Raw genomic sequence first — 57671 nt, 5'->3', positions numbered from 1 at the left:
ATTATCGGTAGCCTTGACCCTTGTTATTCCTGTACTGACAGGGTAACGCTCGTCGATGTGAAAAAACGTAAATCTAAAACAGTTTCTTATAAAGAAATTGAACGTTACAGCATTGAACGTAAAAATTCGCCGCTCAAGTGAGGGAATGAACGATGTTAAAATTGTTTAAAACCATAATCAAAACAGGCGAAGCAACGACCAAATATCCGTTTAAGCCCCTGGATTTACCTGATGGTTTCAGAGGAAAGCCTGAATATGATGCAGAGCAATGCATTGTCTGTGGTGCTTGCACCGCAGCATGCCCTGCTAATGCGTTAACGATGGAAACGAATTTGGAAACAGGCGAGCGTCATTGGCAATTATTCATTGGTCGCTGTATTTATTGCGGTCGTTGTGAAGAAGTTTGCCCAACAAGAGCGATTGTTTTATCCGATATGTTTGAAACGGCAGTAACGAAAAAATCAGACCTTTATATTAAAGGAACGTTTAAGTTATTGAATTGCCGTGAATGCCATCAACCCTTTACGCCGAGAAAATCAGTTGACTATGCGATGGCGCTATTAGTGCAATCAGGTTGGGATGAGCAAACCGTAGAAGCCATGCGACCACAATTTGAAACCTGCCCTGAATGTAAGCGTAAACATAACTTATTATCTGATGGCCGTGAAAATATTAGTATGGGCGAGATCGGGAGTACAATAAAATGAGTCTACCAGAAATTCCCATTAATCATCATGTTAGCCAACCTATCACCCTTGATGATCAGGTTAAAAAGCTAAAACAGACATTGTTGAAAGATATTCAACGTTCAGCTTATGTTTATCGTGTTGACTGTGGTGGTTGTAATGGTTGTGAGATTGAAATTTTCTCTGCAATTACACCCGTTTTTGATGCTGAACGTTTTGGTATCAAAGTGGTAGCCTCGCCTCGTCACGCTGATATTTTATTATTCACTGGCGCAGTAACGCGCCAGATGCGTGTTCCTGCATTACGTGCTTATGAATCAGCGCCCGATCCAAAAATTTGTATCTCTTATGGTGCTTGTGGCTGTGGTGGCGGTATTTTCCACGATTTGTATTGTGTTTGGGGGGGTAGCGAATCTATCGTGCCTATTGATGTTTGGATCCCTGGTTGTCCCCCAACGCCAGCAGCAACGATTTATGGTTTTGCTGTTGCACTAGGTTTGTTAGACCAAAAATTAAAAGGCGAATCGCATATTGAAGTAGAGAATGAAAAAGCATCTCTCATTCTGCCTTCTATTCCTTTAGATGCTCGAGTGATGATTGAGCGTGAGGCTCGTCGTCTTGCGGGTTATTATCAGGGAAGACAAATTAGTGATCATTTTCTCACCTTATTAGAAGGTGCCACAATTCAAGAAGTGAGTGGCCGTGTTGATGAATGGTTACGACAAGCTAACGATCCTCGTTTATCAGAGATTGTGAAACGCTTGGTTTACTCTTTAAGCCAAGGAGGCATATATGCCTGATGACGCTAAAGTTTACTTTTGGTCATTAAGACAAAAGTTTGTAGATAGTGATGATGATATTCCTGAACAAGCACAACAGGTGATGTATTACTCGCTCGCAATTGGCCACCATGTAGGAATGATCGACTGTTTAAAAACAGAGCTAGTCTGCCCTTTAGAAAAATATAAAGCATGGATTGATTTATTACCTGAAGGTGAAGCCAAACGCAAAATGCAAGGATTACTGACATTTGGTGAAATCAATATTAACTCAGAGCATACTCATTTATTAGCGTTAGCATTTGATCCGATTATGAAAAATGACGATCCTATTTTTAGTGAGTGGAGTCAAACGCTGATTAAATTACTGGGTGAGATCCATGCAGAACCTGCTATTTATTTGATTGTGAAGAGAAAACCATGAGTGAAGCAATGACAGCACCTAAAGTGGTATTAACGGTTGGCAACAGTATGATGGGCGATGATGGTGCAGGCCCTCTGCTTGCTGAATTAATGGAAACAAACCCAATTGATGGATGGATTGTTATCAATGGGGGAAGTGCGCCTGAGAATGTTTCTTACCAAGTAAGAGAGCTACAACCGCAATGTGTTGTCATTGTTGATGCTGCTGACATTGGTTTAAAACCGGGTGAGATTAGGGTGATAGACCCTGATTATATAGCGGAAATGTTTATTATGAGCACCCATAATATGCCGCTGAATTTTCTTATTGATCAATTAAAAGATGATATTCCAGATATTACGTTCTTAGGGATCCAACCCGATCTCGTTGGTTTTTATTATCCAATGACTGAAGCGGTAAAGAATGCTGTTGATGAAGTGTATCAAGGGCTCAAGTCTTGGCGAGTTGATTACTTTCCAGAACTTGAAGTCTGCGATGAAGATGAAGAAGAGATTGAAGAATAAGAGTATAACAAAACAAGTATCCTAATATTATTGATATAAATAAAGACTAAAACATCCGCTTAGCGGATGTTTTTCGTTAATGAACAGAACGCTCATTAATAACATTTATTTTCTACACTAACCTTAATTTTCCCTTTAGTTATTTATTTTAAAAAACAAACCACCTTAACCCTTTCTTCATAAGAGATAAAAAGAAGTTAATTATAATTAACCTCGTTAAATATCAATTTTATCTTTAATTAGTTAAAAATTAATTTTTAATTAAGAATTAATTAAGACGGTTCTATTATTTCATTGCTCTTTTTTTAATTTTTAAGACTAACTATTTAAAGGGAAACTTCTTAGCTAATAATATAAAAGGTTGGTTATGTTTTCTTCTCTACCTCAACTGAGTATTGTGGTCGCTGTTTATAATGGTGAAATGTTTTTATCTCAGTTTTTCAATGGGTTAAAGTCTATTAAATTGAATAATTGGGAGCTTATTTTAGTTAATGATGGCTCTAGAGATAACTCACTTAAAATATTACAAGAATGGAAAGAAAGATTTCCTCAAGTCACTATTATTGATCAAGAAAACCAAGGCGTTTCTGTTGCTCGTAATGTTGGATTCAATATTTCGAAAGGGCAATATATTGCTTTCCCAGATATTGATGATGTAATTCATCCTAATATGTATGATAGAATGATTAATATAGCTAAAGATGATAATTTAGATATTTTAACCTGTAACGGTAATTATGTTTATGCAGACGGAAGGCCCTCACGTCCTATTTTCCCTTCAAATAGATTACGTTCTACGGGCGTTTTAACTGGGCCACAATGGCTAGAAATAGCATTGGATTCTAAGAAATTCTTACATGTCACTTGGTTAAATATTTATCGACGTGAATTTCTACTTGCTCATGGTTATTATTTTGAACCCGGTTTACATCATCAAGATATTCCGTGGACAACAGAAGCATTATTAACGGCTAAACGCGTTAAATATATTGATGAGCGTTACTACGATTACTTTATTCACTCTGGTTCTGTTTCTCATGCAACGCCTAATGATACTATTCATGTTAGAACAATTCATAATTACATGAAAATATTAGAAATGCTTGATGCTATTAATCAAAAATATAAAGATGTGACTCAAAATATCAATGCATGTTATTGGCAAATCGCAAAAGAAGGTTTGGGAATTATTCATTCAATTGATTCTATTCAGTCTATTGAAGTTAAAAAACAGATGGTTAAAGAGTTTTTTGATAGAGGAATATGGTCACTAATTTGGAAAAATGCGAAAAATTTTAGGTTACGTTGGCGTTTAGGGCGACGCTATTTTAAATTAAAAAGAATATTAAATTCATAAATACAAGAAGGGCACAATGATGTGCCTTTTTTATTTTTAATGCATATTAAATAAAATGAAATAATCTAATTTCGTTAAAAAGTCACTTTATTTAGTTTTACGCTCACTGATAAATTCAATGATAAATATATAACTTATTTATTAGAAAAATACTGTGCACTTGCTAGAATTTTGCCATAATGAGTATTACTGCTTAATAAAAGTTTATGTAAAATCAATAAACTGTCGAATATTATTCGAGTAGTTGAATAAAAAACTTTATTATGATGTCACTGGTTTAACCTTTATCTGCAACAATTACAGAGTATCATAATCATCATTGTTATTTATCTTGTTTCAGCCTCTTTATCTTATTTAGATAGAGACTGATGATAAGTCGTATCTAAAAAATCGGAGAATGTTTTATGTCTATTCGGTTTGGTTGGCGTCAGTCATTAGTAACGTTAACTTGCTTAGCCGCGTTAAGCGTCCCTTTTGCATCATCTGCTCAAACGTTAAAACTGGCTATTGGTGAAGAGCCAACAGAAGGTTTTGACCCAATGTTAGGGTGGAGCCATGGTAGCTATTTACTTCTCCATAGCCCATTGTTAAAGCAAAATGCGGATCTCTCTTGGTATAGCAATATGTTAAGTGATTATCAGCCAAGTGAAGATGGCAAGACATGGAAATTAACGTTAAAGCCAGATTTAAAATTCTCTGATGGCTTACCACTTACAGCAAAAGATATTGTATTTACCTATAACAATGCGGCTGCAAGTGGCGGTAAAGTTGATATGGGTAACTTCCTTTCTGCAAAAGCCGATGATGACTTACATGTCACTATTACATTGAAAGCACCACAAAGTACTTTTGTGAACGTACTGGGTTCTTTAGGTATTGTTTCTGCTGATAAGTATGATGAAAAAACTTACGCACAAAAGCCAATTGGTGCAGGCCCTTATCGCATGGTAAGTTTCCAGCCAGGTCAGCAATTAATTGTTGAAGCTAATCCTTATTATGCGGGCAAGAAAAATGATTTTGAAAAACTGATTTTTGTTTTCCTTGATGAAGATGCCGCTTTTGCAGCTGCTCAAAGTGGACAATTAGGTATTGTGCGTATTCCACCAGCAACGGCTGCAATCGCTAAAAATTTACCCAATACCAAATTGTGGGAAAGAGCAAGTGTTGAAAACCGCGGTATTGTTTTTCCAATGGTAAAATCAGGCGAGAAAAACGCTCAAGGTTATGATATTGGTAATGATATCACCGCAGATATCGCTATTCGTAAAGCAATTAACTATGCTCTTGACCGTAAATTGTTATCAGAGCAAGTTCTTGATGGCTATGCGGTTCCTGCATATACCGGTGTAAAAGGTTTGCCTTGGGATCAAACGGACGCTGCTTTCGAAGATGGGGATGTTGAAAAAGCGAAGCAAATTCTTGAAGATGCTGGTTGGAAACTCAATAAAAATGGTATTCGTGAAAAAAACGGCTTAGAAGCAAAATTGACCTTATGGTATACCAGTGGTGATGCAACTCGTCGCGATCTAGCCGAGTCAATTCGTGCGTTAGTGCAACCTCTCGGTATTCAAATGGATCTTAAATCAGGAAGTTGGGATACCGTAGAGCGCTATATGCACTCAAATCCAACTTTATTTGGTTGGGGAAGTCTTGATCCTATGGAGTTATATCATCACTACAGCGAAAATGCGGCGGGTGTTGGTTATTATAATCCGGGTTATTACAAAAACCCTGAGGTTGAAAAACATCTGCAAGCTGCACTCGATGCCCATACATGGCAAGAAGCCGTTCCTCATTGGAAAGCGGTTGAGTGGGATGGTAAAAATGGCGTTGGTGTGAAAGGTGACGCTGCTTGGGCTTGGCTGATGAATGTGCAACACACTTACCTGACTAACCCTTGTGTTGATTTGGGGACAGGAACGCCGGAAATTCATGGTTCATGGTCATTATTAAATAGCGTAGATACTTGGAAGTGGACTTGTCAGTAATACGTCAAAGTGCAGGTTTTTTCCTGCGATTACTCTGCCTGCTGTTGGTAACAACAGCAGGTGTTTTTATTTTATTAAGTTTCTCACCGATCGATCCCATCAAGGCGTATATCGGTAGTGATTTATTGAATGTTCCTCCTGAGCAATATCCTTTAATTGCAGCACGTTGGGGCATTGACCAACCTTTATGGATGCGATTTTGGCTCTGGTTTAGCCAAATCATTCAAGGAGATTTTGGCTATTCCATGTTGTATAACATGCCTGTTATTGATGTTATTCGCGAACGGGCGGGGCCTTCATTTATCTTGCTCTTTTCAGCGTGGATGTTTTCTGGCGTTATTGGTGTTGTGATGGGATTAGTTGCGGGTCGATATCTTAACCGCTGGCCCGATCGAATTATTTCTACACTCTCTTATTTGTTAGCCTCTTTACCAACATTCTGGGTGGGATTACTGCTGCTATCACTGTTTTCTGTCACCTTACATTGGGCACCAATTTGTTGTGCGTGGCCGATGGGAAGTAGTGCCGAAACCGCAACGTTAAGTCAGCGTTTTTCCCATCTTATCTTACCTATGATTGCTCTTGGATTGTTAGGTACTGGAAATATCGCACTGCATACTCGCGCGAAAGTAGCCGAAGTGATGGGCAGTGAATTTATCCATTTTGCTAAGGCTCAGGGTGATAAGGGGTGGGCTATGATGCTATTTCATGTTCTACGTCATGCCATTACACCTGCACTTTGTTTACAGTTTGCATCTATTGGTGAATTACTCGGTGGTTCTCTTTTAGCTGAGAAAGTTTTTGCTTACCCAGGATTAGGGCAAGCCACCGTTGATGCAGGATTGCGAGGTGATATTCCTCTATTAATGGGAATTGTTGTCTTTAGTACTATTTTGATTTTCTTTGGTAATAGCATTTCTAACGGGTTATTACGACGTATTAATAAAGGAATTTTGCGAGACTCATGATTTACGATCCAAACAAGCCTTTATTGAAACTTTTATTCGTGACTCTCGCCTTAATTGGGTTAGTCGCTTACGGTTTTTCTATTTCTCATACTGATATTGCAATGGATTTTTTGGCCAGAAACCAAGCTCCTTCAGAACAATATTGGTTTGGTACTGATAATTTAGGTCGTTCTTTGTGGCTACGCTGTTTTCAAGGCATGCTAAGTAGCTTAAATATTGGGGTGACAAGTGCGGTTGTTAGTGGTGCTATCGCTCTCATTTTCGCGGGTATTTCGTCAATTAATCGTTATTGTGATTTCTTTGTTAGAGGTGTTGTTGATGCGCTTTTAGCATTACCTCATTTATTACTACTAATTTTGATTTGTTTTACTTTAGGTGGTGGGCAACAAGGGGTAATTTGGGCTGTGGCATTAACTCATTGGCCTAAGCTTGCGTTGATTTTACGTGGTGAAATTCAACGTATTCGAGAGGCGGATTACGTCATGCTATCACGTCGTATTGGCAATTCACCTTTTGAGTGTGTAAAAAAACACTATATTCCCATGTTATTACCGCAGTGGATTGTAGGAACGTTATTGATGTTTCCTCATGCAGTATTGCATAGCGCAGCATTAAGTTTTTTGGGGTTTGGGCAAGCGGCACATGAGCCATCTTTAGGTTTATTGTTATCTGATGCACTGCGTTATTTAAGTACAGGCTCTTGGTGGATGGTGGTATTTCCGGGATTAATTTTGATGTGCTTGGTCTTGATTTTCGATCAATTTGCTAAGGCAATGCAACAACTGTGGTTAAGAGGGGCAGGATGTTAAGTTTTGAACAGCTTTCCATTGATATTGCACAATTTCGCTGGTTGGGAAAACGAAATTGGCAACCGTTGCTAAAATCAATCTCTCTGGATATTAAACCGGGTAAAATGTTGGCATTAGTGGGAGGAAGTGGTGAAGGTAAAAGTTTGCTATTACAAAGTGCATTAGGGCTTTTACCTGCCAATATGCGTGTACGAGGTTCGATTAAACTTAATGGTCACGCATTAAGTGAGCGAGAACTGATTGCTTATCGAGGAAATACTTTCTGCTATATTCCTCAGGGCGTCACTGCACTTAATCCTTTGATTTGTATCGGTGATCAACTCAGTCGCTCCGCGCGTTTAAGTGGTGCAGACGTTACGTCAGATGATATTGTGCAGCAATTGGGTCTGTATCATCTTTCTGGATCGTTAGTTAAAACGTATCCAGCCAAACTGTCTGGTGGAATGGCAAAACGCGTATTAGCCTGTAATGCAACACTTTCTAATGCACAATATATTCTGGCTGATGAAATTACCTCATGGCTTGATGATGAACATGCCTGTTTGTTATTAGGGCACTTAAGAGAATTATGTAATCAAGGTAAATCAGTGCTTTGGGTTACACATGATTTAGCCTTAGCAGCACGATTTGCGGATACAATAGCCGTGCTTAATCAGGGGGAGGTTAACGAAATTATCCCTGCTAATGTGCTTAATCGTCATGAAGGTAGTGAGTGGTTGAAGACACTCTGGAATGCATTACCTGAACAACAATTTATAAATACCAAAGAAGCATCACTTAATTCATTATAATATGGTGTTCTTAAGTCTTATTTTTATACATTTTATTTGTTATTTCTGGAGTTATCTTTATGCCACTTTTAGAGTTAAAACAATTATCTGTGGAGCAAGCAGGTAAGGTGTTATGGCAAGCTCTCTCCTTTTCGTTAGATGCGGGAGAGCGACTCGGTATTTCAGCACCAAGTGGTACAGGGAAAACGACATTAGGTCGTGTTTTAGCGCAGTGGCAAGCACCAACTCAAGGTTCAATTCTTATTAATGGTAACCCATTGTCTAAAAAGGGTTATTGTCCCATTCAATTAGTTCCTCAACATCCTGATAAATGTTTTAATCCTTTTCGTTCGACAGGTGATAGTGTCCGTGATGCATGGCACCCTGATGATAGTTGGTTAGAAAAGTTAAAAATAAAATCAGAGTGGCTAACTCGTAGGCCTAATGAATTATCCGGTGGTGAATTAGCGCGTATTGCCTTATTAAGGGCGCTCGATCCGCGTACTCAACTATTAATTGCGGATGAAGTCACGGCGCAATTAGATGCGCAAACCCAAGCTGATATTTGGAAAGTTTTAATCGATGAAAGTCAAAAAAGACCTTTAAGCTTGATTATCTTTAGCCACAACAAAGCACTACTTGAAAAGGTTTCGACTAAAGTATGGTGGGTGGATAAAGAAGAACATTTCTACGGTTAGAATAGATAATTATTAAGCTTAATAAAAAAAGCTTCCTATATTTTTATAGGAAGCCAAATAATACTGCTAAAGTTAACCCCAAATATAATAACAAGGAATTAGAAGCGATAAGTGTAGCTTACGCCAAACTGCATATCGTGATTGCGATAAGTGGTCATTTCCCAATCTGCTGATGTATTAACAGAAGATTGTTTATCTAATTGATAAGTCAATCCTACTTTGGCAAATGGACGTTGTTTTAACTGCTTTTTATTTTCTGAATAATCAATGTGTTGCTGACCTAAATAATCAATATGGCTACGGAAATCACCTTGATGGTGTGATAAATTCCACAATAAGCCCGCTTTAGTATTCAATATGAAAGATGAACCTAATAAGTAGTCCATACCTAGTCCCATTTTGGCTAATAGTGAGTGCGTTTTAAGTGCATCGTAATGTGCTGCAAATTGTGCATTTTGAGTTTCACTATATGCTGAACGAGAAACTTGGTTAAATGTTAGTCCAATAAATGGGGTAAGCATTAAATCATCTGCCAATGAATAAGGATAATAACTTTGTAAATCAATATGATATCCAGAGATCCTAGCGTTGCCTTTACCGGCTTCTGTATCTTCTAATACTTGTCTTTCGATGGATATTTTACGATTTAAGTAAGCACCTTTTAGCGACAGGTGTAATGCATTGCTCTTTAACTCAGGATTGAGTGATGGTATTAAATCTAAGCTAAAACCGATTAAAGGTAATGCATAACCTTGATATTGATAGCCTTTAGGTAATGAGGAATAGACATCAGTATCAATGGCAAGTCCGATAACCAATGGAATATGGTTAACATCAAAACGATAGGCTCCACTTAACCCAGTTTGGGTTGCATTAGCTTTATTTACGTTTTGATAGTGTGCAAAACCACTGATACAGGCTTTTTCAGTACCAACAGAGCAAGTTGCAGAAGCTAAATAATGCAGTTGCCCTTGCTGCATATCCATAAGCTTATAGCCATTTTCAGCCATCAATTGCATTGATTTATAGGTATTTTCAATGTCGATAGGTCTGCTGATAGTAATCGATGGTTTTGCCGTTTCTTTCTCTTTTGCCTTCTCTTTAGCGCGCTGTGCTAGTTCATCTTCTACAGGGGTAAGTTCTTTAGCTTCAGCATCTGCTTTGGCTTTATCGGCTTGCTCTTTGTCTAAGCGCGCTTGCTCAGCTTTAGCTTTATCGGCTTGCTCTTTGTCTAAGCGCGCTTGCTCAGCTTTAACTTTATCGGCTTGCTCTTTGTCTAAGCGCGCTTGCTCAGCTTTAACTTTATCGGCTTGCTCTTTGGCTAAGCGCTGTTGCTCAGCTTTAGCTTTATCAGCTTGCTCTTTGGCTAAGCGTTCTTGCTCAGCTTTAGCTTTATCAGCTTGCTCTTTGGCTAAGCGTTCTTGCTCAGCTTTAGCTTTATCGGCTTGCTCTTTGGCTAAACGCTCTTGCTCTGTTTTGGCTTTATCGGCTTGCTCTTTGGCTAAGCGCTGTTGCTCTGCTTTGGCTTTATCAGCTTGCTCTTTAGCTAAGCGTTCTTGCTCAGCTTTAGCTTTATCGGCTTGCTCTTTGGCTAAACGCTCTTGCTCTGTTTTGGCTTTATCGGCTTGCTCTTTGGCTAAGCGCTGTTGCTCTGCTTTGGCTTTATCAGCTTGCTCTTTAGCTAAGCGTTCTTGCTCAGCTTTAGCTTTATCGGCTTGCTCTTTGGCTAAACGCTCTTGCTCTGTTTTGGCTTTATCGGCTTGCTCTTTGGCTAAGCGCTGTTGCTCTGCTTTGGCTTTATCAGCTTGCTCTTTAGCTAAGCGTTCTTGCTCAGCTTTAGCTTTATCGGCTTGCTCTTTGGCTAAACGCTCTTGCTCTGTTTTGGCTTTATCGGCTTGCTCTTTGTCTAAGCGCGCTTGCTCAGCTTTGGCTTTATCGGCTTGCTCTTTGGCTAAGCGTTCTTGCTCAGCTTTAGCTTTATCGGCTTGCTCTTTAGCTAAGCGCTCTTGCTCAGCGATATCATCTTTTGTATTCGGTTCGATATTAATGGTTTGCTTATCTTTTTGTAACTCAGCCAGTATTTGTTGGTTTTTTTTGTGTTCATAGCTAACAATCTGTAAGTTACGGCCTATTTGGCTGTTATTTAATTCTGATATTTCCTCTTGTAAATTATTTTTTTTTGCGCTATAAAACTTTACATCATTATCATATTCATTATATTTATGTGAATATTTCCTCCAACTTTCATCACTCAGATCGTCCATGAGTTTATCTATTCTTTCTTTATTTTCTATGGCTTCATTATGTTTTTTAATTGTATCTTGCAGTTGATTTTCTAAACCAATAAACAAACGATCATATTCCGTTTGGGCTGTATTTAGTCTTATTTCTGTTGTATTAAAATGATCTTGTGCAGATTTAATATCCTTTTTCGCTAAAATAGTATCTAAGAATATATTAATTTTTTCTTTTTCTTGTTCTATTGTGTTGATTTTCTTTTTATCTAAATGCCAAGCGACCGCATACCATTTATCATTCTCTTTTTTAGAGGTTCCAAAAATAGTATTACCATCTTTAGAGATAGAGTGTGCTTCTGATTCTTCGTGTTTATTGTGATTTGAAATTTGAAAATTTGGTAATAAAATAGAACGATTATCTTTAATAAAGTATACAAAAGCCTTTCTAGGATGTTGTAATAAATGTAATTCTCCTATTTCACTTGAATTACCATCACCGTATTCGGCCCATCCAACAAAAAAATCACCTTTTTCTGAAATAGCTGTTGCTTCTGAATTATAGTAATTAATGCTACTATTAATTCGAGGGATTTTAAATTTATCGTTATTTTGAGTGTTTGGATTGTAAATGAAAGCTTGCCGAATTAATCTCTCATTAATTTCCTCTCTGCGCTTAACAAGTGATTCTACCCAGCCTACGGCAATATCATTTTTAGAAAAATGATTTATTTTTGATGAGCCATACTCTGAGTTTGAAAGCAATTCAATCTTATTTTTTTCTTTGTCATAAATGAAAGCTAATCTTATATAGGGTGAGTTTTGATTATCTCTTTGTTGTGTACCATAAATATATTTTCCACTATAAGAGATACCCATAATATTAGGGCTTTGGTCTAAGGGGTAATTATTGAATATACTTAAATCATTAAATGAAATAAATCTATTTTTTTCAATGTGATTTTTTAATTCAGTATTATCTATATCACTCAATGGAACTGTTTTTTTATTCTTATTATCAAAGATAAAAAATTTTTTTTCATTTATTGGGCGATAGTGTAGCTGAGGATTTTTATCTTCAGAGTAAAGGCTAAATAAGCCATCTTCTGTAGTAAGATAATAGTTGTCATCAATAAAGTAATTAATATTATTTTTATTATTGAATAAAGTTATTTCTTTTAAATAAATATCATACACAAAAAATATACCAATATTATTATTTTTATGTTTACCATGAGCTGTTAAGTAACGACCATTCTCAGAAAGAGAGAGCGTTTTAATATTATTAAAACCGTTTATTTCTAATGGATTAAAGCTTTTGCCTAAGTCGTGACTTATATTAATTTTATTATTATCAAAAACTATTATTGTATTTTGGTATTTAGATGTTAAAATTACGGGGATATTTCTTGTTTCCATTCTACCATGAATATGTTTGTTATTTGGATACTCTTTAAGTGAAAGCCGATCAATAAATTGGAATTCGAATTTGTTTTTTTCTGTTTCGATTAATTCTTTTGGAGAGTCTACGGCATAGCTATATGTCGAGTTAATTATTATTGAAGCAATAATTGATAGTTTTATTTTTGGTTGACTTATAAGCATAAATTATTATTCCATGTGTATTGGCAGGTTTTTTTGAAGACTAATTTGATATTCTTTTTCTGTCAATATAAATGGATTTTATTTTAAAATGCATTGCTAATTATGTTTATTATAATTGAAAATTGTTATTTTAAGTTTTTATTTATTATAATTATGAATATATATCTGGTATTTTAATATTGATAATGCCTCTTTTATTTAATTCTTTTTTAAATAAATCAATGTGTTGTTTTTGTGCTGCTCTCCAATTACTCGCCTTACCATATACACCATGTTGATGAAAGGCATTAATTCTTACTAATATCGATTCTCCTAGTGAATTAATAAACTGAGAAAGTAATCCAATATTTTCTAAGTAATCTGTTTTTTCTGGAATATATAAAAGGCGTAATTCTGTAAGTAAATTATTGTTCGCGAGCCATTTAATTGATTCTTTAATACGTTGATTACCTCGACCAGTTAAATAAATATGTGATTCTTCATGCCAACTTTTTAAATCGATCATAGCACCATCCATATAGGGGGCAATTTTCTGCCAACCATTAATTGATAATGTGCCATTACTATCAATTAAACAGGAGAGGTGTTTCAGATCGGGTGCTTCTTTGATTGCTTTAAAATAATCAATCAAAAAAGGCAGTTGTAACGTAGATTCACCACCACTGATGGTGACACCATTAATAAATGCTGCATATTTGCGTGTAAGAGCCATTAGTTCATCAACAGTATAGGTTAATGTCATCGGGCTTGATTGTCGTGGGCATTGTTGAATACAGGTATCACACTGTTCACAGCTTGTACTATTCCAACTTATCTTACCATTTTGTAATGAAAGCGCTTGCTGTGGGCAAGTCGCAATGCAGTCACCGCAACTGTCACAGATCCCCATAGTGTAGGGATTGTGACAATTTTTACACCGCAAATTACACCCTTGCAGGAAGATGGCCAGACGATTGCCTGGCCCATCTACACAAGAGAAGGGGAGTATCTTATTTATCGAAACGCATCTGCTGTTCATAACTGATAACTCTAGGTTTACGTTCAGCGATATGACAGTTTGCTGTGGCTTCATCACCTAACCAAGTGGTATTAAGGCGGGAGCCTTCTTCTTTGTATTTTTTTAAATCAGATAAACGCACCATATAACCAGTAACACGCACTAAATCATTACCCCCTACGTTGGCAGTAAATTCTCTTAATCCGGAGGAAAATGCCCCTAAGCAGAGTTGCATTAACGCATCAGGATTTTGTTTGATGGTTTCATCAACAGTCAAAATATCGCTGATCCCTGAGGTATAAAATTGATGGTGAGGAGCAACCGTCATTAAATGGGTAACAGGATCTGGCTCTTTACCATAAGGAATGCGAGTCGCAGGAGTTGTGCCAATATCAGAACTAATACCTGATTGTGCATGTAACATGGCTCGATGCTTCCAACCATATTTAACAGGTGTATCAGCGACAAATTGTGCCAGTTTTTCGCTGATCATATAGCTAAGTTTGTTGGCAGATTCATTATCACCATAAGCAGCTTGCTTACCTTCTTTTTCAAGTAGAAGTGCTACGGCTTCTGCCATGCCATAAATACCAAACATGGGCGCGAAACGATTAGGTGAGATCAAACCTTCTTCTACTAAGAAACTTTGTTGAAAGAAGTTCGATTTTTCATAGAGATATTCACAACGTGCATCAATAATCTCTATCTGTTTCTGCATATAAAATGGCAAAACCTGAGTTAGAAAATCTTGGCTATCTTGGCTACGTTTAGCGACTTCTTTAAGGTTAATCCGTACTAAAGTGCTACCGCCACCACTTTGCGGCAGAGAGTTATAACAACTGACAATTCCGTATTCATCTTTTCCAAATACCGCATCTTGCAAAATACCGTTAGCAATATGAGGCTTACTGCTGTGGCAAATATTGGTGATGGCTTGGTGAAGTAGGTTTGTTGGTGTTGAATTCGCATCATAAATAAAGGTGAGATTAGGTGCGACTTGCTGAAGTTCAACATCCACTTTAAGAATTAAACGTGTAAGAACAGAGTCTTCAGGGCCAATATTGGCGTGCATAAAAGCATCGGGTAGTGTTCTATCGAGATAACGCCAGAAGCGTTTTAATTTAGGGTAAAGCTGTTCTTCGGTTAGCTCGCCGACATAAGGCAGTAAAATTTTATCAATACGCCCTAAATAAACAGGCATAGAAGTTACAGAAGGAACATGGTGATAAAGGATAGTCAGCATGTTTAAGGCGTCGTCAAAATCTTGCGCAGGTTCGAGTTCTAAATAGCGAGAGCCCTGTGCTAAAAACTTCGCGTAATCAGGCAGGACATAACGTGGTTTATAAGGGGCATGACCTTCATACATATCACAGATAACCCGTTCATTAAGCGCTTTAGCTGCATCTTCAGGTAGAGACGGATAAGGCAACATATTCTCAGCTTCTAACGCCAGAAAATGACGTTTTTGTTCTGGGGAAAGGGTTGGGTTTTCTACGATTTGTCGACAACGTTGGATAGCAGATTGTTCAGTCATAACCACCTCAGTACTCAAAGAGCCAGAAAAAGATTTAAAACTTATCTTTTTAGGTTAATGACTTGGTCAGAATTTACCGTGACTTTAAACAAAACCCCCTTAAAGATTAAGGAAATAGCACAAAAATACGCATAAATTAGATATATCTAAATAAGTAAATAGAAAAAAGTGAGCTTAGTTAATTATTCACTAAACTCACTGAATAGTTTGCTAAAAAATAAGAATTTATATTTTATCTATTTTATTGTCAGTGTCGTTATTTTCCTCTTTGACACCCTCTTTTGATTCATTTTCTTCATCATTTTCATCCGGGCTTTCTTTATCTTCCCCTTTTTCAGTACGAGGTGGTAAATTAGCTGTTAATAAATAAGGAGACTGTTGCCAATGAACGGGAGTTAGTTGAAGAAGGTTATGAGAAAGCAAAAAGCCAATCGCAAGTGCGACTAATAGCATGACTCGCAATAAATTAGTGGTGTTATCGACTTGGCTTGATTCAGTGATCAACTGGTGAGTATCTAATGTCAGCCTTAAAAATCCCTTCGGTTTATCTTTACCCGGTACAGGAACAACAAGTTGGTGATTAAACGAACCGCCACTCTTCTGTCCTTCTAGTGCTAATCGTTCTTTAACAGTGACATTTTCACCACTATGCGCTATTTGTGTTCCATCTTCTAAATAAAGGCTGGCATCAAGTACCCGACTATTGTGAGTGAGATGATTTAAATTAGCCATAATGAGGGGATTTACGTTATCTTTGCTACTGTCATCCAAATAAGTGGATAAAGAGAACGCAACTTGTTCTGCCAGCGTTTTTGCAAGCTCTTCAAACTGAGTAATACGGGCGTGTTGATTAGCACGGCTAAAATAAGACGCGCCTTGCATAAGAAATGCCAATAGTGCGATACAAATCAGTATAATCGCCGTTTTTTGTAGTTTGAATTTTAGTTTGTCTTTAAGCATGTTCATCCTTTTGCGTAAGCAAGTATGTGCATGTTGCCAGATGAGTCAGAGATAGAATAGGCTGAATAACGATTATTTTGTTCAGACAGGGGAAAACAGGAGAATAAGTATGTCAAATAGTCTGACCTATTGCTATTTACCGGATGAAATCCGTAAATGGCCAGGTCTGCCACTATCACTCAGTGGTGAAGAAGTCATGCCACTGGATTATCGTGCTGGCGATAGTGGGTGGTTACTTTATGGACGAGAACTCGATAAAAAAAGAATTAGCGAGTTTCAACATAAATTAGGCGTGGCAATTGTGGTGGTTTCTTCATGGCGTATTGATGATTACCAAGTGGTACGTATTGCCGGTAGCCTAACCCGTAGAATTCGCCGTTTATCTGATGAATGTGGCCTGGATGTCGTTCCATTAGGTGAAATCCCTCGCTTGCGTTCTCCTGGACTTTTAGTGATGGATATGGACTCAACGGCTATTCAAATTGAGTGTATTGATGAAATCGCCAAACTTGCGGGAGTGGGTGATAAAGTTGCGGCAATAACAGAACGCGCTATGCAAGGTGAAATGGATTTTAGTGAAAGCTTAAAACTCCGTGTTGCTGAACTGAAAGGTGCCGATGCTTCTATCTTGCAAAAAGTAATGGATGATTTACCTCTTATGCCGGGGCTAACGAGCTTAGTACGTAAACTTCAAGCGATGGACTGGCATATTGCTATTGCATCGGGTGGTTTTACGTATTTTGCTGATAATTTAAAACAAAAATTACGCTTAGTAGCTGCTGTTGCTAATCATCTTGAAATTAAAGATGGCAAACTGACAGGTAAGGTCAAAGGTACGATTGTTGATGCAAAATATAAAGCACAAGTGCTTGCGCGTTTAGCGAAAGATTTAGAGATCCCAATAGAGCAAACAATTGCCATTGGTGATGGTGCAAACGATCTTAAAATGCTGAGAAAGGCGGGGCTTGGCATTGCATATCATGCAAAACCGAAAGTGTATGCTCAAGCAAAAGTCGCTATTCGTCATGCTGATTTAATGGGTGTAATGTGTATTTTAAGTGGTGGTTTAAAACACGAAGAGCGCTAAGTGTGTTTTTCTAAAATCGTTATTGTTGGGAGAAAAGTGTGGCAAAAGCAGCAAAAAGAGCCTTTGTATGTAATGAATGTGGTGCAGATTATCCTCGTTGGCAAGGGCAATGCTCGGCTTGCCATGCGTGGAATACAATTACAGAAGTGCGCCTTGCCGCAACCTCTTCTTCCCGTAACGAGCGTTTCAGTGGCTTTGCGGGTGATGCAAAAGGTGCTAGCCGTGTTCAAAAGCTATCGGAAATTAGCCTTGAAGCATTACCCCGATTCTCAACAGGATTTAAAGAGTTTGACCGTGTATTAGGTGGTGGCGTTGTTCCCGGAAGTGCTATTTTAATCGGGGGAAGCCCCGGCGCAGGTAAGAGTACTTTATTACTACAGACTATGTGCCGTTTAGCTACTGAAATGAAAACGTTGTATGTCACGGGTGAAGAGTCGCTACAACAAGTTGCTATGCGCGCTCATCGATTAGGTTTACCGACAGCAGAACTGAATATGTTGTCAGAAACCAGCATTGAGCAAATCTGCTTAATTGCGTCACAAGAAAAGCCTAAATTGATGGTGATTGACTCTATTCAAGTGATGCATATGGCGGATATTCAATCATCACCGGGCAGTGTTGCTCAAGTGCGTGAAACGGCTGCTTATCTAACTCGTTTCGCTAAAACCAATGATGTTGCCATTATTATGGTAGGCCATGTGACAAAAGATGGCACATTGGCAGGGCCTAAAGTACTGGAACACTGTATTGACTGTTCTGTTATGTTGGATGGTGAGACAGACTCCCGTTTCCGTACTTTACGCAGTCATAAAAACCGTTTTGGTGCCGTTAATGAATTAGGTGTTTTTGCCATGACGGAGCAAGGATTACGAGAAGTGAGTAATCCTTCTGCTATCTTTTTAAGCCGAGGAGATGAAATCACATCAGGCAGTTCTGTGATGGTGGTATGGGAAGGAACAAGGCCTTTGCTGGTGGAGATACAAGCCTTAGTTGATCATTCAATGTTGTCGAATCCTCGGCGTGTTGCGGTAGGATTAGAGCAAAATCGTCTTGCTATTCTACTTGCCGTTTTACATCGCCATGGCGGATTACAAATGTCTGATCAAGACGTTTTTGTCAATGTGGTGGGAGGGGTTAAAGTCACAGAAACCAGTGCTGATTTAGCCTTGTTATTATCATTAGTATCAAGTTTTCGTAATCGTCCTTTACCGCGTGATTTAGTGATATTTGGTGAAGTTGGCCTTGCGGGAGAAATTCGGCCTGTACCGAGTGGACAAGAGCGTATTGCAGAAGCAGCAAAACATGGATTTAAACGGGCGATTGTACCGAGTGCGAATATGCCGAAAAAAAATCCTCCTGATATGAAAGTGTATGGTGTGAAGAAGCTGTCAGATGCATTATCTGTTCTTGATGATTTAGAAGATTTCTAAAGGAGCTAATTATGGGACCTTTTGATTATATCAAACAGGCTATCAGAAAAAATGGATATACATTACAACAAGTTGCTGATGAAAGTGATATGACGAAAGGCTATCTTAGCCAATTGATTAATAATAAAATCAAGAGCCCCAGTGCGCAAAAAATGTCAGCGTTACACCAATTCTTGGGGTTAGAATACCCAGTGAAAAAGAAAACCATCGGTGTGATTTTCGGCAAATTTTATCCACTCCATACAGGGCATATTTATTTAATTCAACGCGCTTGTAGTCAAGTGGATGAATTACATGTCATTTTGTGTCATGACGAGCCTCGTGATAAAAACTTATTTATCAATAGTGCGATGTCACAACAACCGACTGTCAGTGACAGATTACGTTGGTTATTACAAACCTTTAAATATCAAAAAAATATTCGTATTCATGAGTTTGATGAGCACGGAATTGAACCACAACCCCATGGTTGGGAAATGTGGAGTGAAGGGATCAAAGCGTTTTTGCACGAAAAGCAGATAACCCCTGATTTTATCTATACCAGTGAACGAGAAGATTCAGAACAATATAATGCTTTCTTGGGTATTGAAACGGTATTGATTGATCCTGAACGTTCCTTTATGAATATTAGTGGTAGCCAAATCCGCCAAGCACCTTTTAAATATTGGGAATATATTCCAACAGAAGTTAAACCCTTCTTTGTGCGTACCGTGGCTATTTTAGGCGGTGAATCTAGCGGTAAATCAACACTAGTCAATAAGCTTGCCAATATCTTCAATACAACCAGTGCATGGGAGTATGGTCGCGATTATGTTTTCTCTCATTTAGGTGGAGACGAGATGGCATTACAATATTCGGACTACGATAAAATCGCATTGGGACATGCTCAATATATTGATTTTGCTGTTAAATATGCCAATAAAGTAGCTTTTGTTGATACGGACTTTGTCACAACGCAGGCATTTTGTTTACGTTATGAAGGTAAAGAGCACCCCTTTGTTCAAGCTTTGATTGATGAATACCGTTTTGATTTAGTTATCTTGCTAGAAAATAACACGCCATGGGTAGCTGATGGTTTGCGTAGTTTAGGCAGTGATAAAGATCGTCGTCGTTTCCAAACTTTACTGATGGAAATGTTAGATAAAAACAATATTGAGTATATTAAAGTTAACTCACCTGATTATGACGAGCGCTTCTTAAGTTGCGTCGAATTAGTCAGAGAATTATTAATGATGCAATCAAAACATATTGAGTAACGTTATGATTAAAAACGCCATTAGTGGCGTTTTTACATTAAAGAATTAACTTAAATGCAAGCTTCTCACTTTCTACTAAAGAATAAAGTGTTTTTATTCTTTATCACTGATGAGCTATCAGAACAAAATTACTTACTAAAAGATAAAAATACATAAAGAAATCTGTCAAATAAGCTATTTACCTAATAATGCTATTATTTTTCAATAAGGTGAGAAAGGTTACTGAAAATTAATGCGGAGATCTTTATTATAAATATTAGGTATAGATTTATCGGTGTGTATTTCTTTTACCATTAGGTGTGAGGAGTCACACTCTCTATCTTCATTCGCTCAGGTGAAGAAGCAGACTATTTTTCGTAAAAGGACAAGATAATGGCGCAACCTTCCCGTGTTTCACATCGTATTAAGAAAACGGTCATTTCGTTAGCGATTGCTGCTTTAGGTTTTACCGTTTCATCAACTGCATTGTCTTACCAAAAAGTGCATCAGCCAGATAATAGTTATCAGCAATATGTTTCTCAGCGTCAAACCGTTGATAGCTTGATCCAAGATGCGTTAGATGCCTTTAAATCTCCGGCACGAGTGTCAGATGCAGGGTTCACGGGGAAATTGCCATCCAATATGGAAATTGTGGCGCAAAAACTGCAACAAGCTTATAAATTAGAACCTTACCGCCTCGATTTATTATTTAGCACCGCGAGTGCTTATATCTATAACAATGATGTTCCTCGCGCGATTACTATTTATAAACAAATTTTAGAAGCCGCTCCTGATGATATTGATGCGCTAATTTATGTCACTTCATGGACTCGTTTTGAAGGAAAAGACAAAGAAAGTGAAGCGTATTTCAATAAATTGAAATCATTAAATCCAGCTAAAGCTGAAGAGATTAATCGCTTTTTCGCAGAGATTGACCGCGTCAGTAAAATGCCTTTAAGTGATAAATTGACACCGGCAGATTTGGCAAAACTAAATAAAACCAAAGATAACAACGCGATTGTGACATTGGGTTATGCCTTAAATCCCGATGGCACAATGAATAAGATTTTAATTGAACGCTTAAATAAAACCTTAGAAGTGGCTAAACAATTACCTGATGCCATGATTGTCGTTACGGGAGGTGTGCCGAAAGCACATCAAACGGAAGGCAAATTAATGGCGGATTGGTTGGTGAAAAACGGTATTGCACCGGAACGTATTTTCCAAGAAAACTACGCACGTACAACTGTCGAAAATGCGTTATTTAGTCGTTATGCTTTAACCAAGCATCGTATTAAAACAGCAGTGATTATTAGCTCTGGTAGTCATGTTCGTCGTGCTGATGCGATTTTCACTATCGCGAGTTGGCAAAGTGGCCCAAGTGATATCTCTTACCTAACAGTTGTCGCACCTGATAAGCCATTAGCGGAATTACAAAAAGCCAGTAAATCAGATATACAGGGTATTTATCGTGATGGCTTAAAAGCGTTAGGATTATGGAGTTTCCGTAGTTATCCATTAGAAGAGCGTTGATTTAATATTGCATTATAAAAAAGCTCAAATAATTTATTTGAGCTTTTTTATTTGATGCGAAAAATAGTTTTGATGATATGTAGCAATTTTACCTTTTTACTTATTGTAATGATAACAATTATCATTACTATTGTTTCTCACAATAGTTCATAACGAGAATAATATAGTGAGAATTCCTCTGATGATATGTGCACTAATGGCATCCTTTCCTAGTTTTGCTAATTGTTTATCTGTAACAGAAGGTAATGAAATAACAGGCCAGTTTGATAACAATACGGTGTGTTTTGCTACTCATTTAGAGCGCGAACGTTATGTTGAATTAAACGTAAAAGGCATACAAAATCTACGGTTAGAGACACAATATGGCACTCATATTCGTAGCTTATTGAAAGATGTTCCCGCTGATGGACAACAAAAAATCCGTTTTTTATTGCCTAAAACGTCTAGTTATCAATTGGTTGCACAAGGTGAGAAGGGGAAGTCATGGCAACTCATGCTAACAACACAACCTTATCAACCTTTAGATAAAGATGCCGGTATTGCACTAACTAGCCCTCGTTTACAAACGCTCGCTAAACAACTTGATCAAAAAAATATTCAGGCGTTTTGGCAACAAATACGTCAGGAAGGGACTCCTCTGATTGAGTCTTATGATAGTGGTAAAAAGCGAGTCACTTTTCTATGGCAAGGTGCCAAAAAGAATGTTTATTTATTGGGATCACCCGATGGTAATCATGATCCGTTAACACGTTTAGCCAATAGTGATATTTGGTATCGTAGTTATATCGTGCCTAACGACACATTAATGCAATATAAATTAGCGCCTGATGTACCTGTTATTGAAAATTCAGCGCCTTTTGAACAACGCCGCGCGATTTTAACCACAGCACAAGCCGATCCATTTAATTCCCAAAATTCACCAAGTCAATCTGAGGATATCTATAATCACTTTTCTCTATTGTCGTTAGACAGTAAGCGTGAATGCCAGTTGCCTGATATTCTTGATAGAACCATGAAGGGTAAGACAGAGATTGTTCGCTTTCACAGTGAGATCTTAAATAATGATCGTGAAATAGCACTTTACCGGCCAGCCCAAAAAATGGAAACACCACGGATCCTCGTATTATTTGATGGTCAAATTTATCGTCGCCAATATGGTATTGATAAGTTTTTTGATAAACAGATAGAGGAAGGGAAATTGGCACCGATGATGATCCTATTTGTTGATAGTATTGATAGCGATCGCCGTAGTGTTGAATTACCACCAAATCCTGATTTTTACCGTTTCTTGGCAGATGAATTATTTGTTTGGCTAGAAAAAGAGAAAGGTATTCACATATCAGCAGAAGAAACGATTGTATCAGGCTCAAGTTATGGAGGATTAGCGTCTTCATGGGTTGCATTTAATCGCCCAGATCGCTTTGGTAAAGTGCTGAGTATGTCCGGCTCTTATTGGTGGGCGCCTGAAAATGAAGAGCCTGAATGGCTTATTCGACAATTTGAGCAAGCAGATAAAAAGCCATTACAGTTTTTCTTAGAAGCAGGGCTATTTGAAAGTCGTGGTGATAAAGGCGGGATTTTAAATAATAATCGCCACTTGAAACAGGTTTTAGAGCAAAAAGGCTATCCTGTTCAATCACTCGAAATGGCCAGTGGGCATGATTATATTTCTTGGTGTGAAACCCTGTATTTAGGGGCAAAAGCATTAACTCAAGAGAATGACGAGTTTAAGATCACGCCTTAACAATATGTTTTAATATAACAAAAGCTTATACACGTATTTGCAGTATAAGCTTTTTGTTTGTCATCAAGGTGTCATAAAGTTGTCATCGAAATCGCTTTTACCCTTCATTTCTCTGTCATTTAACTGCCGTAAGCTTTTCCTGACTTAAAACATTAACCCTGTTTTTTACTTTAGAGTGCAAGGAAAAAGCTATGTCTCATCGTTACCAACGTTCTATTTTATCCGTTATTGTAACAACGCTATTGGCTGGTGCGAGTTTCTCTTCTTTTGCAGCTCCCGTTGCTGCCGATGCAATTTTGGCACAAGATCGCGCAGCAAAAGGTAATATCACGGAATTTGGCGGTGCTCGCCGTATGACTCAAGATCAAACTGAGGCATTAAAAGCAACTTTAAATAATAATCAAGCGAAAAATGTGATCCTCTTTATTGGTGATGGTATGGGGGATTCTGAAATCACTGTTGCACGTAACTACGCTGAAGGTGCAGGTGGCTTTTTTAAAGGTATCGATGCGTTACCGATAACGGGTCAATACACACACTATTCATTAGATAGAAAAACACAAAAACCTAACTATGTAACAGATTCGGCAGCCTCAGCAACGGCATGGGCTTCTGGTGTGAAAACTTATAATGGTGCATTAGGGATTGATGTATTTGGTAAGGATCACCAAACCATTTTGGAATTAGCAAAAGCCAACGGAAAGGCAACAGGGAACGTGACTACATCTGAAATTCAAGATGCGACACCTGCCGCACTGTTTTCTCATGTCACTGGACGTAAATGCTATGGTCCAGTTGAAACCTTAGAAAAATGCTCAACTAATGCATTAGAAAATGGCGGCAAAGGTTCTATCTCTGAGCAACTATTAGTGACTCGTGCAGACGTTACATTAGGGGGCGGTGCAAAAAGTTTTGCTCAAACTGCCGCTGCGGGAGAATACAAAGGTAAAACGTTAGAGCAACAAGCTATCGAGCGTGGTTATCAAATCGTCAAAGATGCAAAATCGTTAGATGCAATTACTTTGGCAAATCAGGATAAGCCGGTATTAGGTTTGTTCCATGAAGGTAATATGGCCGTGGCGTGGGAAGGACCAAAAGCCACGTATCATGGTAATTTGAATAATCCACCATTAGAGTGCAAACCTAACTCTAAACTCGATCCAAATGCGCCAACACTGGCACAAATGACTAAAAAAGCGATCGATTTACTGAAAACTAATGAAAACGGTTTCTTCTTACAAGTCGAAAGTGCTTCTATTGATAAGCAAGATCATAATGCTAATCCTTGCGGACAAATCGGTGAAACTGTTGCGTTAGATGAAGCAGTACAAATCGGTTTAGATTTTGCTAAACAAAACGGCGACACTTTGATTATTGTTACCGCTGACCATGCGCATTCAAGCCAGATTATTGAAGCTGATGTGAAATCAAGTGGCTTAACACAAGCACTTATCACTAAAGATGGTGCGGTTATGGTGGTGAATTACGGTAACTCTGAAGAAGGATCTCAAGAGCATACTGGTGCGCAATTACGTGTTGCTGCTTATGGCCCGCATGCTGCGAATGTGGTCGGGTTAACTGACCAAACAGACTTGTTCTTCACAATGCGTGATGCAATGGGTCTGAAGTAAATTCCAGTTGAATTTATAGTCTGTCTGAACTTGTAGTCGAATTGCCTTACTAAATTGTTGTATTTTCGCGCGACTTAGAGAGATACCCTCTGGTCGCGTTTTTTTATTAAAAATTGAGCCTATTTAAAATAAAATGATAATAAATCAATAGGTTATTTATAGGCTGATTTTGAAAGTGACACATTTTCTGTTATAATTAACAGAATTCACAAATTAATCTATGTAATATTCTCAATTTCTCCATTGATTATTGCACTTAAGTTGCAATATCTTTTTGCCTAGTCACCTTATGTGTTATTAAGGCATTACCAATAAAAATCTTTTCTCAGATGTATCTGCTCATGGTCTTTCTCTTTTTATGAGATTGAAGGAGAACAGAGTCAAACAAACAACGATAAAAATAAGGTTATTATTTCTATGCTGACACTGCTTCATTTACTCTCATCAGTTGCGCTTCTTGTCTGGGGAACACATATTGTTCGTACAGGCATTATGCGCGTCTTTGGCTCTGATTTACGCCGAATTTTAGGTAAAAGTATTAATAAAAAATCCAACGCTTTCCTTGCAGGTCTTGGGGTAACGGCATTAGTCCAAAGCAGTAATGCGACGGCGCTTTTGGTTATCTCTTTTGTGACGCAAGGACTTATTTCGATTACACCTGCACTTGTTATTATGTTAGGTGCGGATGTAGGTACGGCACTTATGGCACGAGTGCTGACGTTTGATCTCTCTTGGTTATCTCCACTTCTTATTCTTGTCGGGGTGATTACTTTTTTAAGTCGTAAAAAAGAGCGCGTCGGGCAACTTGGGCGAGTGGGAATTGGCCTTGGCTTAATTATTTTAGCTTTGCAATTGATAGTTACCTCAGCTGAGCCAATCACTCATGCCAGTGCGGTACAAGCTATCTTTACATCATTAAGTGGAGACACTGTTTTAGCTCTCTTAGTGGGCGCTCTGTTTGCCATGGTGAGTTATTCAAGCCTTGCGGCCGTGTTATTGACCGCGACATTGAGCGCAACTGGGCTAATGCCTTTGTATATCAGCTTATGCATTGTGATTGGCTCTAATATTGGCAGTGGCTTACTTGCGTTAATGAGTAGTCGGGGACAAAATATTGTTTCACGCCAAGTCGTATTAGGAAGTCTCTTCTTTAAATTAATTGGTGCATTATTGGTTTTACCTTGGATAACTATAATTGCAAATAAAATCCAGCAATATGGATTTTCACCGGCTGAAGTCGTTATCTATTTTCATGTTATTTATAATCTTGCACGCTGTGTATTGATGATCCCTTTTGTCGGCATAATGGCAAAATTATGTCAGCGACTTATTCCGGAATTACCAGCTACAGGATCGGAAGTTGCGCCTCGTTATTTGGATCAATCTGCTATTGATACTCCATCTTTAGCTATCGCTAATGCGGTGAGAGAATCACTACGATTAGGTGATGTTGTAGAACAAATGTTGCAACGTTTTACTGCATTAATGGAAGGTGATCGTCAGCAGAAAAGGGAAATTAGTCAGTTAGAAGAAGAGGTGGAGTTGCTCCATAGCAGCATTAAATTGTACATGGCGCAAATTCAACAGCATGATCTAGGTACGGAAGATTCCCGACGTTGGGCTGAAATTATTGATACAGCGATGAATTTACAACAATCATCCGCTATCATTGCGCGTATGTCGGCTGAAGTGGTGAGTAAAGGTTTAAATCACCACTTATTTTTATCGGAGGAAGGACGTCGTGAATTACAGACACTCCTTGAGCGTCTGCAAAGTAATCTGAATCTGGCGATGTCGGTATTTGTTTCCGGCAACATGGAACATGCTCGTAAGTTACGTCGAGCAAAACATCGTTTCCGTTTACTCAACCAACGTTACTCGTTTGCACATGTAGAACGTCTTCATTTGCATAATATGCAAAGCATTGAAACCAGTTCTTTGCATACCAGTTTGCTTGGTGATATGAAACGGTTGAATTCCTTATTCTGTGCGGTGGCTTATCACGCATTAGAAAAAAGTGAATCATCTTCAGAACAGGTTAATCATTAATAATGAAAAATAATATTCGTCAATTAACAAGAAATGAAATTCCGCAAGTATGGGAAATTGATAGAACGGAGCTTATTGAAAAGCTATATGTATTGAAAGAAGGAAAGTTGCTTTTATCAAAGCAGCGCTTTGATATGAAAGGTTGGCCAGAAGGTGAAGCAGAACATTACACCCCAGTTTTACTTGAAAGCTTTGATCGAGGAGCGCCTTTTTGGGGCATTTTTGAACATGATCGATTGGTTGCTGCGGCAAGTGTTGATCCGAAAAAGCGCGGTAAAAATGGTAGTCTGCTTCAACTCTCTTTTTTACATGTCAGCCACCTGCAACGTGGGCAAGGCTTAGCGCGAATATTATTTGATTATTGTGTGGAATATGCGAAGGAAAACGGTGCGGATGGATTATATATTTCATCAACACCTTCTGAAAACAGCGTGAATTTTTATCAGCATTTAGGGTGTCGTTTAATTGATATTCCTGATCCTGAACTTTATGAAAGAGAGCCAGAAGATATTCATATGGTCTTTTATTTTATAAAGCCAAATAACGCTTAATTTCGTTTATTAATAATATTATAAAATCAAACGCCTTTTCGTGAGAATGAGAAGGCGTTTTTTATGTTTTAGAAAATGCTTTAACCTTTTAAAAAATAAGGATATAGAGCGTTTTTTTTCTTTATATAAGTTGATTTAGTATTGGTGCTGTATATAATAATGAAAATCATTATCATTAATGGTGAGTTATTATGGCTAAATTAACACGTTTATCTTCAGTCGCTTCTTGGGCATCTCGTATCAGTTTATGGGAAATGTTAGCGGTTTCTTCTTTGCTTACCGTCATTATGCACTCGATTGCTGGAACATCTGCATTTACGTTAGTTTTAGTTGTTTCAATGCTGCTATCAACATTGATGTTATTCCATAAGAAATTGCAGATGTGGGTGATGATCCCGGCTGGTGTTGTGTTGACTTATAGCTTAATGACACTGTTAGTCACATATTCTGGATAATGAATAGAGAGCAATAAAGGATTATTAACTGGGGTTATCAAAGGAAAAGAAAGGTTTATTGAGTGGTGCGAAGAGGGGGACTTGAACCCCCACGTCCGTAAGAACACTAACACCTGAAGCTAGCGCGTCTACCAATTCCGCCATCCTCGCAGTCAGACAGAACGCGAATTCTATGCCAATTATTTTTGGCATCAATTATTTTTTATCAATAAATATCTTGGTGATGAAAAATAAAGCCCTGTCATAAATAACAGGGCTTGTGATTAGTCTTTCTTGGTGGCTTGGTAAACTTTGAATTTACCTGTTGATGCAAGCACTTCATGAGAGCCAAATACATGATCCAGGATATCTGGATAAGGGATAAACGAATTCGCTACAATGCGTAATTTACCGCCTTTTTTCAGATAATTTGGTGCAAGGCGAATAATATCTTCAGCAGCAGTATAGCTTGTACCTAAACCATCATGGAAAGGCGGGTTTGAGATTATCCAATCATAAGTTTCTTCAACGGCAGAATAGACATTACTCGCAATCACTCGGCCTTCTAATTCATTCACATTTAATGTCGCAATACTGGAAGAAATTGCCGCTGCATTTACATCACACAAGGTGAGTTTCAACATTGGGTTTTTCTTGCCTAAGACTGTAGCAAGAACGCCACAACCACATGCCATATCCAGTAAATCGCCAACCATTGCATCATCAAAAGTTGAAAGTAATAAACGGCTACCTTCATCTAATGCATTTTGGCTAAAGACACCCGGTAATGCCATTACGGTTAAGTCGTCATGGCGATAGGTTTGCCACCAGTTATTACGGTCAAACAGTGTTTGATATGTTTGAGTACCAAAAAATAAGCTACAACGGCGTGCAGAATCTATTTTTTTAAGTTTAGCGATGCCGTTCATTAATTCAGTGGCACTTTTAACACCGCTACGGTTTTCACCGACGATAAAAATTTCAGTACCCACTTGTAAGTTAGAGCAAAGGCTACGCAGTTGGAAAGTGGCTTCGTTTTTATTTTTAGGCCAAAAATAGATCAAGGTATTGCAATATTTCACAAAGGATTGATCTGCAACTAAACCGAAGAGTGCATTATCCCCCATTGATTTTAGTAATGGTAGCCACTGGTGATATTGGTTGGTATATGCTCTGACACTTTTTGCCTGAATTTGCGCCGCAAAAGTATCTTGAAGATCACCTGCAATAAGTACATGCCTGTCTGCGAAATGATCTAGGTGACGAAGAATAACTTCGCTAGCAGGGGACAGTGAGGACATTATGATTATTACTCCTTAAAAAACATGAGACGCATGATATCAGATATAAAGAAACCGACGCTATTTATTGGCGTAGTTTATGCCCTCTGATACTATGTACCGTTGTTCTACACTTGATAGGTAAACATAATGAGCCGTAAAGACAGAATGTTATCCCAACTTGGAATTCGTCAGTGGGTACTTCATAAGCCTGCTGTGTTAAAAGGCGAGCATTCTGTTCAATTTCCGGATACAACACGTTTACTTATCATTACTGATGATACCGTTGATCTAAATAACGGGCTTTTCTCTGATATTTTTAGCGCCATGGGGATAGATAAAGACGAAATCTATTGTATTACAACAGATGATGTGAGCATGCTCACAGAATCATTCAATCTTCCCTGCTGGTTATTAGGCACTGATCTCATACTTCCCTCTGAATATACTTCTCTGAGAAGCCCTTCATTACATCAGTTATATTTTGATGCTGATGCAAAACGCGATCTTTGGAAACAAATTTATCAATATGAAGACCATTTCACTCTTAAACCCTGCTGATTTACCTTTAGCATGGGAAATTGAAAAATTAAGTCATTCATTCCCTTGGAGTGAAGAAACATTTTATAGTAACCAAGGTAGTCATTATTTTAATCTGAAAATTTGCATTGATAATATTATTGTAGGTTTTGCAATTACGCAATTAATATTAGATGAGGCAACACTTTTTAATATCGCAATCCATCCTGATTATCAGGGGAAAGGTTACGGTAAAGCACTTTTATTGGAACTGATTGAAACACTTGAGAAAAAAAATATTACTACCTTATGGTTAGAGGTGCGAGAATCTAATGAAAAAGCATTCAATCTCTATGAATCTATAGGATTTAATTTCGTTTCAAAACGCAAAAACTATTACCCAACGAAGACGGGAAATGAAGATGCGATTATCATGGCTTATCCTATTTCTTTCTAATTAAATCTTTATTTAAGTTAAATTTAAAACGCCTTCTATTAGGCGTTTTTTGTTTTATTTGAAGAATGATAATTTTATTTTTTCATTATTTTTATTTGAAATTTATCTTTATTTTTACTTAATGTAAATTTATCAAGTTAATTTCACTTTTGTCATTGTTAAATTTTAAAACGTCAGGTGATTATAACGGTGTTAAAAAGGTGAATAATATTTAAAAGAAGTAGTTGAGTATTTGCTTTTATTTTAAATAAAGTGATTAGTCTCTAAATATAGACAAAATTAAATCTAAATGAAGGTATGTTTATTTAGATCCTTATATTCAATCCTGGACCGAAAATAAATAGGCTAACGCTTTGCTTTATTGTTAGCTCATAAAGGTAGCTTGTAGAATTTTTAGTAAACATAGGTATGCTGAGCGTATCAATGAAAACAATGTTGCTCTATAAGGCAGTAGGTACGATTAATTTTTTCAAACACTAGGCATCACTCCCTCAAGTAGATAAAATAGTAACCATTGATTGTTTATACAGACAAGATAGGCGAAAATAAGCGCCAATTAAGATTAACTTACGGGTTGAATGTTTTTATAGTCACGTTAATTATTACTTATAGCAATATATCAGTGTCTTACATTCACTCGTCTATCAACCAGAAGATCACCATTGATGTCTAATCCTATTTTTCAGCAAGAAGTTGCTCGTCGTAGAACTTTTGCCATTATTTCCCACCCCGATGCGGGTAAAACAACCATCACTGAAAAAGTGTTGTTATTCGGACAAGCAATTCAACGTGCAGGAACCGTAAAAGGCCGTGGTTCAAATCAGCATGCAAAGTCTGACTGGATGGAAATGGAAAAACAACGTGGTATTTCTATTACAACCTCAGTTATGCAGTTCCCTTATGCGGATTGTCTAGTTAACTTATTAGATACCCCAGGGCACGAAGACTTCTCTGAAGATACTTATCGTACTTTAACTGCAGTTGACTGCTGTTTAATGGTTATTGACTCTTCTAAAGGGGTCGAAGATCGTACTCGTAAATTAATGGAAGTCACACGTTTACGTGATACCCCAATTCTGACTTTTATGAATAAACTTGACCGTGATATTCGTGATCCAATGGAAGTCATGGATGAAGTTGAAACAGAATTAAAAATTGCGTGTAGTCCGATTACTTGGCCTATTGGTTGCGGAAAACTCTTCAAAGGGGTTTATCATATTCTGAAAGATGAAACTTATCTTTATCAAACTGGTCAAGGCCACACTATTCAGGATTCTCGTGTTATCAAAGGGTTAGATAACCCAGAGCTTGATGAAGCGATAGGTGACGATTTAGCAAGTCAATTACGTGATGAATTAGAGTTAGTATTAGGTGCTTCTCACGAATTTGATCATGAGGCATTTTTAGCAGGCGAATTAACCCCAGTGTTCTTTGGTACTGCATTAGGTAACTTTGGTGTTAACCATATGCTTGATGGCCTTGTAAAATGGGCGCCAGCACCAATGCCTCGTCAAACTGATATACGAGAAGTTACTGCTTCTGAAGAAACGTTCACCGGTTTCGTCTTCAAGATCCAAGCCAATATGGATCCTAAGCACCGCGACCGTGTTGCATTTCTACGTGTTGTATCTGGTATGTATGATAAAGGTATGAAGTTACACCAAGTTCGAATTAAAAAAGATGTGGTGATTTCTGATGCATTAACCTTTATGGCAGGCGATCGTTCTCACGTTGAACATGCTTATCCTGGCGATATTATTGGTCTTCATAACCACGGTACCATTCAGATTGGTGATACTTTTACTCAAGGTGAAATTCTGAAATTCACGGGTATTCCAAACTTTGCGCCAGAATTGTTCCGCCGTATTCGTTTACGTGATCCATTAAAACAGAAACAGTTACTTAAAGGATTGGTGCAGTTATCAGAAGAAGGTGCTGTACAAGTCTTTAGACCACTGGCAAATAACGATTTAATCGTCGGCGCGGTCGGTGTACTTCAGTTTGATGTGGTTGTTGCAAGACTTAAGAGTGAATATAACGTTGAGGCGATTTATGAATCCGTTAACGTTTCAACGGCACGCTGGGTTGAATGTAATAACGAGAAAAAACTCGAAGAGTTTAAACGTAAAAATGAACAAAACTTGGCACTTGATGGCAGCGATAACTTAACTTATATCGCACCAACGATGGTCAATTTGAATTTAACACGTGAGCGTTATCCTGATGTTGAGTTCCATCAGACCCGTGAGCACTAATTACTCGTCATACTTCAAGCTGCAACGTTGTTGACTACGTTCATTCGCACTAGTCACATACTTATGTATGTGACTAGCGACTCATTCACTTGTCGCCTAGTTGCAGCTTGAATTATTTAGAGTAATAGCATGTTCGTGCTGATGCTTAAAGTTGCCGCTTGAACTATTTAGAGTAATAGTATTCTCATGCTTATACTTAAAGTTGTCGCTTGAACTATTCAGAGTAATAGTATTCTCATGCTTATACTTAAAGTTGTCGCTTGAATTATTTAGAGTAAGAGTGTGTTCATACTTTGAACATTTAACTTAATGAAAAGGCTATGTTTTTTAATATAGCCTTATTTGTTGCTTCGCTTTATTGAGTCTTTATTCTTAATAAACCCATCGCTGTGAGAGACTCGATTTTCTTTGTTAAATATCCTCTGTATATCCCTAATATCCTACCGAAAAACCCTCCTTCATTTGGAATTACTCTTTTTTTTTTCTGTTAACATGATGCCTGTTTTTACACTTATTTATAAATATATGTAAAATTTTTTATAGATTTATTTTTCATTTTTAGAATAAAATTATTAGGATTAGTCTTTATTTGCTATTTTTTACTTTATTTAACTCGGATAGCTTATTAGTGTAATAGCTTAGATTGTTAAATTTTTGTAGTGCTTAATAAAAAGACAGACATTAAAACACACGTATATTTCCTATCTCAGTTATTGTGATTAGGGGGAGAGCAATGAAACAATATAAGACGCTAAAATTGGCGTTATTAATGTCAATCGGCTTAGCTTTTGTCAGTATGGGCGCGTCAGCTGAAACATCGTGGTATAGCGAGATTAATAAAAGTGGGAATAATACGGGTCACTATTTAAGTGATACTTCTATTTCTAATACAATTCAAGATACGCTATTACCAATGCAAGATATTAATAGTGATAATATTTCTATTCGTACTGAGTTTGGGCATGTCTTTCTTTCCGGTTTTGTTGATAGTAAAGCGCAAGAAGAAAAAATCTTACAATTTATTGAAAAAATTGAAGGTGTTAAAAGCGTAGATTCAGATGTAAATATCAAATCATAAGCGTGATTTTCTTTTATATTCGTTACACTCTAAGAATATATTGTCTAATTTATTTGAATGAGTACGGAAAAAGAATGACGTCAAAAAAATGTGCGGGTATCCTTTGTTAAGTTGTATTAAGGAGACATTATGGGGAAGTATATACCTGTCACATTAAATAATATTGCTGCACTCGAATTTCAATCCTCACTACCACAAGGTAAAGTTGCTTTAGTTTGTGAGGGCGGAGGTCAACGCGGGATCTTTACTGCGGGTGTCCTTGATGAATTTATGCGCTCACGATTTGATCCCTTTGATGTTTTACTTGGGGTGTCTGCGGGAGCACAAAATTTGTCTGCTTTTGCCTGTGGTCAGCGTGGATATGCACGTAAAATTATTAATCGCTATACAACCAATAATCAATTCTTCAATCCCATTCGTTTTGTCCGTGGCGGCAATTTACTCGATCTTGATTGGTATATAGACACGACAGCCAAAGAAATGCCTCTTGATATACCAACAGCACTACGGCGGTTTGATACAGGGCGCGAATTTTATATGGTGGCAAGTCGTTCTGATAATTTTCAGGCCAACTATTTTCAACCCGATGAACTGACTTGGCTTGAGATAATCAAAGCGTCCAGTGCTATTCCTGCTTTTTATCGTAATGGGGTTTTATTTCATGATGTTGTTTATCATGATGGTGGTATCAGCGATGCTATTCCTGTGAGAGAAGCTTATCGACGTGGTTGTCGTACTATTGTTGTTGTTCGTACTGTTCCTTCTGAATATCAATACACAACAGAATGGGTCGACCGTATGGGAAAATGGTTTGAAAATAGCCGTTTACAACGTTTTATGGCGATGGCGCAAGTCCATATCGAAACCTATACCGAAACACTTAAATTTATTCAATCGCCCCCAGAAGATGTTGTAGTTATCGAAATCTATCCACCAACGACGCTACAATCGAGTGCATTAGGAAGTCGTTTAAGTGCATTAAATCATGATTATCATGTGGGTAGACGTTGTGGGCGCTATTTTTTAGCGACAATAGGCCAGCATTTTTCTAAGCAAAAATTCAAACAGCACGATAAAAAAATCTTTAGCCTATTTGAGCAAGAAGCAAAGGCGGATAAAGCGGAGGATGCTTCAATTATTCAACAAGGAACAAGAAGTGTGCACCCTGATGTAAGGCAGGTTTAAGAATGGATAAATTTATTGATACTCACTGTCATTTTGATTTTCCGGTTTTTTATAATGATATTGCAAATAGCTTATCTTTAGCACATCAAGCGCAAGTAAAAAAAATCATTATTCCTGCAGTTGCTCGCTGGAATTTTGATGTGGTGACTGAGTTATCAAATGAATATCCTCAATTATATAGTGCATTAGGATTGCATCCTTTATATATTGAAGCGCATACAGAACAACATCTCATTGAATTAGAACAGAAATTGAAAATAGAACCTCGTTGTGTTGCTATCGGAGAAATCGGGCTTGATGACTATATGGATAACCCGCAACCAGAAAAGCAGGAGCGCTTTTTAATTGCACAACTTAAATTAGCGGCTAAGTTTGATTTACCCGTTATTTTACACTCACGTAAAACTCACGATAAGTTAAGTGCCTTGTTACGTCGTTATGATGTTCCTCGTAAAGGAGTTGTACACGGTTTTGCAGGAAGCCAGCAACAAGCTGAAAAGTTTATTCAACAAGGCTATTTTATTGGCGTTGGTGGAACCATTACTTATGAGCGAGCACAAAAGACCCGTCGAGCAATGGCTTCATTGCCGCTTGAATCGCTATTACTAGAAACAGATGCGCCCGATATGCCTGTGAGCGGTTTTCAAGGTGAACCCAATCGCCCAGAACGAATTCAATATGTTTTTTCTCAACTCTGTGAACTACGTCAAGAACCCTCTGAGGTAATTGCACAGCAACTCTATTTTAATAGCCTACAATTATTTCGGTTAAAAGATAATATCTAGTTGTTGAATTGAATTTAACTTTACTGGTTAAAATTGAATACATGGTTTGTTAATCGGATGATGTTTTCTCTCTATTCTGCCTATTCAATAATGCGGTTTTCCCCTCTTTTTGTGTGATCAACTTCTCATTTGTGACTTTTTTGTTACTTTTTTCAGACCCTATTTGTGATGGATGTTGAGGGTTCTTTTCTTAGACTAGGTATAATTATCTGGCAAAAAAGAGTCAATAAGCTCTGGCAAGGGCATTATTGATAATCCATTAAATTTTTATGTGAACAGGGATCCTTCAATGCAACTCATTATGAGCTTGGTCGGAATGGCAACATTAATATTGATAGCCGTTCTGTTTTCCAGCAATCGACGTGCAATTAGACTACGTACAGTTGGTGGCGCATTCCTTATTCAGATTGGCTTAGGTGCATTTGTTCTTTATTCCGACGGTGGTCGCGAGGTACTTCTTGCGATTTCTGATGGCGTTAAGAATGTTATTGATTACGGCAATAATGGGATGAGCTTCCTCTTTGCGGGCTTAGTATCAGATAAAATGTTCGAATTATTTGGTGGCGGCGGTTTCGTATTCGCCCTACGCGTACTGCCTGTTATTGTGTTTTTTTCTTCACTAATTGCAGTGTTGTATTACCTTGGCATTATGCAAATCGTCATCAAAATTCTTGGTGGTGGTTTACAAAAAGTACTGGGTACATCACGAACAGAATCGATGTCTGCAACTGCAAATATTTTTGTTGGACAAACAGAAGCACCGCTTGTTGTTCGCCCTTATATTGCAAGAATGACAACCTCTGAGCTCTTTGCTGTTATGTGTGGTGGTTTAGCCTCTGTTGCGGGTTCTGTGCTTGCTGGATACGCTAGCATGGGCGTACCGTTGGAGTACCTGATTACGGCTTCCTTTATGGCGGCTCCTGGTGGTTTACTCTTTGCTAAATTATTGATCCCTGAAACAGAAACACCAGATGATCAAAAAGATGCGCTTGATAAAATGGCAGATGACGAAAAACCCGCCAATATTATCGATGCTGCAGCTGCAGGTGCCTCTTCAGGTTTACAGCTTGCCCTTAACGTCGGTGCCATGTTACTTGCTTTCGTTGCATTGATTGCATTAGTTAATGGTATCCTCGGTGGTATTGGTGGCTGGTTTGGTTATGAGAATTTCTCATTAGAACTCGTGTTTGGTTGGGTGTTTGCACCTATTGCCTTCCTAATTGGCGTGCCTTGGAGTGAAGCGACCATTGCAGGCTCATTTATTGGACAAAAAATTGTTATCAATGAGTTCTATGCTTACTCTGAATTTAGTAAATACCTCAAAGAGGATGCGCTTGTTGCGGGCTCTGGACTCATGGTGTTATCAGAACAAACAAAGGTAATCATTTCCTTTGCACTGTGTGGTTTTGCTAACCTTTCTTCCGTAGCTGTTTTGTTAGGTGGTTTAGGGGGAATGGCACCAAATCGTCGTCAAGATGTGGCTCGTTTAGGTATGAAAGCAGTACTTGCAGGTACACTCTCTAACTTAATGAGTGCAACGATTGCAGGATTCTTCTTTGCATTAACAGCAATGGCCGTTGTTGCTTAATTAATTTTTATTGTGCAGAGCAGATGGGTTTTGCCTATCTGCTCTTTTATGTTTGTTTTCTGCTGTAATGTTAACTACTTTTATTGTGAGAGATATTTCGCAATTTGTATTGAATAGGGTTAATAACGATATCATTTTATATTGCTCACGCTTTTTTTGCGTTATAAAGACGACTTAAAGGCGCTATTCGAGTAACATTAAACCAGAAAACGACTTAACTGTGATATTTATCACATTTTTATGTTATATATTGCAAGTTGCATTTAATTAGTGTGACGAAAAGCACATCTAATTGTTCCTTAGCGTGTTCAAATAAGATGTGCTGAAACTTCATGGAATGGCGAAAGCTCAATGACGGGTCGCCGAAGTGAGCATAGCGCGGTGAGAGGGAGCTCAGCTGTCGTTGTGGTATTAAGCTGCAACAACATCTTCAAGGAACCAAGTCCGCTCGCCAACAAATTTAATCGCTAACCTTAAGCGTACGCCCAAGAGGGCTTGAGAAACATCGTTGGAGAGTTTTATGACAGATTTAACCGCTGCAGCGCGCCTTGCGCTGTCTTTGATGGATTTAACTACATTAAATGATGATGACACTGATGCAAAAGTGACAGCATTATGTCATCAAGCTAAAAGCCCAGAAGGCAATACTGCTGCTATTTGTATCTACCCACGTTTTATTCCGTTAGCACGTAAAGTGTTACGCGAACAAGGCACTCCTGACATTCGTATCGCAACCGTAACTAACTTCCCTCATGGTAATGATGATCTAGATATTGCATTAGCAGAAACCAACGCGGCATTAGCTTATGGCGCAGATGAGGTTGACGTAGTTTTCCCTTACCGTGCATTTATGGCTGGTAACGAGCAAATCGGTTTTGATATCGTTAAAGCATGTAAAGAAGCTTGTGCAAAAGCAGGCGCTTTACTGAAAGTCATTATTGAAACGGGTGAGCTGAAAGATCCAGCGCTTATCCGTAAAGCATCTGAAATTTCCATCAAAGCAGGTGCAGACTTTATTAAAACCTCTACAGGTAAAGTACCTGTAAATGCAACACTGGAAAGCGCTGAGTTAATGATCCAAGTGATCCACGATATGGGCGTTGGCAAAGAAGTTGGTTTTAAACCGGCTGGTGGTGTACGTACCGCTGAAGAAGCTGCCCAATACCTTGCATTGGCTAAACGCATTATGGGTGACAACTGGGTTGATGCCCGTCACTTCCGTTTTGGCGCATCAAGCTTGTTAGGTAATTTACTAGCCACTTTAGGTCATGGCGAGCAAAAATCGTCTAGTGGTTACTAATCCATTCGTGTAATACGTCCACATTTTATTGTGGGCGTTATCAATGCTATAAAACCAGGAGGTTGCAGTGTTTCTTGCCCAAGAGATTATTCGTAAAAAACGTGATGGTCATCCTTTAACAGAGGAAGAAATTCGTTTTTTCATTAATGGCGTCAGAGATAATACTGTTTCTGAAGGTCAAATTGCTGCATTAGCAATGACTATTTATTTCCACGATATGACGATGCCTGAGCGTGTTGCTCTGACATTAGCTATGCGTGATTCCGGTACAGTACTGAACTGGAAAAGCCTAAATTTAAACGGCCCAATTGTTGATAAACACTCAACAGGTGGTGTAGGTGATGTTACATCTCTGATGTTAGGGCCAATGGTTGCCGCGTGTGGCGGTTATGTTCCTATGATTTCAGGTCGTGGATTAGGTCATACAGGTGGAACATTAGATAAACTCGAAGCAATTCCAGGTTTCGATATCTTCCCTGATGATGAAAAATTCCGCGATATTATTCGTAACGTGGGTGTTGCTATTATCGGACAGACTAATTCATTAGCACCTGCTGATAAACGCTTTTATGCTACCCGTGATATTACTGCTACAGTTGATTCAATCCCGCTTATCACAGCCTCTATTCTAGGTAAAAAATTAGCTGAAGGTTTAGATGCATTAGTGATGGATGTTAAAGTGGGCTCGGGTGCCTTTATGCCAACTTATCAGAAGTCTGAAGAGCTGGCTGAGTCAATTGTCCAAGTAGCAAATGGCGCAGGCTGTCAAACTACGGCACTGTTAACGGATATGAATGAAGTTCTAGCTTCAAGCGCAGGTAATGCGGTTGAAGTTCGTGAAGCAGTTCAATTCTTAACAGGTGAATACCGTAACCCTCGTCTATTTGAAGTCACTATGGCGCTGTGTGTTGAAATGTTAGTATCAGGCCGTTTAGCGGATGATCGTCAACAAGCTCGTCAAAAACTACAAGATGTGTTGGATAACGGTAAAGCGGCAGAAGTCTTTGGTCGAATGGTTGCAGCACAGAAAGGCCCATCTGATTTTGTTGAAAACTACAATAAATACCTGCCAATTGCGGTATTAAGTAAACCTGTATTTGCTGAGAAAGCTGGGTTTATCACAGAAATGGATACACGTGCATTAGGTATGTCTGTTGTGACATTAGGTGGTGGTCGTCGTAAAGCCACTGATGCAATTGATTATAGTGTGGGATTAAGCGACATCGTAGCGCTTGGTGCTGAAATCAATACAGACACTCCGTTAGCGATGATCCATGCGAACAGTGAAAAATCATGGCAAGAAGCTGCGGCTGAAGTCCGTAAAGCGATGGTAATTGGTGACAGCAAACGCGAAGCTTCACCAATGGTGTACCGCCAAATCAGCGAATAAGAACTCAATTACGATTTATCAGTGACATATCCGTGGTCTACGGAGAATGACACAGGAGAGAGAATTATGAAACGTGTACATATCATGGTATTAGATTCCTTCGGTATCGGTGCTGCCGGTGATGCGGAGAAATTCGGTGACCAAGGTTCAGACACTTTAGGGCATATCGCACAAGCGTTTGCTGACGGTAAAGCAGATAGAGACGGTCGTAAAGGTCCTCTCCATTTACCTAATCTTTGCCGCTTAGGTCTAGGTAAAGCTGCGGAAGAATCAACAGGCAAATTCCCTGTCGGTTTAGATAAAAATGCAGATATTATCGGTGCTTATGGTTACGCGAGTGAAATCTCTTCTGGTAAAGATACTCCGTCAGGCCACTGGGAAATTGCGGGTGTGCCTGTTCTGTTTGATTGGGGATACTTCAAAGAGCTGAAAAACTCATTCCCACAAGAACTGCTAGAAAACATCGTTAAACGTGCAAAATTACCAGGATACTTAGGTAACTGTCACGCATCTGGTACAGTGATTTTGGATGAACTGGGTGAAGAGCATATGAAAACCGGTAAGCCGATTTTCTATACCTCAGCCGACTCTGTATTCCAAATCGCATGTCATGAAGAAACTTACGGTTTAGATAAATTATATGAGCTGTGTGAAATTGCTCGTGATGAACTAAACAAAGGTGATTACAACATTGGTCGTGTTATTGCGCGTCCATTTATCGGTGACAAGCCGGGTAACTTCGCCCGTACAGGTAATCGTCATGATTTAGCTGTAGAGCCACCAGCACCAACGATGTTGAAAAAACTGGTTGATGAAAAACAAGGCCATGTTGTTTCTATTGGTAAAATTGCTGATATCTACGCAAACGTAGGTATCACTAAAAAAGTGAAAGCAACAGGTATTGATGCACTGTTTGATGCAACACTTGAAGAAATGAAACTTGCGGGCGATAACACAATTGTATTCACCAACTTTGTTGATTTTGACTCCTCTTACGGCCACCGTCGTGATGTTGTGGGTTATGGTGAAGCACTTGAGTTATTCGACCGTCGTTTACCAGAATTAATGGAACTGGTTAAAGAAGATGACATTCTTATCTTAACAGCAGACCATGGTTGCGACCCAACTTGGCCTGGTTCTGATCATACTCGTGAACACATTCCTGTTCTTGTTTATGGTCCAAAAGTTAAACCGGGTTCATTGGGGCACCGTGAAACTTTCGCTGATATCGGCCAAACTGTTGTGAAATACTTCGGTTTATCTCCGGTCGACTATGGTAAGGCAATGTTTTAATTTAACTTCGGTAGGTATAGTAATATGCCTACCGAATGATATTTGAATAGTAAAAAGATCAATTAAAAGGAAGAATTATGGCTACCCCTCATATTAACGCAGAAATGGGCGATTTTGCTGATGTCGTTTTAATGCCGGGCGACCCGCTTCGTGCTAAATACATCGCTGAAACTTTTTTACAAGACGTCCGTCAAGTAAACAATGTTCGTGGTATGTTAGGTTTTACAGGTACGTATAAAGGCCGTAAAGTTTCTGTTATGGGCCATGGTATGGGTATTCCTTCCTGCTCAATTTACGCAAAAGAATTAATTACAGATTTCGGCGTGAAAGTTATCATCCGTGTGGGTTCATGTGGTGCAGTATTACCAGATGTTGAACTGCGTGATGTTGTTATTGGTATGGGCGCATGTACAGACTCTAAAGTTAACCGCCTGCGTTTCAAAGGCCAAGATTTTGCCGCTATTGCTGATTATCAATTAGTTCAGAATGCTGTTGATGCAGCAAAAGCGAAAGACATTAAAGTTCGCGTTGGTAATATCTTCTCTGCTGATCTGTTCTACTCTCCAGATCCAGAAATGTTTGATGTAATGGAAAAATACGGCATCTTAGGTGTTGAAATGGAAGCTGCAGGTATCTACGGTGTTGCAGCTGAATACGGCGCAAAAGCATTGACCATCTGTACCGTATCTGACCACATCAAAAAAGGTACACAAACTACAGCAGAAGAGCGTCAAACTACCTTTAACGAAATGATTGAAATTGCATTAGAATCTGTTCTGTTATTAGAAGACTAATCAATACATCTCGTTGCTTAAAGATACTAAAAACCCAATTTAAGAATTGGGTTTTTTTATGTATATATGTTTAATTAAATTAGAAATTAAGGAGCATAAATATAGGTTTCTAAATAAGGGTCCATTTTAATTGAATAATCTTTTAAATTATCTAAGCTGGGTGTTAATGGCTGTTTGCACTCTTTTTTACTGATAATGTTATTGTCTTTATAAACAATTATACCGTTAAAGTTCCATCCTCTACCTTCACCGTCATAAACAACGTAGCTGTAATTTCCATTCTTAAATCGAATATAAGCCGATGCGCCAGCAACAAACATTTGATGCCCATAAAAGACATTATTATTGGGTTGCTGAGGAACAGGTAGTGTGATCTCTGTTTTTGCAAGTGTGCCATAGCGATAAACAGGCGGCTTTCCATGTTCAACGAACACGCTGACATACTTACCATTTTCAAGTTGGCAGGTAAATTCTTCAGCATAGACACTTGCGGATAATAATACGAATACAGCAGCAATCGCGATACGTGCTTTCATATTGTCTTCTCCGTTAATTACCTACTTTATTACTTTAAGTATCGGCAAAAGAAGCAAAATATGTAGAGTAAATATTCTGATTATTTAGCAGGGTGACTGTCTTTTGTTTTCAACTAGTATTTTCGTTATTTGCAGAATTATTCCCTATGATTATTTTCTTTTTTATATTTTCATTAGTGACTACCTTCTATTTTAGCCTTAACCCATACTTTGTACCTAATAATAGTTAAAATTGTAATTAATTATCTGATTATGGAAAATATTATAGTGATTTCGTTTGATTTCATTGGTAGTAACTAAACTTAATGTAATTTTAGCTGTACTAATTGCGGAAATAACAGATTAATATAATTAATTAAATTGAGACTCCAATGATATCATATGGTTAGCTGGTTATTATTGTATTTTGATTATATTTCAAATAGTTAATAGTATTACGGGGGTTGTTTTTGTTTATGGCCTAATTTTCATTGTGATGTCAGTCACATAAGCATATATATGAAATAATAATATCTGTAAATTTAGCTTTCCGAATATTTGTATCTTATTGATATTAAATAAAATATTTTGTTTTGTGTGGTTATGAGTAGAGCCTATGCGATCACATGAAGCACTAACTAAATTAATTAGGAAATGTATAGTATTGCTATACTGTTCAATTAAGTTATTTTCGGTTTCTATTTGGAGAATATAGTGAAAAATCAAGATTTATTAGGTCTATCTTCTGCTAACATTCTGAATGCGGAATTTGAGAAGAAATACCACGACGTTATTGCTCACTTTTTTAGCCGAGATCCGAAGTATTGGCCGATATTTCAGGATAAAACAATCCAATCGATCACACAGTTTAGAAAAACAACTTCTAACGATAATGACCAATTACAACGTTACTCAAATGGGCAACAACTATTTGAACGTCTAATGACGGATACGCAAATCCAACAAAACATTAATTACCCAGAAAATGATCCTAATGAACTACTGATGTTAGTTTCAACACTGTGTAAAAACTGGGAAAATCCATTAGCTGTTGAAAACGTGATTGCAATGCCAAGTGATCCGGGGGTTTATGGTTCAATCTTAGGGTTAATGGGCAACCCTAACATGGTGTATTGCGAATATTCTGGTGTTGCTGATGCGTTAGAGAAAGTGACGATAAAAAAAGTCGCTAAATTGGTTGGTTACGATCCTGAAGTTGCCTCAGGTGTGTTCACTCAAGGTGGCACCATGTGTAACTTATATGGTTATCTCTTTGGATTACGCAAGTCTATGCCTAATTCTAAACATTTAGGCATGGCAGCAGATCAAGATTATCGCATCATTAACTCCCAAGGTGGTCACTATTCAAATATGACTAACCTGGCCTTATTAGGTGTTGATGTTGATAACAAAACTATCCGTATTAAAGTGTCTGAAGATAACACCATCAATTTAGAACACTTAGAGCGTGAATTAAGAGCGTGCTTTACTGTTAAATGCAAAGTACCCACTATCATGTTAACCACAGGAACAACAGACACCTTTGGTGTGGATGATGTGAAAGGGGTTTGTGAATTACGTGATCGCTTATGTGAAGAATTCGAGATCCCTGTTAAGCCCCATGTTCACGTTGATGCAGCTGTTGGTTGGCCGATTATCTTCTTCTTAGAATATGATTTTAGCAGTAATCCGCTGGCAATTAATGATGTCACCTTAGAAGGCTTACGTCAGAACGTTGAGAAATTTAAACATCTGAAATATGCCGATTCCATTACCATCGACTTCCATAAATGGGGCTATGTGCCTTATACCTCAAGTTTAGTATTGGTGAAAAATGGCAATGACTTCGTGGCACTGGAAAACGATCCAGAAAACTTCACCTATTTTGAACATGAATTAGAAGGGCAGACTCACTTACAATCTACTATTGAATGTACACGTAGTGGTGTGGGTATCTTTGGTGCTTATTCTGCAATGCACTATATGGGGATTGAAGGTTACCAAACCATTATTGCTCACTGTTTGCAAAACGCCAACTACATGCGCCATCAGTTGTTAGAGATGGGGAATGCGAAAGTGATCGTACCGCAAAACCAGGGCCCAAGTGTAGGTTTTAAACTGTATGATCCAAATTTAGTCAAAGATCCTAATGTTGCTTTTGATTTAGAGTTAACGTGCTCTATAGATAAAGAAGCATATGACTTTATGGTTCATAATACGCAGTGGCATAGAAAACTTTTCTTACAACGTGGTAAAGAAGGATTATTTACTAACTGGGTAGATTCTATTGCTTGCTCGAAATATGCGAAAAATAACCGTTATGTTTATCTTCCAGGTGAAAAAGCGGTATTTATGAATCCAAATACTGAACGTGCTCATATTGATAATTTTATGAAGATTTTAACCGAAATGAGTCAAAATATGAGCTCAAAAAAGGTTGCGAAAATCTAACTAAATTATTGTCTGATTAAATAAAACAAACTGTACTTTAATCGAGGAAATCCATATTAAAGTACAGTTTTTATTTTATATGATAATAATTGCAGATTATCTGAGTTGGCTATCTTTACTACCACGGCGATTATACCCACTAAAGGCATTATTTTTTTTATCAAATGCCTCTTGGCAGTTTAAACAATAACGTACACCAGGAACGGCTTTTTGCCGAGCCAGAGAGATTGGCTCACCGCATTCATCACAAAACTCTGCACTTTCACCTTGCGCCATTTGGTTACGAGCTCTGGCAATTGCATCATCAATGGTGGCATCTATTTGCTCTTGAACAGCACTATCATTAGCCCATCCACTTGCCATCATATTCTCCTATTTTAACAGTGAATATAAATACTATTATTAGGGCGATGGCGAAAAAATCAACAAAACAAAAGGAAAATGTACCTTAATTTATCACGATAGAAATAAAAAACCCCTCATATGGAGGGGCAAATTTCAGAGGCATAACGGTTGTTGTTATTGTTTTTGTTCTCTAATAAATAGAGAAATAATAAAGAAGAGGGCGACGAATACAATAATCAGGTTAAAGCCAACAGAAACATTATAGCTTTCTGAAACCTGACCGATTAATGAACCTGCTAACGCACCACCCAATCCAGAAGCAACATAAATCAACCCCATCACCGAGCCACTTTTGCTGGTTAATTTTGTGGCAACGGCGGCGGCTGTTGGAAACAGCACTGATAATGCAAAACCAAATACCATAAACAGATAAACAACATCTTGCACAAAGATACGGCTTACAATAATGGCGATTAGAGAAAACAGTGAGAACAGAATAAGCGTTTTGCGATCACCCAATGCAAGGTTAATAAAGCCACCAATAAAACGACCAATAGTAAATAAGAAAGCAAAACTGGAAATCACATAAGCGGCTGTTTCTGCTTTTTGTGCGCTACTCATATTTCCAATATCCATAGAGGTATAGAAAATAGGGAAGAAGTTTAAGAAAGCGGCTTCAGCAGCAACGTACAGCGTAATAAATAAGATAACTAATAATAGCGATTTTTGTGTCAGTAACTCTAAAAAGTCACTGAATTTCATATCAACTTGTGCGCTGTTTTCTATTTTTAATGTACTCAATACGAGAATAATGACCGCAACAATAACGGCAACACCCACATAAAAAGTACGCCATGAAATAGAGTGTGAAAATAGATATTGTAAAATTAGCGGAGTGACAATCATCCCTACGCCAAACATTGCATTAGAGACGTTAAACATCATGCCAGCTTTCTCTTTATAGAAAGTCGGAATAACGGTCACGATAGAGACAAGCATCGAGCCAATACCTAAACCAATTACCAGATAAAAGCCAAAAAATAGCATCACATTAAAAGCAAGGCTGGTTCCTGTTAAACCAACCGCCATCATTAATGAGCCAATAAACATCATGACTTTTAACCCTTTCTTATCGGTAAAATAGCCTGTTAATAAACTGGCAATTAAAAAACCGATTTGGAAAAAGGTAATTAATGAGCCAACTTGGCTCATATTTAATGAAATATCATGTTGTACTTGTTCAAGAATAAGCCCTTTTGTATTTTGAATGCCACCGAGTAAAAACATCGTGACAAACAGAAGGAAAAAGACTTTCCATTTTTGTTGTTTAGCCATAATTTTATCCTGATTTTCCGCGGTGTATTATTCTTTAATCGTGTTGTTATAGGCGTTATTGTTAGGTGTATTGTGTTCGCCAATTGCATCAAATAATTCTTGAGTAGCCCATCCATAGCAATAATAAAGTAAGTCATCACAAGCACTTTCTTCTGCTGCAATAACGGCTTCAATTAATTGAGGGGCAGGTAAATTCCACATTTGAATACCGCTATAAATAAAGGTATTTGGTTGTGAAAGCTGGCGAACTTTATTATTTTGTTCTGCAACAAAGTGAATAGGAAAACCTTGCTGTTTAAAGGTTTCGTATGAAATGTCATAAGGTAATTCAAATAAGCGTTTGAACGCAGTAAATGCACGCTCTTGGCTTTCGCTATCATGGGCAAAATGATTAATTAACCCTTGAACATCTGCTCCTCCCCCTAATTTATGATAAGGGAAATGCTTGAGTGTTGAAGAGTAACGCGTTAATTCATGATAATTTTGACCTAAGATCCAACTATAAGCTGGTGGCCATAGATCAAGCCATAACGTAATACCACCCGCAGTTTGTTTGGCATCAGACAGTAATTTTTCAACTAATTGAGTCACACTTTGTTGGCGAAATACTTGCCACGCTTTTAACAAAGGATCTTCTTTTAATGCGGCAACAGGTGTTTCGAAATCCGCTTGTTTCAATGAGTCAGCTAAAGCCGCCAGACGCTGTTTGATTTCATTAACAGGTAAACCTTGCTGTACCATTTTCTTTTCACAGTGAGGGCAAAAACAGGTAAATAATCCAGCTGGATTAACTTCTTTACCTGCCCAATCAGGGAAACGAATTCGATCAATTAAAAAGGTGTCATAACCGTAGTTTTGTTTTAATGCTGTGAATGTCTTTTGCCACAATTGAGCGACATCAGGGGCGTTAGGGCAGAGCCAGTGTGTCTGTGGACGGCCTTTAAAATCGACAACCTGATTGTTTTCTACATCCCCTGTGAAATCGCCATTAAGAATATTTGCCCATGGAATGACTTTATATTTTCCGCCATCAGTGGCTTTTTTTATCGTCATTAGCGGATCGGCACCCGCTAAAATAGTTGGATCAACACGTTGGCTTAGACGAGGGAAATCAGTATGAGTGTTGATGTGTAGTGTACCTGTTCCCATAACCACATTATGGATAGGGTTATGAGGTAAATCACCAACAGGGTAAGGGTTACGTTCAAAAATGGTATTAATTTCGACAAATAAATGCTCGACATGCTTCATGCCATCAAGGCGTTGAAGTATAGCGGGCATGCCTTCGTCTAAAATATCATGTGGGTGAAGATGTATTCCTGCCATGAGTTGCTCCCATCTCGTTTAGGTGCTTTTTTATTAGGGTTATCTCAATTGGATCTCGGGCATAAATTGAATTGATGGATAAACCGTAGCCAAGGCAAGAATGGCAATGCCATAAAGCGGGCCTTTTTCCCATAATTCAGACAGCTCGATATTCACTTTGGTGTTAGCAAATAAATGTCTATCTAGATTTGCCTGAACACGCGGTAAAAAGGTATCAGCAGAGCGAGTGATCCCGCCTGTTAATACCACTTTTTCCAGATTTGCAATGGCGACTAAGTTCATAATGCCAATAGCAAGATAATCTGCCATTTCTTCAACTAAGGATTGAGCCAGAGGATCGCCTTGTTGTGAGGCTTGAATAATCTCAATTGCACTAAGATTTTCCCCTCGTAAGCTCGCCATGCGTTCACTTAAACCTGAACCGGAACAGAAACTCTCAAAGCATCCTTTATTGCGCCAATTTCGAAAGAGATGGTCACGAGCAAACATCATATAGCCGATTTCACCGGCTGCATTGTTTGCGCCACGAATAACTTTTCCATCCATTAGCAAGGCGGAGCCTAATCCTGTGCCGATGCCAATTAGCGCACAACTGTGCGTATGACGGCAGTGGCCTTTCCACATTTCACCCACAAGTGCTGCACGAATATCATTTTCGAGTACAACGGGTACATTGAGTTTTTCTGTAAGCTGTTGTGCTAATGGTAAATTATCCCATTGAGGTAAGTTAGGGGAACCTTCTAGCACAACACCATTTTTGATATCGATGATCCCTGGTGTGGCGACACCGATAACATTGATCTTTTGACGGTCTACGCCGCTTTTTTCGATCACATTTTCAATACTTTGTGCAAATTGCGTAATAAAGTGCTCACGATCGTCAGTATCAAAGGTAGGCTCTTGATATTCATACAACAATTCGGCATCTAAGTTAAAAACAGCATAGGCGATTTTGGTTCCGCCTAAATCAATGCTGACACCTAAACTGTGTTGAGGATCGAAGTTAACTAAAATACCTTTTCTACCTTGTCCTGCTGGCGAACTAACACCGCTTTCATAAACGATTTTTTCTTCAAGGAGATCGTTAATAATTTCAGACACCGTCGCTTTTGTAATTCCACTAATTTTGGCTATCTGAGCCCGTGACAAAGGACCTTGATGACGAATGACATTTAATACAAGCGAGGCATTCATTTGCCGTAATGTATTGGGTACGTTCGGTGTCACGTTACTACTCCATTTGTTTAGAAACAAAACTAAAAGATGTTTTTTTTATATTAAATCGTCTGTGATTGATAGTTATGCACCGTTTTATTTACTTTGTAAAGTGAAAAACGGCTAATTAGTTTGGAAACCATCCTAAATGGGTTTGTGATCACAATTTGATGCGTTTGATTTGCACAATGGGAGCCTTTAAAAGATCTTCAATGTATATATTCATTGCACATATTCTTAATGCAGTAAAACAACTAGAATGAAATCAATATCTATTGAATTAAAGAGAAAATCAGCATGAAAAAAGGAATGTTATTAAAAGGGGTCATAGGGATGCTATTGTTATTCCCACTGTATTCACAGGCAGTGACATTAAGCGGTTATCTAGAGGTAAAACGATTATTAGCCCTCGAGCATCCTGCTAATAAACAATTAAAATCGGTGACTCAAGCTTATCTAAACGGTATCGCAAATGGATTTAATTTTTATGCGGTTGCTGTAAAAATTGAGAATCAAGATAACGATAATTTTCGTCCTCTTTATTGCCCACCGCCTAAAATAGAGCAAAATGGCGATTTTATGGTTAAGCATATTGATGCTTATTTAGATAAAAATCCTGAAGTGAAGAACAAACAACAAGAAACGCCGTTGGAGTTAATTTATATTCTAGCATTACAAGATGCTTATCCTTGCCATGCTGATAGCAGTATCTAGACGAAAAATAGCCACATTCCCTGTGGCTAAAATGATTTTGGTGTGCTCTTTTTTTTATTATTTACTTCAGGTTGCCTCTCTCATAAGCCCCTTGATGGAAGACACTCAAGCCGTTGTTGCTTCAACTTGTTTTACAGGAACAAGATGACAACAGTCGCTTTCACCGGTTTTTTCAAAGGTTGATAAACGGGTGATCAAGAGTGAATTCATGTCTGTTAATAATCCCTCTGTTTGCAGTTTTTGCATGATGTTTTCATCACAGTCATTATTATTTTGACGTTGATAAGCCACAGGTGTTACACCACGTAATACCGTTAATTGACCCGCAAGTGTGGGATTATCTGTTAATGCATATACGTTGTTGTTTGGCATAAAACGTGACAATAAGGTCACTGATTTACCATTTTCTGTTAATGCTGCAACACTTAAATGCTTGTCATCATGGAAGGCGCTTGTCGCAGCTGCCAGAGCAATCCAACGACCTGTTTGTGAGTAATAAGACGGTGATTGCCATGGGTTTTCAGCATTAGCTGCAAAAGAGCGTTCGGCTCCTTCAGCAACACGCGCCATTGCACTAACCGCCTCGACTGGATATTTTCCTGCCGCCGTTTCGGCTGATAGCATCACGGCATCAGTACCATCACCAACAGCATTCGCAATATCCATGACTTCGGCACGGGTTGGCATTGGGCTTTCAATCATTGATTCCATCATTTGAGTTGCTGTAATAACAGGGCAGCCTAATGCACGACAACGTGCGATTAGTTGTTTTTGTGCTCCCGGTAAGCTGGCATCACCGATTTCAACAGCGAGATCGCCCCGTGCCACCATAATGACGTCTGACGCTTTAATAATGTCATCCATATTGGCTTCACAAGAAACCACTTCAGCACGCTCGACTTTAGCAACGATTTTGGCATGGCTTCCTGCCGCAATCACTAAACTGCGCGCATATTCAATATCAGCACCATTACGTGGGAATGACACTGCAATATAATCAGCTCCAATCGCGGCGGCTGTGTGTATGTCTTGTTTGTCTTTTTCTGTTAACGCAGGTGCTGATAAACCGCCACCGAGTAAGTTAATACCTTTACGGTTAGAGAGTTTTCCACCTACAGTCACTTTTGTTTCAATTTGATTATTATTTACTGCGCTGACTTGTAATTGGATATTACCGTCGTCGAGTAGCAGAATATTCCCTGGTGTGACTTCCTGAACAAGTTGTGGGTAATCCAACCCAACTTGTTGCTCATCGCCTAATGTTGGATCAAGATCTGCATTTAGAGTAAATGTATCGCCTGGTTTTAAATTAACTGAATCGTTTCGGAAATTAGAGATGCGAATTTTAGGCCCTTGGAGATCAGCTAATATTCCGATAAATACACGATGTTTTTCTGCGACCTGACGGATAGTTGCTGCTGTTACCTGATGTTGTTCTCTAGTGCCATGTGAAAAATTTAAACGAAATACATTAGCACCCGCCAAAATTAGTTTTTCAATCATGTTTTCTGAGCAGCTAGCAGGCCCAAGTGTCGCAACAATTTTTGTCTTACGCATAGTGACATTCTCTTTTTAAAATAGGGATACCTAAAGGTATCCCTTGATGACAACTTTATTATTACATGGTTACTTTTTTCGCATTCCAGACCATCATTGCGAGGAGCAGGGATACGATGGCAGAACCAATCCAGAAATACTGTACTGTGCTGAAGTCATAGTGAGTGACACCATCAATTTCAGTGACTTTAATTAATGATGCAGAAATCAGTTCTTGTGCTGAGGCTGCAATGTAAGCAAATAGTCCAATAAACCCTTTTACTGCACCTACTGCATTTTTCGGCATCAGGTCACAAGCGGTTAAGCCTGCTAAGAACACAACCAGACCACCAATTGCAAAACCAATCATACTTAATGCAATCGCATCCATAACACGGCTTTGTGGTCCCCAGAACATCAGAGCAAAACCTGCGATATTGGCAATACCATAAATCAGTGTTGGAATATGACGGTTAGCGTTAAACAGTTTGTCTGATACGATACCTGCTAAGATTGCACCAAAGAATCCTGCGATTGGGTAAGTTGACATCGCAAAACCAGCGTCAATCAGTGAATAACCTTTTGAACCTTGTAAATAAAGGACTGCCCATGAACTGATTGCATAGCGAGAGATATACATTGCGGCACAAGCTGCTGCGATGATCCATACAGTAGGTTGTTTTAATATGAATAATTGTGCACGGCGTGTTTCTTTTGGATCGTTACTTTTAGCAGATTCAGCTTCTTCACCAAATGCAGTTGCTGGATCTGGCAGACCATAAGTACGAGGGCGATCTTTTAATAGCATTAATAAGATAATACCAGCAGCTAAACTAGCAATACCTGCGCCGATAAAGCCTGCGCGCCAGCCAAAGAAGCTTACAATAGTAGCAGTTAAGATCCAGGTAATTGCTTCACCGATATTACGCGAGCCACCCCAGATAGAATAAACACTACCGCGCTGTTTTGGTGAGAACCATTGGAAGATAGAGACACAAGAAGGAGCAGAACCGACAGATTGGAACCAACCGTTAATACCCCATAATAGGACGAAGAATAGACCCGCGGTTGACATCCCCATAAAAATACAGGTAATTGAGGAGGCAATTAACGAGATGGACATAAAGCGTCCAATATTGGCATAATCAGATAAGAATCCGTTAGAGAACTTACCAAATGCATAAGTAAAGAAGAACGCAGAACCCATTAAGCCCAGTTCAGTTGTTGTTACAATACCCGCATCTAGCATGGGTTTTTTTACCACCCCCAGTGCCATACGAACTACATAGAACATGGCATAGCCAAAAACAAGCCCTATAAAAACCTGCCATTGGTATTTTTTATAAATTGATCTGATCTTTTCATTAGATTCTTCTAATAGAGGGAGATCTTTTCTTGTTTTAAAGAAATTAAACATATAGATAGCTCCGAAAAAAATAGATAAAGCTGAAAGTTTTTAGTCGGAGTGATACTAACGAGTCGGAAGGAATAACAGCAAAACGTTAACAATGGGTCACGATTGACTCATTACCTTAATTCGATGGGTTAAAACTGTAATCTAGGTAATTTATATTAGTATCAAAAGAAGAGAATATAAGCGTATCTACAAAAAGATTGGGTCATAGTTGACTCACAATCGAAATAAAATAATTATCATGAAATTTTAAATTTATGATCCTGAGCACAATTCTAAGAAAACTATTATGGTGAGGAAAATGAAAGGGAAACTTATTCTGTCATTCTTTTGTTTGTTTTTTATTTTCGGCGCAAATGCAAAAGATGATCGGCTTGTTATTTTGACTACACATTCAGATACAGTAATGCGCCCATTAATGCTAGCTTTTGCTGATAAATATCCAGATATTAAAACACAAGTTGTTTATCGACGTGTTGAAATCGCAGAAAGATTAATAAAAAATTATCCTTATCAGTCTATTGATATTGTAATGTCTTCTTCTGCAAATTTTTATCATCATCTTGATAGGGAAGGTTTGCTTTCTCGTTTGCCTATTAAATATGAAACCCCTGAGTGGTTATTGAAGCATAGTAGTATTATAAACGATAAGGTAACAGCATTTGGTTATTCCGGCATTGGGATTATTAGTAATACACAATATTTACAGAAACATAATTTACCATCGCCTAAAAGCTGGAGAGATCTCACTGATCCTATTTATCAAGGTCATTTGACGATGACAACACCCGCTAATTCGGGCACGACACAGCTAATGGTTGAAAATATTTTACAGGAAAACGGTTGGGAAGAGGGCTGGAAAATATTATTGGAACTGAATGGTAATTTAGCATCAATATCAGCACGAAGTGCTAGGGTCAGCGATGCTGTTGCTCGAGGAATTGTTGGTGCTGGGCCTGTAATTGATAATTATGCTTTCAATCATCAAAAACGGTTTGATTTTATTGATTTTGACTATTTTGATAAATCAATAATTTTACCCGCTTATGTTGCTATTTTAGCTGAAAGTGATAAGCACGTTGAAGCGGGTGTTTTTATTTCTTTTCTTCTTTCTGAAGAGGGACAAGAGATTGTTTATAACAGTGATATGGCAAAGATCCCGCTAAGTGAAAATGTATTAAGTACTAATTCTCAATTAGCTGATTCAACAGATTTTATTCTAGATAGTAATAAAGCGTATCATCGTCGTGAAGTCGTTAATGCGTTATTTGATCAAATGATCACCCATAATTTTCCGTTAATGCGCCAAGTTTGGAGTGATATCCATGAAGCTGAAAGACAGGAAAATAAAACGTCAGAACGTCTTGATGCGATTAGTAAAGCACGCAATATAGCAAGTTCGGTGCTTATTAGTGAAAATGAGGCTAATTCACCAACTTTGCAGGCACTTTTTACAAAAGCAGCAGATCAACGAGAGTATTCCGATCAAGCGTTAGCCGTTCTTTATCAATGGCGTACATTAGAAGCAGAAAAACTTGAACAAGCACGCGCTTTATTAAGAGAAAACAAATCACCCTAACCGCCTTGTGGTTCAGATATACAGCAGGAAGCGCTGTTTTTATGAAAGGTCTTACGGATGAAATTATTAGTGCCTAAACAATTTGGTAAATTAGGTAGACGTTTGTATATGGCGTTTATCTTTAGTTCTTTACTCACCCTATTAATTGGTGTGGTGATCTTTTTTATGTGGGGAAAATTGGCGACACAGATTAATGCGTCAGTGGGGGAGTCTCTACCGATGTTAACCACTAGCTATAATATGGAACGTTATAGCACCAATTTACAAATGCTATTAAAAGAGCGAGAACAGACACAGAGAAAATCAGTTTCAGAGCAACAACAGCAGGAAATTCATCAGTTATTAGATAATTTACGTGAATTCCCTATTGAACAAACACCGCAACGTGATTTTTATACTCAACTTGTTGACGAACTGTCGGCATTAATTGATCAGCAAGATGTGTTACTGGATAAGCGTCGAGAATTGGAAAATAGGCTTGCTCAATTATTAGGTCAATTAGCATGGATGCATGACGCTGTTGGTGAAGATATTAAACCGCTACTTAATGAAATTGAGTGGCATGTTAGCCAAATGATTAATGAGAAAAATGTACAGGAAAACAGCCTACAACTTTTACTTGAATCCACATTATTACAAGAATTATTTACTACGGAAAATGAGTTAATTAGTTTAGTTGAAGAAATTGCTCATCAACGCTATAGCCGTGATATTGATGTCGCTTTTCATTATATCAGTGTTAAGATTGATGAAATAATCGCCTTAAATCAAAAGCTAAAAAGCTATCCATCAACTATTGCTCACCGCCAGATATTACAAGAGATTATTGCCATTACGCGTTATGACGGTGATATCTACCAGACATTGATTGATGATGTAGAAAATGAAAAAAAGCTCAAAGCATTAACCCCAGAACTGAATGAAAAATTATCACAATTTGATAATGCAGTAAGTGGTAATGTTTTGGCGACCAGTGAAGCGCTAAATAAGCTTAATGATAATACTCGTAAACTGATGGCAACGGGGAAAATCGTTATTGTTGTCATCATTATTGCATCACTTTTGCTGAGTATTATTGTGATGAAAATCTTAATCGATAGAAGACTTATCGCAAGATTGAATAAATTAAGTGATGACTTAGCGCATGTCGCTAACGGTAATTTAACCGAGCCTGTACTGATTGAAGGACAAGATGAAATTGGTCTATTAAGTCGGCGACTTCGTCGATTTTGGCGTCAAATGAAAGAAGTTGAAGCCAGTAATGCGTTAAATCTTATTAATAACACGGATGCGAGTTTAATTACCTGTCATCACGATGGCAGGATAGAAACGGTTAATCCAAGTGCGGCAACGTTATTAGGAACAGGAAAAGGGCAAAGCAATAAGCCGCTTTGGTTACTATTTAGCGGTGAGGCGAGCACAATGCTTAAAGCGCAATTTGACTTAACCAGTCAGCTTTATCGCTTAGGGCTGAGTGAATGTATTATTCGAATGGTAAAAGCGGGTGAGCCTCATTTCTTACAATTTAATATTCGAGAATATCCACATAAAGATGAACACAAATATATTGTAACTATCACAGATATTACGCGCCAAGAGTTAAGCCGATTAGAGCTTCAACGGCTGGTGGCATTAAAAACACAAGATTTACAGGATAAAAACCAGCAATTAAATGAAGAGATGTTGCGTCGTGAACAGGCACAAAAACATTTAATTCAGACACAAGAAGAGCTTGTACAGGCTGCTAAAATGGCGGTTGTGGGTCAGGCGATGACAAGCCTTGCACATGAGCTTAATCAGCCGCTTTCTGCAATTAACACCTATCTTTACAGTGCAAAACTGACTATGCAGATGGGGAAATATGATCAATTACCTGATTCAATCGAACGTATTGAAAAGTTGTGCGCACGAATGAATCGAATCATTACTGCATTGCGTAATTTCTCACGTAAATCTTCATCTGAAATTAGCTTTGTATCAGCACCATTAAAAGAGCTGGTAGATAGCGCGATGGTGTTGGTAGAGTCTCGTTCTAAACGAGAGCAATGCATTATTAAGAATAATATTCCTGATGAATTAACTATTTGTGCAGATCCGACACAAATTGAACAAGTCTTAGTTAATTTGTTTGTTAATGCGATGGATGCTATTGCGGGTCTTGGTGAAAGTCAGATCACCATTGATCTTTTATCTGTTGATCCCAAAAGAAAATTAGTGGCGATCGCTGATAGTGGAAAAGGATTCAATTCAGAGGTTTTACCCAAATTATTTACCCCATTTACAACCACAAAAGATGTGGGGCTTGGGTTAGGGTTATCCATTTGCCGTTCAATTATGCAACGGTTTGGTTATGAAATTTACTTGGCCTCTACATTAAAGGGTGGCGCCATGGTTGTTTTGGAGTTTACAGATGACACAATCACACATGCATGATATTGACGTTTTATTAATTGATGATGATGAAGATATTCTCGAATCTTATCGTCATTTGCTTAATCTTGCGGGAATGATTGCCAGAGTAACTGACTCACCAGAAAAAGCATTAAGCTTTTTAACACCAGAATGGCAAGGCGCTGTTGTGCTTGATATCTATATGCCAGCAATGAATGGTATGGAAGTGTTAGAGCGCATTAAACAAATTGACCCTCGTATCCCCGTTATCATGATCACTGGTCATGGCGATATACCGTTAGCAGTAGAAGCGGTAAAAAAAGGCGCTTATGATTTTATTGAAAAGCCAATTAATCCTCCTGCTTTCTTAGAGTTAGTGGCGAAGGCTTATAAAGAGCGTCAATCCATTCTTTCTCTGAGAAATGCCATAATCAGCACGACACAAGAGCGATTAGTGGGAGATAGTGCGCAAATCACCGCGATCAGAGAACAAGTACAACAAATTGCCGATATTGATAAAGATTTAATGATAGAAGGAGAGATGGGAACGGGACGTCACCTTCTCGCTCAACTCTTACATGAGTTAAGCCCGCACAGCGATAAAACTATCCAAACAGTTGATTGCCAAAGTTTATCGGATATCAAACAGGTTATTGCTCAAATTGAAGCGGATAAAGTCGGAACATTAATTTTGCGTTCTCCTTATGATTTATCATCAGAAGCGCAACGTTGGCTAAGCTCTTATCTATTAGATATGGAACGTCAAGGAAAACGCCATTTTAGAACGATTGCGATTTTAGAAAATAATACACAACAACTGGTAACCGAAGGGCGATTAATCCCTGAATTTTATTACTATTTTTCACAAATCACTTTTTCATTGCCTCCGTTAAGTGCAAGACGCCCTGATATTATTCCGC

Annotated in this window: 48 protein-coding genes and 1 tRNA gene (2 of these 49 only partly in view); 36 read left to right on the top strand and 13 right to left on the bottom strand. The window is 38.2% G+C overall.

Annotation, left to right across the window (positions count from 1 at the left end; translation table 11 throughout):
• From DK861_RS10430 to DK861_RS10380, 11 genes are all read left to right on the top strand, one after another.
• Positions 1 to 141, top strand: partial view of a hydrogenase large subunit gene (locus DK861_RS10430; protein ID WP_006536160.1) — the final stretch only. The gene continues 1593 nt to the left of window position 1, outside the view; only the last 141 of its 1734 coding nucleotides appear in the window; its start codon lies off the left edge, out of view; it ends in the stop codon at positions 139 to 141.
• Positions 142 to 152: 11 nt separating this feature from the next.
• Positions 153 to 707 carry a hydrogenase 4 subunit H gene (gene hyfH, locus DK861_RS10425; protein ID WP_006536159.1) on the top strand — a complete coding sequence of 185 codons (555 nt, stop codon included), beginning with the start codon at positions 153 to 155 and terminating at the stop codon, positions 705 to 707.
• Positions 704 to 1486 carry an NADH-quinone oxidoreductase subunit B family protein gene (locus DK861_RS10420; protein WP_072064386.1) on the top strand — a complete coding sequence of 261 codons (783 nt, stop codon included), beginning with the start codon at positions 704 to 706 and terminating at the stop codon, positions 1484 to 1486. Before hyfH ends, DK861_RS10420 begins: the two co-directional genes overlap by 4 nt.
• Entirely contained in the window at positions 1479 to 1889 is a 411-nt protein-coding gene (locus DK861_RS10415) for a formate hydrogenlyase maturation HycH family protein (RefSeq protein ID WP_006536157.1), read from the top strand. The genes DK861_RS10420 and DK861_RS10415 overlap by 8 nt, the downstream gene beginning before the upstream one ends.
• Positions 1886 to 2392 carry a hydrogenase maturation peptidase HycI gene (gene hycI / locus DK861_RS10410; RefSeq protein WP_109400038.1) on the top strand — a complete coding sequence of 169 codons (507 nt, stop codon included), beginning with the start codon at positions 1886 to 1888 and terminating at the stop codon, positions 2390 to 2392. The genes DK861_RS10415 and hycI overlap by 4 nt, the downstream gene beginning before the upstream one ends.
• 367 nt (positions 2393 to 2759) lie before the next feature.
• Complete coding sequence (locus tag DK861_RS10405; protein ID WP_006536155.1) at positions 2760 to 3749, top strand: glycosyltransferase; 990 nt, start codon at positions 2760 to 2762, stop codon at positions 3747 to 3749.
• A 404-nt stretch (positions 3750 to 4153) separates the two neighbouring features.
• The gene (locus tag DK861_RS10400) at positions 4154 to 5737 is read left to right on the top strand and encodes an ABC transporter substrate-binding protein (RefSeq protein ID WP_109400037.1); all 1584 of its coding nucleotides are present in this window, start codon (positions 4154 to 4156) and stop codon (positions 5735 to 5737) included.
• Positions 5737 to 6705 carry an ABC transporter permease gene (locus DK861_RS10395; protein WP_109400145.1) on the top strand — a complete coding sequence of 323 codons (969 nt, stop codon included), beginning with the start codon at positions 5737 to 5739 and terminating at the stop codon, positions 6703 to 6705. The genes DK861_RS10400 and DK861_RS10395 overlap by 1 nt, the downstream gene beginning before the upstream one ends.
• Positions 6702 to 7514, top strand: coding sequence for an ABC transporter permease (locus DK861_RS10390; protein WP_109400036.1), 813 nt, complete (start codon positions 6702 to 6704; stop codon positions 7512 to 7514). Before DK861_RS10395 ends, DK861_RS10390 begins: the two co-directional genes overlap by 4 nt.
• Complete coding sequence (locus DK861_RS10385) at positions 7508 to 8305, top strand: ATP-binding cassette domain-containing protein (protein ID WP_006536149.1); 798 nt, start codon at positions 7508 to 7510, stop codon at positions 8303 to 8305. The genes DK861_RS10390 and DK861_RS10385 overlap by 7 nt, the downstream gene beginning before the upstream one ends.
• A gap of 59 nt (positions 8306 to 8364) precedes the next feature.
• On the top strand, positions 8365 to 8982 hold the full coding sequence (locus tag DK861_RS10380; protein ID WP_109400035.1) for an ATP-binding cassette domain-containing protein: 618 nt from the start codon (positions 8365 to 8367) through the stop codon (positions 8980 to 8982).
• 98 nt (positions 8983 to 9080) lie between these two features.
• Here DK861_RS10380 and DK861_RS18450 read toward each other — a convergent pair whose 3' ends face one another.
• The 4 genes from DK861_RS18450 to DK861_RS10360 form a co-directional block, all read right to left on the bottom strand.
• Positions 9081 to 12821, bottom strand: coding sequence for an autotransporter domain-containing protein (locus tag DK861_RS18450; protein ID WP_239452165.1), 3741 nt, complete (start codon positions 12819 to 12821; stop codon positions 9081 to 9083).
• Between the two features lie 151 nt (positions 12822 to 12972).
• Positions 12973 to 13839: a YjjW family glycine radical enzyme activase gene (locus DK861_RS10370; RefSeq protein WP_109400034.1), complete on the bottom strand. Its 867-nt coding sequence runs from the start codon at positions 13837 to 13839 to the stop codon at positions 12973 to 12975.
• Positions 13811 to 15358, bottom strand: coding sequence for a YjjI family glycine radical enzyme (locus DK861_RS10365; RefSeq protein WP_239452164.1), 1548 nt, complete (start codon positions 15356 to 15358; stop codon positions 13811 to 13813). Before DK861_RS10365 ends, DK861_RS10370 begins: the two co-directional genes overlap by 29 nt.
• Positions 15359 to 15577: 219 nt before the next feature.
• A complete protein-coding gene (locus DK861_RS10360; protein ID WP_109400032.1) occupies positions 15578 to 16312 on the bottom strand; it encodes a YtjB family periplasmic protein in 735 nt (244 codons plus the stop codon).
• 109 nt (positions 16313 to 16421) lie between these two features.
• Here DK861_RS10360 and serB point away from each other — a divergent pair, with 109 nt between their 5' ends.
• The 9 genes from serB to DK861_RS10315 all read left to right on the top strand — a co-directional run bounded on the left by serB (position 16422) and on the right by DK861_RS10315 (position 28027).
• The gene (gene serB, locus DK861_RS10355; RefSeq protein ID WP_109400031.1) at positions 16422 to 17399 is read left to right on the top strand and encodes a phosphoserine phosphatase; all 978 of its coding nucleotides are present in this window, start codon (positions 16422 to 16424) and stop codon (positions 17397 to 17399) included.
• A gap of 38 nt (positions 17400 to 17437) precedes the next feature.
• Positions 17438 to 18829: a DNA repair protein RadA gene (gene radA / locus DK861_RS10350; RefSeq protein ID WP_109400030.1), complete on the top strand. Its 1392-nt coding sequence runs from the start codon at positions 17438 to 17440 to the stop codon at positions 18827 to 18829.
• Positions 18830 to 18840: 11 nt separating this feature from the next.
• On the top strand, positions 18841 to 20085 hold the full coding sequence (gene nadR, locus DK861_RS10345) for a multifunctional transcriptional regulator/nicotinamide-nucleotide adenylyltransferase/ribosylnicotinamide kinase NadR (RefSeq protein WP_072064375.1): 1245 nt from the start codon (positions 18841 to 18843) through the stop codon (positions 20083 to 20085).
• 372 nt (positions 20086 to 20457) lie between these two features.
• Entirely contained in the window at positions 20458 to 21597 is a 1140-nt protein-coding gene (locus tag DK861_RS10340) for an ElyC/SanA/YdcF family protein (RefSeq protein WP_006536133.1), read from the top strand.
• Between the two features lie 196 nt (positions 21598 to 21793).
• On the top strand, positions 21794 to 23341 hold the full coding sequence (locus DK861_RS10335) for an alpha/beta hydrolase-fold protein (protein ID WP_239452163.1): 1548 nt from the start codon (positions 21794 to 21796) through the stop codon (positions 23339 to 23341).
• Between the two features lie 191 nt (positions 23342 to 23532).
• On the top strand, positions 23533 to 24972 hold the full coding sequence (phoA, locus tag DK861_RS10330) for an alkaline phosphatase (RefSeq protein ID WP_109400028.1): 1440 nt from the start codon (positions 23533 to 23535) through the stop codon (positions 24970 to 24972).
• 417 nt (positions 24973 to 25389) lie between these two features.
• The gene (locus tag DK861_RS10325; RefSeq protein WP_109400027.1) at positions 25390 to 27021 is read left to right on the top strand and encodes a Na/Pi cotransporter family protein; all 1632 of its coding nucleotides are present in this window, start codon (positions 25390 to 25392) and stop codon (positions 27019 to 27021) included.
• Between the two features lie 2 nt (positions 27022 to 27023).
• Positions 27024 to 27572, top strand: a complete 549-nt coding sequence (locus DK861_RS10320; RefSeq protein WP_109400026.1) for a GNAT family N-acetyltransferase — start codon at positions 27024 to 27026, stop codon at positions 27570 to 27572.
• 191 nt (positions 27573 to 27763) lie between these two features.
• Positions 27764 to 28027: a DUF1435 family protein gene (locus DK861_RS10315; RefSeq protein ID WP_109400025.1), complete on the top strand. Its 264-nt coding sequence runs from the start codon at positions 27764 to 27766 to the stop codon at positions 28025 to 28027.
• A 63-nt stretch (positions 28028 to 28090) separates the two neighbouring features.
• Here DK861_RS10315 and DK861_RS10310 read toward each other — a convergent pair.
• Positions 28091 to 28177 (bottom strand) — tRNA-Leu (locus tag DK861_RS10310).
• 113 nt (positions 28178 to 28290) lie between these two features.
• Positions 28291 to 29307 carry a 16S rRNA (guanine(1207)-N(2))-methyltransferase RsmC gene (gene rsmC / locus DK861_RS10305; protein WP_072064368.1) on the bottom strand — a complete coding sequence of 339 codons (1017 nt, stop codon included), beginning with the start codon at positions 29305 to 29307 and terminating at the stop codon, positions 28291 to 28293.
• Positions 29308 to 29436: 129 nt separating this feature from the next.
• Here rsmC and DK861_RS10300 point away from each other — a divergent pair, with 129 nt between their 5' ends.
• The 11 genes from DK861_RS10300 (at position 29437) to deoD (ending at position 41930) form a co-directional block, all read left to right on the top strand.
• On the top strand, positions 29437 to 29847 hold the full coding sequence (locus DK861_RS10300; RefSeq protein WP_072064367.1) for a DNA polymerase III subunit psi: 411 nt from the start codon (positions 29437 to 29439) through the stop codon (positions 29845 to 29847).
• Complete coding sequence (rimI, locus tag DK861_RS10295; RefSeq protein WP_072064366.1) at positions 29816 to 30262, top strand: ribosomal protein S18-alanine N-acetyltransferase; 447 nt, start codon at positions 29816 to 29818, stop codon at positions 30260 to 30262. The genes DK861_RS10300 and rimI overlap by 32 nt, the downstream gene beginning before the upstream one ends.
• Before the next feature lie 665 nt (positions 30263 to 30927).
• Positions 30928 to 32517 carry a peptide chain release factor 3 gene (gene prfC / locus DK861_RS10290; RefSeq protein WP_109400024.1) on the top strand — a complete coding sequence of 530 codons (1590 nt, stop codon included), beginning with the start codon at positions 30928 to 30930 and terminating at the stop codon, positions 32515 to 32517.
• A gap of 733 nt (positions 32518 to 33250) precedes the next feature.
• Entirely contained in the window at positions 33251 to 33595 is a 345-nt protein-coding gene (locus DK861_RS10285; RefSeq protein ID WP_109400023.1) for a BON domain-containing protein, read from the top strand.
• A 129-nt stretch (positions 33596 to 33724) separates the two neighbouring features.
• Positions 33725 to 34780 carry a patatin-like phospholipase family protein gene (locus DK861_RS10280; protein ID WP_109400022.1) on the top strand — a complete coding sequence of 352 codons (1056 nt, stop codon included), beginning with the start codon at positions 33725 to 33727 and terminating at the stop codon, positions 34778 to 34780.
• Between the two features lie 2 nt (positions 34781 to 34782).
• The gene (locus DK861_RS10275) at positions 34783 to 35565 is read left to right on the top strand and encodes a TatD family hydrolase (RefSeq protein WP_109400021.1); all 783 of its coding nucleotides are present in this window, start codon (positions 34783 to 34785) and stop codon (positions 35563 to 35565) included.
• A gap of 289 nt (positions 35566 to 35854) precedes the next feature.
• The gene (locus DK861_RS10270; protein WP_072064361.1) at positions 35855 to 37153 is read left to right on the top strand and encodes a NupC/NupG family nucleoside CNT transporter; all 1299 of its coding nucleotides are present in this window, start codon (positions 35855 to 35857) and stop codon (positions 37151 to 37153) included.
• A 520-nt stretch (positions 37154 to 37673) separates the two neighbouring features.
• On the top strand, positions 37674 to 38453 hold the full coding sequence (gene deoC, locus DK861_RS10265; RefSeq protein WP_072064360.1) for a deoxyribose-phosphate aldolase: 780 nt from the start codon (positions 37674 to 37676) through the stop codon (positions 38451 to 38453).
• A gap of 67 nt (positions 38454 to 38520) precedes the next feature.
• The gene (gene deoA, locus DK861_RS10260; protein WP_109400020.1) at positions 38521 to 39843 is read left to right on the top strand and encodes a thymidine phosphorylase; all 1323 of its coding nucleotides are present in this window, start codon (positions 38521 to 38523) and stop codon (positions 39841 to 39843) included.
• Positions 39844 to 39909: 66 nt separating this feature from the next.
• Entirely contained in the window at positions 39910 to 41136 is a 1227-nt protein-coding gene (gene deoB / locus DK861_RS10255) for a phosphopentomutase (RefSeq protein ID WP_072064358.1), read from the top strand.
• Between the two features lie 77 nt (positions 41137 to 41213).
• Entirely contained in the window at positions 41214 to 41930 is a 717-nt protein-coding gene (deoD, locus tag DK861_RS10250) for a purine-nucleoside phosphorylase (RefSeq protein WP_006536106.1), read from the top strand.
• A gap of 86 nt (positions 41931 to 42016) precedes the next feature.
• Here the strand turns inward: deoD and DK861_RS10245 are convergent, their stop codons facing one another.
• A complete protein-coding gene (locus DK861_RS10245; protein ID WP_109400019.1) occupies positions 42017 to 42466 on the bottom strand; it encodes a hypothetical protein in 450 nt (149 codons plus the stop codon).
• 693 nt (positions 42467 to 43159) lie between these two features.
• Between DK861_RS10245 and DK861_RS10240 the strand changes: the two genes are divergently transcribed.
• The gene (locus DK861_RS10240; RefSeq protein ID WP_072064356.1) at positions 43160 to 44896 is read left to right on the top strand and encodes a pyridoxal-dependent decarboxylase; all 1737 of its coding nucleotides are present in this window, start codon (positions 43160 to 43162) and stop codon (positions 44894 to 44896) included.
• Positions 44897 to 44992: 96 nt separating this feature from the next.
• Here DK861_RS10240 and DK861_RS10235 read toward each other — a convergent pair whose 3' ends face one another.
• The 4 genes from DK861_RS10235 to DK861_RS10220 all read right to left on the bottom strand — a co-directional run bounded on the left by DK861_RS10235 (position 44993) and on the right by DK861_RS10220 (position 49129).
• Positions 44993 to 45259, bottom strand: coding sequence for a DksA/TraR family C4-type zinc finger protein (locus DK861_RS10235; RefSeq protein WP_109400018.1), 267 nt, complete (start codon positions 45257 to 45259; stop codon positions 44993 to 44995).
• A gap of 156 nt (positions 45260 to 45415) precedes the next feature.
• A complete protein-coding gene (locus DK861_RS10230) occupies positions 45416 to 46576 on the bottom strand; it encodes an MFS transporter (RefSeq protein WP_072064354.1) in 1161 nt (386 codons plus the stop codon).
• A 27-nt stretch (positions 46577 to 46603) separates the two neighbouring features.
• Complete coding sequence (locus tag DK861_RS10225; protein ID WP_109400017.1) at positions 46604 to 47902, bottom strand: hypothetical protein; 1299 nt, start codon at positions 47900 to 47902, stop codon at positions 46604 to 46606.
• A 39-nt stretch (positions 47903 to 47941) separates the two neighbouring features.
• A complete protein-coding gene (locus DK861_RS10220; RefSeq protein WP_232240013.1) occupies positions 47942 to 49129 on the bottom strand; it encodes an ROK family transcriptional regulator in 1188 nt (395 codons plus the stop codon).
• A 285-nt stretch (positions 49130 to 49414) separates the two neighbouring features.
• Between DK861_RS10220 and DK861_RS10215 the strand changes: the two genes are divergently transcribed.
• A complete protein-coding gene (locus DK861_RS10215; protein ID WP_109400016.1) occupies positions 49415 to 49831 on the top strand; it encodes a Rap1a/Tai family immunity protein in 417 nt (138 codons plus the stop codon).
• Between the two features lie 105 nt (positions 49832 to 49936).
• On the opposite strand, the gene pyk is transcribed toward DK861_RS10215, so the two are convergent.
• Both pyk and DK861_RS10205 read right to left on the bottom strand, forming a co-directional pair.
• On the bottom strand, positions 49937 to 51388 hold the full coding sequence (gene pyk, locus DK861_RS10210) for a pyruvate kinase (RefSeq protein ID WP_109400015.1): 1452 nt from the start codon (positions 51386 to 51388) through the stop codon (positions 49937 to 49939).
• 61 nt (positions 51389 to 51449) lie between these two features.
• Positions 51450 to 52784: an MFS transporter gene (locus DK861_RS10205; protein WP_109400014.1), complete on the bottom strand. Its 1335-nt coding sequence runs from the start codon at positions 52782 to 52784 to the stop codon at positions 51450 to 51452.
• A 298-nt stretch (positions 52785 to 53082) separates the two neighbouring features.
• On the opposite strand from DK861_RS10205, the gene DK861_RS10200 reads away from it, so the two are divergent.
• The 3 genes in view from DK861_RS10200 to DK861_RS10190 are tightly spaced (at most 57 nt apart) and all read left to right on the top strand, a layout consistent with a single transcriptional unit that may run on beyond the window.
• Positions 53083 to 54360 carry an extracellular solute-binding protein gene (locus DK861_RS10200; protein WP_109400013.1) on the top strand — a complete coding sequence of 426 codons (1278 nt, stop codon included), beginning with the start codon at positions 53083 to 53085 and terminating at the stop codon, positions 54358 to 54360.
• A 57-nt stretch (positions 54361 to 54417) separates the two neighbouring features.
• Positions 54418 to 56793: an ATP-binding protein gene (locus tag DK861_RS10195; RefSeq protein ID WP_109400012.1), complete on the top strand. Its 2376-nt coding sequence runs from the start codon at positions 54418 to 54420 to the stop codon at positions 56791 to 56793.
• Positions 56771 to 57671 carry the 5' portion of a sigma-54 dependent transcriptional regulator gene (locus DK861_RS10190; RefSeq protein ID WP_109400011.1) on the top strand. Its footprint extends 377 nt past the window's final position, so only the first 901 of its 1278 coding nucleotides appear in the window; its start codon is at positions 56771 to 56773; its stop codon lies beyond the right edge, outside the window. The genes DK861_RS10195 and DK861_RS10190 overlap by 23 nt, the downstream gene beginning before the upstream one ends.

Origin of the sequence: Proteus sp. TJ1640, assembly GCF_003144445.1 — a bacterium.
GTDB lineage: Bacteria > Pseudomonadota > Gammaproteobacteria > Enterobacterales > Enterobacteriaceae > Proteus > Proteus penneri.
This window is presented reverse-complemented; position numbering and strand designations above follow the sequence as displayed.

Bases quoted from the DNA above. Each gene is read 5' to 3' on its own strand.
- hyfH (WP_006536159.1), top strand. From the start codon at position 153: ATGTTAAAATTGTTTAAAACCATAATCAAAACAGGCGAAGCAACGACC.
- DK861_RS10420 (WP_072064386.1), top strand. From the start codon at position 704: ATGAGTCTACCAGAAATTCCCATTAATCATCATGTTAGCCAACCTATC.
- DK861_RS10415 (WP_006536157.1), top strand. From the start codon at position 1,479: ATGCCTGATGACGCTAAAGTTTACTTTTGGTCATTAAGACAAAAGTTT.
- hycI (WP_109400038.1), top strand. From the start codon at position 1,886: ATGAGTGAAGCAATGACAGCACCTAAAGTGGTATTAACGGTTGGCAAC.
- DK861_RS10405 (WP_006536155.1), top strand. From the start codon at position 2,760: ATGTTTTCTTCTCTACCTCAACTGAGTATTGTGGTCGCTGTTTATAAT.
- DK861_RS10400 (WP_109400037.1), top strand. From the start codon at position 4,154: ATGTCTATTCGGTTTGGTTGGCGTCAGTCATTAGTAACGTTAACTTGC.
- DK861_RS10390 (WP_109400036.1), top strand. From the start codon at position 6,702: ATGATTTACGATCCAAACAAGCCTTTATTGAAACTTTTATTCGTGACT.
- DK861_RS10385 (WP_006536149.1), top strand. From the start codon at position 7,508: ATGTTAAGTTTTGAACAGCTTTCCATTGATATTGCACAATTTCGCTGG.
- DK861_RS10380 (WP_109400035.1), top strand. From the start codon at position 8,365: ATGCCACTTTTAGAGTTAAAACAATTATCTGTGGAGCAAGCAGGTAAG.
- DK861_RS18450 (WP_239452165.1), bottom strand. From the start codon at position 12,821: ATGCTTATAAGTCAACCAAAAATAAAACTATCAATTATTGCTTCAATA.
- DK861_RS10370 (WP_109400034.1), bottom strand. From the start codon at position 13,839: ATGAACAGCAGATGCGTTTCGATAAATAAGATACTCCCCTTCTCTTGT.
- DK861_RS10360 (WP_109400032.1), bottom strand. From the start codon at position 16,312: ATGCTTAAAGACAAACTAAAATTCAAACTACAAAAAACGGCGATTATA.
- serB (WP_109400031.1), top strand. From the start codon at position 16,422: ATGTCAAATAGTCTGACCTATTGCTATTTACCGGATGAAATCCGTAAA.
- nadR (WP_072064375.1), top strand. From the start codon at position 18,841: ATGGGACCTTTTGATTATATCAAACAGGCTATCAGAAAAAATGGATAT.
- DK861_RS10340 (WP_006536133.1), top strand. From the start codon at position 20,458: ATGGCGCAACCTTCCCGTGTTTCACATCGTATTAAGAAAACGGTCATT.
- DK861_RS10335 (WP_239452163.1), top strand. From the start codon at position 21,794: ATGGCATCCTTTCCTAGTTTTGCTAATTGTTTATCTGTAACAGAAGGT.
- phoA (WP_109400028.1), top strand. From the start codon at position 23,533: ATGTCTCATCGTTACCAACGTTCTATTTTATCCGTTATTGTAACAACG.
- DK861_RS10325 (WP_109400027.1), top strand. From the start codon at position 25,390: ATGCTGACACTGCTTCATTTACTCTCATCAGTTGCGCTTCTTGTCTGG.
- DK861_RS10320 (WP_109400026.1), top strand. From the start codon at position 27,024: ATGAAAAATAATATTCGTCAATTAACAAGAAATGAAATTCCGCAAGTA.
- DK861_RS10315 (WP_109400025.1), top strand. From the start codon at position 27,764: ATGGCTAAATTAACACGTTTATCTTCAGTCGCTTCTTGGGCATCTCGT.
- rsmC (WP_072064368.1), bottom strand. From the start codon at position 29,307: ATGTCCTCACTGTCCCCTGCTAGCGAAGTTATTCTTCGTCACCTAGAT.
- DK861_RS10300 (WP_072064367.1), top strand. From the start codon at position 29,437: ATGAGCCGTAAAGACAGAATGTTATCCCAACTTGGAATTCGTCAGTGG.
- rimI (WP_072064366.1), top strand. From the start codon at position 29,816: ATGAAGACCATTTCACTCTTAAACCCTGCTGATTTACCTTTAGCATGG.
- prfC (WP_109400024.1), top strand. From the start codon at position 30,928: ATGTCTAATCCTATTTTTCAGCAAGAAGTTGCTCGTCGTAGAACTTTT.
- DK861_RS10285 (WP_109400023.1), top strand. From the start codon at position 33,251: ATGAAACAATATAAGACGCTAAAATTGGCGTTATTAATGTCAATCGGC.
- DK861_RS10280 (WP_109400022.1), top strand. From the start codon at position 33,725: ATGGGGAAGTATATACCTGTCACATTAAATAATATTGCTGCACTCGAA.
- DK861_RS10275 (WP_109400021.1), top strand. From the start codon at position 34,783: ATGGATAAATTTATTGATACTCACTGTCATTTTGATTTTCCGGTTTTT.
- DK861_RS10270 (WP_072064361.1), top strand. From the start codon at position 35,855: ATGCAACTCATTATGAGCTTGGTCGGAATGGCAACATTAATATTGATA.
- deoC (WP_072064360.1), top strand. From the start codon at position 37,674: ATGACAGATTTAACCGCTGCAGCGCGCCTTGCGCTGTCTTTGATGGAT.
- deoB (WP_072064358.1), top strand. From the start codon at position 39,910: ATGAAACGTGTACATATCATGGTATTAGATTCCTTCGGTATCGGTGCT.
- deoD (WP_006536106.1), top strand. From the start codon at position 41,214: ATGGCTACCCCTCATATTAACGCAGAAATGGGCGATTTTGCTGATGTC.
- DK861_RS10245 (WP_109400019.1), bottom strand. From the start codon at position 42,466: ATGAAAGCACGTATCGCGATTGCTGCTGTATTCGTATTATTATCCGCA.
- DK861_RS10235 (WP_109400018.1), bottom strand. From the start codon at position 45,259: ATGGCAAGTGGATGGGCTAATGATAGTGCTGTTCAAGAGCAAATAGAT.
- DK861_RS10230 (WP_072064354.1), bottom strand. From the start codon at position 46,576: ATGGCTAAACAACAAAAATGGAAAGTCTTTTTCCTTCTGTTTGTCACG.
- DK861_RS10225 (WP_109400017.1), bottom strand. From the start codon at position 47,902: ATGGCAGGAATACATCTTCACCCACATGATATTTTAGACGAAGGCATG.
- DK861_RS10215 (WP_109400016.1), top strand. From the start codon at position 49,415: ATGAAAAAAGGAATGTTATTAAAAGGGGTCATAGGGATGCTATTGTTA.
- pyk (WP_109400015.1), bottom strand. From the start codon at position 51,388: ATGCGTAAGACAAAAATTGTTGCGACACTTGGGCCTGCTAGCTGCTCA.
- DK861_RS10205 (WP_109400014.1), bottom strand. From the start codon at position 52,784: ATGTTTAATTTCTTTAAAACAAGAAAAGATCTCCCTCTATTAGAAGAA.
- DK861_RS10200 (WP_109400013.1), top strand. From the start codon at position 53,083: ATGAAAGGGAAACTTATTCTGTCATTCTTTTGTTTGTTTTTTATTTTC.
- DK861_RS10195 (WP_109400012.1), top strand. From the start codon at position 54,418: ATGAAATTATTAGTGCCTAAACAATTTGGTAAATTAGGTAGACGTTTG.